Source organism: Streptomyces sp. enrichment culture (assembly GCF_964272895.1).
GTDB lineage: Bacteria > Actinomycetota > Actinomycetes > Streptomycetales > Streptomycetaceae > Streptomyces.
In genome coordinates, this window is record NZ_OZ186832.1 from 5,838,988 (window position 1) to 5,895,373 (window position 56,386).

Here is a 56,386-nt window from a genome sequence, read left to right on the forward strand (position 1 = left end):
CGGGTCGTCGAGGTCGGTGCCGGAGACCTGGAGCCGGGCGAGGTCCTTGGGCCAGCCGTCCAGCGGGACCGGCGGAAAGACCCGCACCTCGGCCGCCTTGCCGGTGACGGTGATCCCGTCCAGCGCCTGCGCGCGCCGCCACTCGGCGCCCCGCGCCCGCCGTACGACCTTCCGGATCCGGGCGTCCTGCCAGTCCCGCATCGCCCGCGCCCACGCGCCCTCGCCGAGGGACCGGGGGTCGCCGAGGATCGTCAGCACGGCGCGTGCCGCGGTCTCCAGGGCGTCGGTGCGGGCCGGAGGCGCGGCCCGCTCGATACGGACGACCAGCGGCAGCACGAACTGCGGCGCCTGGTCACGGACAGGGGCCTCGGACCGGAAGGGGCTGTCACTCACAACCGCGAGGCTACTGGACCCCTCCGAGGAAACGGCGGGTCGGGTGATCAACCGATCTCCTGCCGCCACCGTCTACAGGGGCGATGACCCTCACCCACACCGTTCTGCGCCTGGACCGCGTCGGCCGCCGCTACGGCCTGCGCGGCCCCTGGGTGCTGCGCGCGGTCGACCTCGACCTGCGGCCCGGCACCCTCACCCGCGTCGAAGGACGCAACGGCACCGGCAAGTCCACCCTGCTGCGCGTCCTCGCCCGGATCGACGCCCCCACCGAGGGCCGCCTGACCGGCCGCCCCCGCACCGCCTATGTGCCCGAACGCTTCCCGCCCGCCCTGCCGTTCACCGCGCACGGCTATCTCACCCACCTCGGCACCGTCCACGGCCTGCCCCGCCCCCGCGCCGAGCGTGCGGCGGGCGAGTGGCTGGAGCGGTTCGGCGCCGCCGGGTACGCCGGGACGCCCCTGGCCCGGCTGTCCAAGGGCGGCAGCCAGAAGGTCGCCGTCGCCCAGGCGCTGCTCGCCGAGCCGGAGCTGCTGGTGCTGGACGAGGCGTGGACCGGGCTGGACGTGGACGCCCGCGCCGAGCTGGACCGGGCCGTCGCCGAGCGGACGGCTGCCGGGGGCGCGGTCGTGTTCGTCGACCACGACCCCGCCCGGCTGGCGGGGCTGCCCGACGCCGAGTACCAGGTGCGCGACGGCGGTCTGCACCCTCGTACGAAGACCACGGCCGTACCCGACGGGCCGCGGGTCGTCGTCGAGGTGCGGGGCGCGCCCCTGCCCCCGGACGTGCTCGCGCTCACGGCGACGGCCACCGGGTCCGCGCCCGGCGTCCACCGCCTCACCGTCGCCGCCGCCCGCAGCGACGTGCTGCTGCGCACCCTGCTCACGGCCCGCCCGCCCTGGCATGTGATCGGCGTGCGCCCGGCCACCGACCACGACGCCCCTGAGCCCCCGGAGCCCCCGGAGAAGCCGGAGCACCTGGAGAACCCCCGATGACCGCCCTGCTCCGCTACCAGACCGCTCTCCTGCTCCGCTCCCAGCGCTGGCTGCCGCCGTTCCTGCTGTACGCCGTCTTCCTGGCCGTCGGCGTGCGGGGCGGGGAGCCGGTGCTGGACTCGCTCGGCTACACGGCGGCGGCGCTGCTGCCGGTCGCCGCCTGGCTGGTGCGGATCTGTGTCACCGGCGAGCCCCCGGCGGCCCGCGCCTGTGTGGCCGCGGCGGCCGGACCGGTACGGGCGCACCTGGCGGCCCTGCTGGTGGCGCTGGGCGCGGCGGCGCTGCTCGGCGCGGCGGCGGCCCTCGTGGTGACGCTGATCAGCGATCCGGTGGGCGCCGACCACCAGACGCGGGTGGCACGGCCCGCGGCCGGTCTGTCGGGCCTGCTGGCGGCTCAGACGTGCGCGCTGCTCGGCACCGCGGTCGGCGCGCTCACCGCGTGGCCGGTGCTGCGCTCCACCGGCCGTGCGGTGCCGGCCCTGCTGCTGGCCGCGCTGTCGGCCCTGGTGGCCGGCGGCTCCCCGGCGAACGCGGCGGTCAGCGGCCTGGTCACCGGCTCGCGTTCGGGCACGGTGACCCAGCCGGTGCTGCCGCTGCTCGCTGCCGCGCTGCTCACCGCGGCCGCGGCGGCGGGGGCCTGCGCGCTCACCGCCCGCAGATCCCCCTGAGCAGGCCGGGCCAGGTGCCGGCGCGCCCGCCGGTCACCCCGAGCAGGCGGTGCGCTGCGCCTCCTGCCACTCGCACACCGGGCAGAGCGTGATCCCCTTGTACGCCTCCGGGTACTCCGTCGGCTCCCGGCACAGCACGCACTCGGCGTACGGCGGCCCGTCCGCCTTCGGAGGCCGTGCCGAGTCGATCAGGCAGTAGTCGTCCTCGCTCATACCGTCCAGCGTAGGCCGGTCACCGCCGCCCGGCGGAGGCTCCGATCAGCTCGGAGACCTTCACGAAGCGGTAGCCCTGCCGCCGCAGCTCGGGGACGATCGTCCGGACCGCCCGTTCGGTCGCCGGGGCCGCGCTGCGGGTGCAGTGCAGCACGACGACCGACCCCGGCCGCACGCCGTCCAGCACCTGCCGGGCCACCGCCTCGGCGTCCGTGGCGAACGCGTCGCCGCCGACCACGTCCCACTGCACGGCGGTCACCCCGGTCGGGGTCAGGGCGCGCAGCGCGCGGCGGTCGTGGCAGCCGCCGGGGAAGCGGAAGTAGGGCTTCGCGTCCGGCACGCCCGCCGCGCGGAACGCGGCGTACGCCCGCTCGACGTCCGCCCGCATCCGGTCGGCGGGCAGGGTGGGCAGCCCGTAGCAGTCACCGGTGAAGGCGTAGTGGCTGTAGGAGTGGTTCGCGACCTCGAAGAGCGGGTCGTGGCCGATGGCGCGGGCCTGGTCCGGGTACTGCTCGGCCCACCGGCCCGTCATGAACACGGTCGCCGGCACCTTCAGGGTGCGCAGCGCGGCGATCAGCGAGGGGTTGTCGAAGCGCTCGCCCGCCGCGGCCCGGGCGCCCTGGCCGGCCGTCATGTCGGCGTCGAAGGTGAGGGCGACGGTCTTGTCGGGGGTGCGGGGGCCGTGGTGGAAGACGGGGGTCAGGCCCTCGGGTCCCGGCGCCAGGGTGGGCGGCCGGGACACGGTGGGGGACGCGGACGTGGCGCGGGCAGGACCCAGGGAGCTGGTCGTCGTCACGGGGGCGGCGCACCCGGCGAGGGCGGCGCCGAGCGCACAGACGGCGGCGGATCGTCGTACGGAAAGGATCACCGTACGAACGTAGGAGGGCCCGGCCGGTGAACCCGGCAGCCCTCGCCGTCCGTGCGCCCGTGCCGGGCGGGGAGTCACCCGCCCGGTCCCGCCGGGCCGGTCAGCGGCGCCAGGGGCCGGTCACGGCGAAGGTGGTGCCCGGGTTGTAGCAGTTGAGGTACATCGTCTCGCCGTCCGGCGAGAAGGTGACGCCGGCGAACTCGCCGTACTCCGGCGCGTCGGGGCTGCCGATGTTCTGGCGGTTGCGGGCCATGGCGTAGACCTCGCCGCGCCGGGTGACGCCGTAGACGTGCTGGGCGCCGTCGCCGTCCTCGCACACCATCAGACCGCCGCTGGGGGCGAGGCAGATGTTGTCGGGGGACTCGCCGGGCAGCCGCACATCCGTGTCGGGGCCGAAGACGATCACCAGTGTCAGGGAGCGCAGCAGGGGGTCGTAGCGCCAGACCTGTCCGTAGTGGTCGGCCCCCGAGCCGTCCGCGCTGCGCGCGAAGGACGACACGAAGTACACCGAGCGCCCGCCCCAGTAGCAGCCCTCCAGCTTCTGCGCGTGGGTGATGCCCAGCGGGCCGAAGTCCTGCAGCCGGATCGGCGTCTGCCTGGCCAGCGGGTCGGGTACGTCCACCCAGTGCACGCCGTCGAAGGTGGCGCCCGCCTCCTGGATCACCGACAGGTCGGGCACGTCGGGCACCCGCATCGCCTGGAGCCGGCCGCCGGCGCGCAGCGAGCCGGGGCCGCCGAGCGGCTTCTCGGGCAGGAAGCGGTAGAAGAGGCCGAACGGCTTCTGGAAGGCGTCCTCGGTCTCGTAGACGATCCCGCGGCGCGGGTCGATCGCGATGGCCTCGTGGGCGAAGCGGCCCATGGCGGTCAGCGGGACCGCGCCGCTGCGGTACGGGTCGGCCCCGTCCACCTCGAAGATGAAGCCGTGGTCCTTGGTGTACCCGACGGTGCCGGCCTTGTCCTCGGTCTCCTCGCAGGTCAGCCAGGTGTTCCAAGGGGTCGGGCCGCCCGCGCAGTTGACGGCCGTCCCGGCGATGGCGACCCGTTCGGACAGCACCCGCCCGCCGGCGTCCAGGGTCAGGGCCGTGCAGCCGCCCTTGGCGGCCGGGTCGTAGGTCAGCCCCCGGACCGTGGGGACGCCGATGCGGCCGGTGACGCGGTTCTCGTGGTTGCGCACGAGATGGACGCGGCCGTTTCTGCCGGGCAGCGCGGCCATGCCGTCGTGGTTGGACGGCACCCGGCCCTCGCCGGAGCGCAGCTGGGCGCCCTCGCGGGAGAGGACCCGATAGCGGAAACCTTTTGGCAGGTCGAGCAGGCCCTTGCGGTCGGGCACCAGGGGGCCGTAGCCGTGCCGGCCCATGGCGGCGGCCGAGCCGGCGAACAGTTCGGAGAGGGCTCCGGTGAAGGCGATGCCGGCTCCCACGGCACCGGTGCGCGCGATCGCTTGACGACGGGTCAGAGACATGGTCCAGCCTTCCTGTTGGCGGACAGGACTGACCAGCCGTGTCTATCATCGTCCGGGCCGTACGGGAACTACGCGCGTTGCAGGTGTCACCGGTCCGGCGGCTGCTGGCCCCGTTCCAGGAACCTCAGCAGCTCCACCGGGATCGGCAGGACGAGCGTGGAGTTCTTCTCCGCCGCCACCGCCATCACCGTCTGCAGCAGCCTCAGCTGGAGGGCGGAGGGCGCGTCGGCCATCTGGTGCGCGGCCTCGGCGAGCTTCTTGGACGCCTGGAGTTCGGCGTCGGCGTTGATCAGACGCGCGCGGCGCTCGCGGTCGGCCTCGGCCTGGCGGGCCATCGAGCGCTTCATGGTGTCCGGCAGCGACACGTCCTTGATCTCGACACGGTCGATCTGCACGCCCCAGCCGACGGCCGGGCTGTCGATCATCAGTTCCAGGCCCTCGTTGAGCTTCTCCCGGTTGGACAGCAGATCGTCCAGATCGCTCTTGCCGATGATGGACCTCAGCGAGGTCTGGGCCATCTGCGACACCGCGAACCGGTAGTCCTCGACGTTGACGACGGCCGCCGCCGGGTCCACGACCTTGAAGTACACGACCGCGTCCACCCGCACGGTGACGTTGTCCCGCGTGATGCCCTCCTGGGCGGGCACCGGCATCGTCACGATCTGCAGATTGACCTTCCGGATCCGGTCCACGCCGGGCACGATCAGCGTCAGTCCGGGGGTGCGTGGCTCGCCGCGCAGCCGGCCGAGCCGGAACACCACCCCGCGCTCGTACTGCTTGACCACCCGCGCCGCCGCCGCGACATAGGCCAGAGCGGCGGCCCCGGTCGCCGCGATCGCCGTCAGCAGCTCCTCGACCATGACGACCTCCTCGCCCGGAAGGCCCTGCTTTCCCGCTCCTGTCACGATATGCCCGGTGCCCGGTCCGGGGCCATGAGCGGCCGCGGACCGGGCACCGGGCGGAGAAGGTCAGGGCGCGGTGGCCCGTACGGGCTCGGCCGCCCCGGTGGACGACGCGGTGGCCACGGTCATCCGCACCGGCTCGGTGCCGGCCGCGCTGTGCCGCTCGGCCCAGTTCTCCAGCGCCGTACGGCAGGCGTGGTCCAGGTGGTGCAGGCCGGACAGATCGAGCTCCACCGGCCGGTCCTGGGGCAGCGCCTCCAGACTGTCGAGGATCTTCGGCAGCCTGAGGAAGGTCGCGTTGCCCGACAGGTACGCCTGGACGGGACCGGCGCCCTTGTCGACGACCTCCAGCTTGACGTGCGATGCCTCCCAGGCGGTCTTGACGACCGACAGGCCGAGACCGATCAGGACGCCCTCGAACATGTTCACGGCGACGATCGACACCGCGGTCACGACGAGGATCAGCGCCTCGCCCCTGTGCCCCCGCCACAGCGCGGCGACCTGGCGGAACGGGATCAGCTTCCAGCCCGCGTGGATGAGGATGCCGGCCAGCGCGGGTATCGGTATCAGCGCCAGGGCGGAGGGCAGCGCGGCGGCGAAGAGCAGCAGCCACACGCCGTGCAGCACCCGCGACGCCTTGGTCCGCGCCCCCGCGTTGACGTTGGCGGAACTGCGCACGATCACCGCGGTCATCGGCAGCGCGCCGAGCAGACCGCACACCGTGTTGCCGGTGCCCTGGGCGATCATCTCCTTGTCGTACTGGGTGCGCGGACCGTCGTGCAGCCGGTCCACCGCCGCCGCGCTGAACAGGCTCTCCGCCGAGGCGATCAGCGCGAACGCGACGATCGTGCCCCAGATGGCCGGGTCGGCCAGCTCCCCGAAGGCGTCGGAGCCGGGCGGCTGGACGACGCCGAGCAGGCCCTCCACCTCGACCGTGGCGACCGGCAGGTCGAAGGAGAGCGAGGCGACCGTCGCCAGGACCACCGCCGCGAGGGCGCCGGGCACGGACCGCACCGCCTTCGGCAGCCTCGTCCACAGCAGGATGACGGCGATGGTGCCCGCGCCGATCGCGAGCGAGGCGAGGGCATCGGAGCTGCGGAACGCGTCGGCGAACGCCTCGGGCAAGCCGACGATCTTGTCGATACCGGTCTCCGGCGCCTTCAGGCCCGCCGCCGCGTAGACCTGCCCGGCGATGATCACCAGGCCGATGCCGCAGAGCATGCCCTCGACGACGGAGACGGATATCGCCCGGAACCAGCGGCCGATCCCGGAGAAGCCCATGGCGAGCTGGAGCAGGCCGGCGATCAGCACGATCACCCCGAGTGTGCCCACCCCGAACTCGCTGACGGCCTCGAAGACGATCACGGTCAGACCGGCGGCCGGGCCGGAGACCTGGAGGCTGCTGCCGGGCATCATGCCGGTGACGAGGCCGCCCACGATGCCGGTGACGAGGCCGACTTCGGCCGGGACGCCGGAGGCGACCGCCACACCGACGCACAGCGGCACGGCGACCAGGAAGACGACGATGGAGGCCAGGAAGTCCTGCTTGAGATAAGGGTATTTGGGCATGGGGCGCCTCACAGGGCCTCGAAGGCGTCGGTGTCCGCGCGGTGTTCGCGCACCGAGCCGGTGTGCACCTCGTAGTACCAGCCGTGCAGGCGCAGTCTGTCCTCGGCCAACGCCCGTTCCACGCACGGGTAGGAGCGCAGGCGCAGCAGCTGGGCGAGGACGTGGTGCTGCACCGCGTCGGCGACGGCGGGATCCTCGTGGTCGGCGGCGGAGGGCTTGTCCGCGGCGTGCACCAGCCAGTCGCGTACGGCGGGCACCGCGTCGAGGTCGTCGCCGCGCACCAGCGCGCCGACGGCGCCGCAGTGGGAGTGGCCGCAGACGACGACGTCCTGGACGCCGAGCACATCGACGGCGTACTCGATGGTGGCCGCCTCCGCGGTGGGGCGGGCGGGGTCGTGGGGCGGAACGATGTTGCCCGCGGTGCGCAGCTCGAACAGCTCGCCCGGGCGGGCTCCGGTGATCAGGGCCGGTACGACACGGGAGTCGGAGCAGGTGATGAACAGGACGGTGGGGGATTGACCCTCGGCGAGTCTGGCGAACTCCTCAGGGCGCTGTCCGAAGCTACGGGCGTTGTCGATGAGGGGCTGCATGGGTTGGCCTCCTGGTGGCACGGCACGCAGGCATGCCGTGTCCCAATGGTTGGTCAACAGATGGTCAAGAAACACGTTAACCCTGCAAAGTCGCTTGCAGGGTTAACGTCGGGTTTCCGACCGGAAAGGGACCCAGGAGTGCCGGTCGATGGCTTGATCCAGCCCTTGAGCAGGCAGATTATCGGATGTTAGAAACCGCGTACCGGACGCGGGTTCGCACAACGAGCGTCGTCAGTTCTCCACGAGCCGCTTGGCGTCGCGGGCCAGCGCGGTCAGCCGGGAGATCGCCCGGAAGTACTTCTTGCGGTAGCCGCCGTTCAGCATCTCCTCGCTGAACAGACGGTCGAAGGGCAGCCCGGAGGCCAGCACCGGGATCTCGCGGTCGTAGAGCCGGTCGGCCAGCACCACCAGGCGCAGTGCCGTCGACTGGTCCGGCACGGACGTCACACCGGTCAGGCAGACCGCCTTCAGCCCGTCGGTCAGCGCGCCGTAGCGGCTGGGGTGGACGCGGGCCAGGTGCTCCAGCAGATGCGGGAAGTCGTCGAGCGAGGCGCCCGGCGTGGCGTAGGCCGCCTTGGTCACCTGCTGGTCGGAGTACGGCGCCGGGGCCTCGGGCAGGCCGCGGTGGCGGTAGTCCTCGCCGTCGATGCGCAGGGTGCGGAAGTGGGCCGACAGCCCCTGGATCTCGCGCAGGAAGTCGGCCGCCGCGAACCGGCCCTCGCCGAGCTTGCCCGGCAGGGTGTTGGAGGTGGCGGCGAGCGCGACGCCCGCGTCGACCAGCTTGCCGAGCAGGGTGGAGACCAGGACGGTGTCGCCCGGGTCGTCCAGCTCGAACTCGTCGATGCACAGCAGCCGGTGCCCGGAGAGCGTCGTGACGGTCTGCTGGAAGCCGAGGGCGCCGACCAGGTTGGTCAGCTCCACGAAGGTGCCGAACGCCTTCAGGGCGGGCTCCGCCGGGGTGGCGTGCCACAGGGAGGCCAGCAGGTGGGTCTTGCCGACGCCGTAGCCGCCGTCCAGGTAGACGCCGCGCGGGCCGGCCGGGGTCCTGGGGGCCTTGGCACGGCCGAACCCGAAGAAGCCGCGCCTGCCGGCGCCGGTGGCGTGCGCGCCGCCCAGTCCGGCGGCGAAGCCCTCCAGGACGGAGACCGCCTCGCTCTGGCTGGGCTGGTTCGGGTCCGGGATGTACGTGCTGAAGCGCACCGAGTCGAACCGCGGCGGCGGCACCATCTCGGCGACCAGCCGGTCCGCGGGGACGTGCGGCTCGCGGGAGCACAGGGACAGTGGGGCCGCGCCGGTTATCGGGTCGAGCCCGGAGGCGGAGGGGGAGGACGACACGGTTCCCCAGCTTAAGCCGCGTGGAACACTGCGGAACATGCGACGCCTGTTCCCTGTGACCGATGAAACAGCAGCCCCGGCCCCCGAGCCCCGGCCCGGAGCCGACCGCGAGTGGAGTCTCGCCGAGCTCGCCGACGCCTACGCCTACCCCCCGACCGGCCCCGAGGGGCCGCAGGTGTGGCTGCGGGCGAACATGGTGTCGACGCTCGACGGCGCCGCCCAGCACGAGGGCCGCTCGCAGCCCATCTCCCACGCCGCCGACATGCGGATCTTCGGCACCTTGCGGGCGCTCGCCGATGTGATCCTCGTCGGTGCTGAAACGGTACGCCAGGAGGGTTACCGCCCGGCCCGCGCGCGCGAGGACTTCGCCGCGCGGCGCGAGGCGGCCGGTCAGGGGCCCGCGCCCGCGATCGCCGTGGTCTCGGCGAGCCTGGACCTGGACTTCTCCCTGCCGCTGTTCACCTCCCCGCTCGTCCCCACCCTCGTCCTGACCGGCGCCGCCGCCGCGCCCGAGAAGGTGGCGGCCGCCGAGAAGGCCGGCGCGCGCGTGGTGATCGCCGGTGACGGCATGGGCGTGGACCCCGCCCGGGCCGTACGGGCGCTCGCCGACCTCGGACACACCCGGATCCTCACCGAGGGCGGGCCGCGGCTGCTGGGCCAGCTGGTGGCCGCCGGGGTGCTGGACGAGCTGTGTCTGACCGTCTCCCCGATGCTCACCGCGGGCGACGCGCAGCGCATCGCGGGCGGTCCCTCCGTCACCGTTCCGCGCCGCTTCGAACTCGTGTCCCTGCTGGAAGAGGCCGGGTTCCTGTTCGGTCGCTACCGTCGGTCGTGAAATCGGCGGAATCTACCGTTCCGTTTAGCTTCCGGTGGGCACACTTAGACCGGCAGTACCCGTGCGATCACGGGGCAGGATGGTTTCCGCAGGGCCTGGAACGGCCCACGCAGGACGGAGGGCCCACGGGTCCTCGTACAAGAAGGGGCGCTGGTGTTCACAAGCGTTTTGATGATCGAGAAGGCCCTGACGTCCGCCGACGTGGAGTTCGTCACGACCTTGCACGGGGACGAGCAGGTCTCCTTCCACGTACTCCTCCAGCCGCGCGGTGAGCAGGCCGACCGGCTGCTGCGTGCCATCGACGACATCGCGCTGGGGGAGCTGGACGAGGCGGTGCGGGAGGGTTCCACGCCGGAGGGGGACGTGGCGATGAGCGTCGGTGAGAAGGCGCTGGAGGTGTCCCTGGCGGCGTTGCGCGCCGCGGGGTCCGAGGCGGAGGGGCGGCTGGTGGACGACCATCCGCTGGAGGCGCTCAAGGGGCTGGTCGCGGAGGTGGGGGCGGACGAGGTCATCGTGCTGACCGACCCCCACTATGTGGAGGAGTTCTTCCACCGGGACTGGGCCTCCCGCGCCCGGCACAAGGTGGGGGTGCCGGTGCTGAAGCTGTTCTCGCACAGCAAGGCGTAGGGGGGCGGGGGGCGGTGCGTTGCCGGCTGCCGGTGCGGTGTGGCTGGTCGCGCGGTTCCCCGCGCCCCTTACGGCGGCGCGGTCGCCCTAGGCAATAGGGTGGGGTCGCCTCATTTTCGTACGCACCGCATCTTTGGAGATCACGTATGGCTCCCGGCCTCCCTACCGCCATGGACCGACCGCACTTCATCGGCATCGGTGGGGCCGGGATGTCCGGGATCGCGAAGATCCTGGCCCAGCGGGGGGCGCGGGTCGCGGGCAGTGACGCCAAGGAGTCCGCCACCGCCGAGGCGCTGCGGGCCCTCGGCGTGACCGTGCACATCGGGCACGCGGCCGGGCACCTGGCGGACGACGCCAGCTGTGTCGTGGTGTCCTCGGCGATCCGGGCGGACAACCCGGAGCTGGCCCGGGCGGCGGAGCTGGGGATTCCGGTGGTGCACCGGTCCGACGCGCTGGCGGCGCTGATGGAGGGCCTGCGGCCGATCGCCGTCGCGGGCACCCACGGCAAGACGACCACCACCTCGATGCTGGCGGTGTCGCTGAGCGAGCTGGGCCGCGAGCCGTCGTACGCCATCGGCGGCGACCTGGACGCGCCCGGCTCCAACGCGCTGCACGGCGCGGGCGAGATCTTCGTCGCCGAGGCGGACGAGAGCGACCGCAGCTTCCACAAGTACGCGCCCGAGGTCGCGATCGTCCTCAACGTCGAGCTCGACCACCACGCGAACTACGCGTCCATGGACGAGATCTACGAGTCCTTCCAGACCTTCACCGGTCGGATCGTGCCCGGCGGCACCCTGGTGATCTCCGCCGACCACGAGGGCGCGCGCGAGCTGACCCGGCGGGTCGCCGGCACCGTGCGGACGGTGACCTACGGCGAGGCCGCGGACGCCGACGTGCGGGTGCTGTCGGTCGTAGCGCAGGGGCTGAAGAGCGAGGTCACCGTCCTGCTGGACGGCGAGGAGCTGACCTTCACGGTGTCGGTGCCCGGCCGGCACTACGCGCACAACGCGGTCGCCGCCCTCGCGGCGGGCGTGGCCCTCGGGATCCCGGCCGCCGAGCTGGCGCCCGCGCTGGCCGCCTACACCGGGGTCAAGCGGCGCCTGCAGCTCAAGGGCGAGGCGGCCGGCGTCCAGGTGATCGACTCCTACGCCCACCACCCGACCGAGATGACCGCAGATCTGGAGGCCATGCGCTCGGCGGCCGGCGAGGCGCGCATCCTGGTCGTCTTCCAGCCCCATCTGTTCTCCCGCACCCAGGAGCTGGGCAAGGAGATGGGCCAGGCCCTGGCCCTCGCCGACGCCTCCGTCGTCCTCGACATCTACCCGGCCCGCGAGGATCCGATCCCCGGCGTCACCAGCGAGCTGATCATCGAGGCCGCGCGGGCGGCCGGCGCGGACGTCACCGCCGTGCACGACAAGGCCGAGGTGCCGGAGGTCGTGGCGGGAATGGCGAAGCCGGGTGATCTCGTTCTCACCATGGGCGCGGGCGACGTCACGGACCTCGGCCCGCGCATCCTGGACCGTCTGTCGCAGTGATCTCGGGGATCCGGGTGATCCCCGAGAGGGAATGAGGGCTCATGTCGTACGACGTCGAGAAGCCGGACGAGCAGTGGCGCGCGGAGCTGACCCCGGCCGAGTACGCCGTCCTGCGGCAGGCCGCCACCGAGCCCGCGTTCACCGGTGAGTACACCGACACCAAGACCGAGGGCGTCTACTCCTGCCGCGCCTGCGGCGCCGAGCTGTTCACCTCGGACACGAAGTTCGACTCGCACTGCGGCTGGCCGAGCTTCTACGACCCGCGTTCCACGGACGCGGTCGAGCTCGTCGAGGACCGCTCGCACGGGATGGTCCGCACGGAGGTGCGCTGCGCCCGCTGCGGGTCGCATCTCGGGCACGTGTTCGAAGGGGAGGGGTACCCCACTCCGACGGACCAGCGGTACTGCATCAACTCGATCTCGCTCCGCCTGCGGCCGAACGAGGGCTGAGGTCCGGCCGACGGCCGGGGGCCGGGGGCCGGTGCGGCCGAGGCCGAGGGCTGTGGTCCGGCGGCGGCCGGGTGAGGGCTGTGGTCCGTCGGCGGCCGGGCGGGGCGAGGCCCGACGGGCGGGACGGGCGGTACGGGCGGGGGCGGCTCCTGCGGGGCGCCCCCGTCGGCGAGGGTGCTCCGGAGCCGGATCCGCAGTGGGAAGGGTCGGCCCGGACGCGCGTGATGTCGCCGTGGTCCCGCGGACCGGGCCGTCTAGACTCACCCGGCAACGGCCCGCAGCCCAACCCCCTGGAGGGTGTCGCGTCTTGATACGGATGGACTCAGTCACCAAGCGATACCCGGACGGCACGGTCGCGGTCGACCGCCTCACCCTGGAGATACCCGACCGCTCGATCACGGTCCTGGTCGGCCCCTCCGGCTGCGGCAAGACGACCACCCTGCGCATGATCAACCGGATGATCGAGCCGACCGAGGGAACCATCGAGCTCGACGGGGTGGACATCCGGCAGCAGCAGGTCAACTCCCTTCGCCGGTCCATGGGTTACGTCATCCAGAACGCCGGCCTCTTCCAGCACCGCACCATCCTCGACAACATCGCCACCGTCCCCCGACTCCTCGGCTGGGGCAGGGCCAGATCCCGCGACCGCGCCCGCGAACTGATGGAGCGCGTCGGCCTGGACGCCTCCCTCGCCCGCCGCTACCCCTACCAGCTCTCCGGCGGACAGCAGCAACGCGTCGGTGTGGCACGGGCGTTGGCCGCCGACCCGCCCGTGCTGCTGATGGACGAGCCCTTCTCCGCGGTCGACCCCGTCGTCCGCAAGCAGCTCCAGGACGAACTCCTGCGGCTCCAGGACGAGCTGGGCAAGACCATCGTCTTCGTCACCCACGACATCGACGAGGCCGTCAAGCTCGGCACCATGGTCGCCGTCCTGCGCACCGGCGGACGGCTCGCCCAGTTCGCGCCGCCCGCCGAACTGCTCTCCCACCCCGCCGACGCCTTCGTGGAGGACTTCCTCGGCGCCGACCGCGGCATCCGCCGCCTGTCCTTCTTCGGCTCCGCGGGACTCGACCTGCTCACCACGCCGATCGTGGCCGTCGACGCCACCGCCGAGCAGCTCGCCGCCCGCGCCGACGCCCCCTACCTCCTCGTCACCGACCTCGACGGCCGCCCGCTCGGCTGGAGCGCACCGGGCGACCTGACCGCCGGCGCCGTCGACACCGCTCGACTGCTGCCGCAGGGGCGGCCGTTCGTCCGCGGCAAGGACTCCCTGCGCGCCGCCCTCGACTGCGCCGTGCTGTCGCCGACCGGCTGGGCCGTCGCCGTGGACGACGAGGGACGGGCCGTCGGCGTGGTCTCCCAGACGGCCATCGGCGAGGCCATCCGCGGCGCCCACGCGGCCGGCGCACCGGACCGGGCCCGCGCGGACGCCCGCAGCGACGCCGACGCCAAGGCCGCCCGATGAACCGCTTCTTCGACATCCCCAGCGACCTCCAGCACAGCTGGTTCGGCCTGATCGGCCTGCATCTGCGCGAGGCCCTGCTGCCGGTCCTCGCCGGGCTGCTGCTCGCGCTGCCGCTGGCCCAGCTGTGCGTGCGACTGCGCTGGCTCTACCCGCCGGTGCTGGCCGCGACCACCGTCCTGTACGCCATCCCCTCGCTGGCCTTCTTCGTCGTGCTCATCGACTACACCGGCCAGACCGAGCTGACGGTGATGATCCCGCTCACCGTCTACACCCTCGTCGTCCTCGTCCCGGCGATCGTCGACGGCGTCCGCTCGGTGCCGCCGGAGACGCTGGCCGCGGCCGAGGCGATGGGCTTCGGGCCGCTGCGCCGCTACGCGCAGGTGCAGCTGCCGATCGCGGTGCCCGCGATCATCGCCGGGCTGCGGGTGGCGACCGTCTCCAGCATCTCCCTGGTCAGCGTCGGCACCCTGATCGGCAACCAGGGCGCCCTCGGCAACCTGCTGCACGACGCGAACATCTACAACCGGCCCGAGCTCGCCTGGAACGCCGTCCTCACCATGGCCACGCTCGCCGTCCTCGCCGACGCCGCGCTGGTCGGCGTACGCGCCCTGCTGACCCCGTGGATGCCCCGAGGTGCCCGCGGGCCCGTCGTGAAGGACAACGCCCGGTGAACGTACTCGACTTCGCCCGCGCCTTCTTCGCGGACGGCGCCCACTGGCAGGGCTACGACGGCATCCCCACGCGCCTGGCCGAGCACACCCGGTACACGCTCCAGGCGCTCGGCATCGCCACCCTGATCGGCCTGCCGGTCGGCCTGGTCACCGGCCACTACCGGCGCGGCGGCACCACGCTCGCGCTGATCGCCACCGCCGGGCGGGCCCTGCCCACCTTCGGCCTGCTGGTGCTGCTGACCATGATGCTCGGCTTCGGCATGCTGCCGGTGATGATCCCGCTGGTCGTCCTCGCCGTCCCGCCGATCCTGGTCACCACCTACGAGGCCGTGCGCTCGGTCGACCCCTCCCCGGTCGACGCCGCCCGCGGCATGGGCATGCGCGAGCGCGACATCATGCTGCGCGTCGAACTGCCCGAGGCGCTCCCGCTGATCCTCGGCGGCCTGCGCACGGCCGCCGTCCAGATCGTCTCCACCGCGACCATCGCCGCGTACGTCAGCTTCGGCGGCCTCGGCCGCTACATCATCGACGGCCTCTACCAGCGCGACTACGAGAAGGTCGTCGGCGGCGCCACCCTGGTGGCGGGCCTGGCCCTGGTCACCCTCGGCGTGTTCTGGGCGGTGGGCCGGTTCGTCGTCTCACCCGGAGTGCGCCGCAGCGCCTGAGGGGAGCCCGGCCCGATCGGCTGGGCGCCCCCTAGCGGGCCTCCTGCCGGGCGAGGGCCACTTCCAGTACCGCCAGCAGGGCGTCGCGCACCGAGCCGCGGTCGCGGGCGTCGAAGACGAGGACCGGGACGCCGTCGGAGACGTCGAGGGCCCAGCGGACCTCGTCCAGGCCGTGCTCGACGCGGCCGTGGAAGGCGTTGACCGCGACGGCGAAGGGGATGCCGCGGTGCTCGAAGTAGTCGACGGCGGCGTAGCAGTCGTCCAGGCGGCGGGTGTCGACGACGACCAGCGCGCCGACCGCGCCCGCCACGATGTCGTCCCACATGAAGCCGAACCGCTCCTGACCGGGGGTGCCGAACAGATACAGCTTCAGGGTGGGGTCGATGGTGATGCAGCCGAAGTCCATCGCCACCGTGGTGGTGGTCTTGGCCGGGGTGTGGGTGAGGTCGTCCACGCCCGCCGCGACCTCGGTGATCGGCGCCTCGGTGGTCAGCGGCTCGATCTCGGAGACCGCGCCGACCGCGGTGGTCTTGCCCACGCCGAAGCCGCCCGCGACGACCAGCTTCACCGGCAGCGGCGGCGTGGCGGTCCGGCCCGCCGTGGGCCCGGCGACCTGTTCAGTCGGAGTCACGCAGTGCCCCTCGGGAGTCGGGGATGGCGCGCAGGCCCTCGATGACCCTGCGCAGGACGGACGCGTCGTGGGTGGCGGCCAGGTCGGGGACGTGCACCGTCAACTGCCCGGCCGCACGCAGGTCTTCCGCCAGCACCCGGACGACGTTCAGATGCAGCCGCAGCCGGGCCGCGATCTCCGCGATCGACTGCGGCCGCCGGCAGGCGGCGACGATGTCGTGCCGCTCGAAGGCGAGCCGGTCGAGTGCGGCGAGGCCCTCGACGGTGGCGACGAGCTGGGTCTCGACGGGGACCGGCCGTCCGGTCGCGGTCGGCGCCACGCGGCCCGCGGTGAGCAGGAACGGGCGGACGGCCGGGGCGGCGGACACGGGCGCGCCGTCCGCCTCCGCCGGGGGCTGCCGCCCGGCGACGCCGGGTTCCGTCCGGGGCTGACCCGGGGAGACCTCGTGGCCGGTGCCGCCGTTCGCGGCCATGGGCGGGTACGTCCTCTTCCCGTCCGTCAGCCCGACTGCGCGACGCCGACGCTGTTCTTCAGCTCCAGCACCAGCTCGGGGCTGAGCGCGGCGCCCGCGCGGTTGGCGAACAGGGTCATCTCGTAGGCGATGTTCCCCAGTTTGGCCTCCTTGTCGGCGACCACGCCGAGCACCGCGCCCGAGCCGATCGCGGAGACCAGCACATGGCCGCCCTCCAGATCGATGATGACCTTGTTCAGGGCGCCGAGTCCGTAGTTCCCCGACGCCCCCGCCGCGAGGCTGGTCAGGCCGGACACGATCGCCGCGAGCCGCTCGGAGTGGGCGCGCTCGCGGAGCTGGGCCACCGCGATCAGCAGCCCGTCGGAGGACACGGCGATCGCGTCCACCACACCGGCGGTCTCCGTCGCGAAACGGTTGAGCAGCCAGGTGAAGTCCGCCGCGGCCGCCCGCAGATCCTCCGACGCGGCACCTCCCGTCGGGGTGCCCTGTGTCGACGTGCTCACTGCCGCTCTCCTTCCGGTTCCGGGGAGTTGTCGTCTCGCTGCGCGCCACGTCGGCGCGGGGTGCTGGGGGGTACGGCGTCATCGGGGTGCGGGGCGCCGGGCCGGCCGGCGTCGCCGCGGGGGTCGGCGCTGTCGCGGTGGGCGCGTTCCACCGCCGCCTCGAACTCCTCCAGTGCGTCGCGTACGGCGTCCGCGTCCCGTGCGGGGGTGGCCTCGCGACCGTTTGGGCGGTCGGCGTCCGGCGCGGTCGCCCGCAGGGTCGCTCCCCGGACGCGGCGGCGCAGGGGGCGGGCGGGCGCGGGGTCCGGTTCGGGGCGCGCCCTCGGGATGCGGACCGCCTCGGCCGCGATACGGGGCTCACGGCCGGGGACGCGGCGGGGGAGCGGGGCGTTGCGTGCGCCCGCGCCGGTCGTGGCGGGCGCCGTGCCGTCGAGGGCGGCCCGCTCCTCGGGGGCGTCGGTGGCCTCGCCGGTGCGCTCGGCCGGGGCCCGTTCCGGCGCCGTGCGCGCCTGGTCCGGCTCCTGTCGAGCGGGGGCGGGCCCCGGCGCCGTCGTCTCGGCCGCGCCCTGCCCACCGTGCCCGCGCTGTCCCGGCGGCATGTCCCGGACAGCGCCCGGCACCTCCGCAGCCGACGCCCCGCGGGCCTCCGCAGCCGACGCCCCGCGAGCCTCCCCGGCCACGGCCCTGGTCCCGGCCCCGGCCCTGGTTCCGGCCCCGCCCTCAGCCCGAGCCGCGACGGCACCCCCGGACCCCGCACCCGCCGCCCCCGCACGCCCCACCCCCGGCAGCAGAGCCGCCGGGACGCGGACCGTGGCCGTGACGCCGCCGCCCCGCGTGCGGGAGAGCCGTACGTCGATGCCCCAGCGGCGGGCCAGCGTGCCCACCACGAACAGGCCGAGCACCTTCGTGGGCACGAGGTCCAGCCGCTCACGCCGTACGAGACGGGCGTTCTCCTCGGCCAGCCGCTCGGCGCCCAGCCCCAACCCGTGATCGGCGACGGTGATCACCGCCCCGTCCTCGCCGGCCGCGACCGTGACCTCGACCGGCGTGCCCACGGGCGAGAACCGCACCGCGTTGTCGAGGAGTTCGGCCAGCATGAGGGTCAGGTCGCCCGCCGCGTCCGGCGCGACCGGCGCCCGGGTGCCGGCGTGCAGCTCGACGCGCTGAAAGCCCTCGATCTGGCCGAGCGCGGCCCGTACGACGTCGGTGAGGGCGGTCGGACCGGCGTCCAGGACCGTCTCGCGGAGCCCGGCCAGCAGCATCAGGCTGTCGGCGTTGCGGCGCAGCCGGACCGCGATGTGGTCGATGCGGTAGAGGTGCTCCAGCAGCGCCGGGTCGGTCTCGCCGCGCTCGACGGCGTCGATGAGGGCGAGCTGCCGGGTGGTGAGGTTGCTGACCCGGCGGCCGACGTTGCCGAACATCTCGGCGACGTTGCGGCGGCTGAGCACCTGGCGTTCCAGGAGCGCGGCCGCGGTGGTCTGGACGTGGTCGAAGGCGTCGGCGAGCTCGCCGATCTCGTCGCGCGCGGTGACCGGCAGCGCGCGCAGCTTCGGCGGCCCCTCGTCCTCGGCGTCGTCGTCCGCCACCCGCGCCAGCTCCCGCCCGGCGACCTCGGCGACCTCGCGCGCGGCCCCGGTGAGCGCCCGCAGCGGCCGTACGACCGAGCGGCGCACCACGACGGACAGGGCGAGCCACCCGAGGCAGCCGAGCACCGCCAGACTCAGCAGCAGAGCCGCGTGCCCCTGGGCGTCGTCGGCCGCGGAGTCGGCCCGGTCGGCGAGGTCGTCGAGCAGCGCGGTGGTGACCCCGAGCCGGATGCCGGCCTGGTCGCGGTAGTCGGGGTAGGAGGCCAGCGCCCGCCGGAAGGCGTCGCGCACCTCGGCCAGGGAGCCGGCCTGCAGTCCGCTCGGGTCGATGCGCAGCTCGGCGTAGGTGAGGGCGATCGCGGCCTGGGCGGGGTTGTGCTCGATGCCCCGCAGCCGCTCGGCCTGCTCCTCCGTGGCGAGCCGGGTGAAGCGGCCGGCCTGGTCGGTGTAGAGCTCGTAGGAGCCGACCGCGCCGAGGAGCTGGGTCAGCGCGTTGGAGTCGCGGGTGGCCGCGGCGAAGACGCCGGTCTCGAAGGAGGCGTGGGCGGCGCCGGCGCGCAGCAGTGCGTCGAGCAGGGCGCCGGTGCGGGTGGCGGCGAGCACGGAGTCGTCGCTGAGGCCGAGTCCGTCGATGAGTCCGCGGGCGGCACCGGCGTAGGCCGGGTCGATGTTGTCGGCGGGCAGATGGCCCCGCTCGACGGTGTCGCGCAGCCCCGCCAGGCCCTCGGCCTCGCGCAGCGCCCGCGCCGTGCCGGCCGGCAGACGGTCGCCGAACGCCCGGCGCACCGCGCCGATCTGCCGGTCCACGACCTCCTGGGCGGCGCGGTAGGCCCCGGCGGAGGGGCGGGCGACGCCCTCGGCGGCCTCATGGCGTACCGACAGCAGGATCGCCTGCTGGTGTTCGGCCTCCAGCCGGTCGACCAGCCGCGCCACCTGGGCGCTGTCCCGCACCAGCCCGGCCGCCGACCGGGCCCGCTGCGACTCCTGGAGCAGGTCGGTGACGAGGTACGTCAGCAGCAGCGCGATCACCCCGAGGGGGACGCCGAGCAGGACGTCGAGCTTGCGCCGCAGCGGCCACCGGTCGGCGAAGCGCAGGCCGCTCCGCACGTTCGGGGGCACGGCGACTCCTTGGGATACGGGTCTCAACTGCCGGGAGACTACCGCCTCTTGGGCGGCTGAACGGCCCAACTCAAGCACAAGTTGTCACTGCGCGATGCCAATTGGTGACCAGGCTGCTCTTGACTGATCGAGAACCGGCTGGATTGGATCGACGGGTGTGTGTGGCCCGCACCCGCACACGCGCAGCGAACGCCCGGCCCCGCCCACCGACTTCCGAACCCGGAACGGACATCGTGACTTCTACCGAGAAGAGCAGCTGGTCCCGCACGAGGCGCCCCGGCGTCGCCGCCGTCGCGCTCGTCGCCCTGGCGGCACTCGTCGCGGGCTGCGGCACGGACGACGGCACCTCCGACAACCCGCTCGTGGAGGGCGAGGCGGCCGGCGACTCCGTCGTCGTCGGCTCGAACAACTTCGCCGAGAGCATCCTGCTCGCCGACATCTACGGCGAGGCCCTGAAAGCCAGGGGCATCGAGGTCACCTACAAGCCGAACATCGGCAGCCGGGAGACCACGTACGGCCTGCTGAAGAACGGCACGATCACCGTGCTGCCCGAGTACAACGGCTCCCTGCTGGCCTACCTCGACCCCAAGGCCGAGCAGAAGTCCGCCGAGGCGGTGAACGCGGCGGTCAAGGCCGCGCTGGACCCGAAGCTGACGATCCTGAAGTCCTCCCCGGCGGAGGACAAGGACTCGGTGTCCGTCAACGCCGAGACGGCGAAGAAGTACGGCCTGACCGAGAACTCGACGCTCGCCGACCTCAAGGGCATCGCGCCCGACCTGGTCATCGGCGGCTCGCCGGAGTTCCAGACCCGGCACCAGGGGCTGGTCGGACTGGAGTCCGAGTACGGCCTGAAGTTCAAGTCCTTCAAGGCGCTGGACGCGGGCGGCCCGCTCACCCAGGCCGCGCTGAAGAAGAACACCGTGCAGGCCGCCGACATCTTCACCACCGACCCGACGATCAAGAAGGAGAAGTTCGTCGTCCTCAAGGACCCGAAGAACCTCTTCGGGTTCGCCAACGTCACCCCGCTGGTGTACAAGAGCGGGCTGTCGCAGGAGGGCGTCGCCGCGCTCGACGCGGTCTCCGCCAAGCTCGACACCGAGACGCTGCTCGAACTGGACGCCCAGGTGCAGCTGGAGAACAAGGACCCGATGGACGTGGCGAGGGCCTGGCTGAAGTCGGCCGGTCTGGACTGAGCGGGACGGGCACGGAAGGGGCCGCGGGGCGGTTCGTACGGCCGCAGGGCCCGCGGCGCCCGCCCACGGCCGTAAGCCCGGGCGGTCCGACCTTCGGCCCTACCCGCTCCGGTGGTCCGACCTGCGGCCTTACCCGCTCCGGCGGTCCGCCCTTCGGCCCTACTCGCCCCGGCAGCCCCGCCTCAGTGCGCCCCGGCCGCCCGTGCCTCGCGTCGGCGGCGTCTGCGGCTGCGCCGCGGCTCCTGGTCGGGCAGCCAGCCGAAGGCCAGGCAGCTGCCCAGGCAGCCGAGGAACAGGCCCAGCAGGAAGCCGCCGAGGTTCGACGTGGCCCAGGTGCCCAGCGAGAGCAGCAGTCCGGTGATGGAGTAGAACAGCCGCTGCCCCGGACTGAACAGGAGCAGCAGCCCGCACAGCACCATCAGCGTCGGCAGCAGATAGCCGGCGAGCCCCTGCATGCCGATGTGCAGGACGACTTTCAGCGACGCCTTCATGGTGAGCAGGATCTCCGCCCCGGCGAGGACGAGCAGCAGCCCGCCCCAGAAGGGACGGGTGCCGCGCCAGCGGCGGAAGGCGGCACGGGGCGCCGGGCGCACGCGCTCCCCGGCCATCAGCAACCCGAGTCGCTGAAGCGGAGCTTGAGGCCGGGCAGCCGGAACACCGCCGCCGTGGTGGCGTAGTTGGTCTGCCGCAGATCCTTGATGTGCACGGTGTCGGACTGCTGGCTGAACACGCCGATGGGCCCGCGGCCCTTGGGTCCGGCCTTGTTGAGCGTGCTGGCGTCGTTGCCGATCTCGATGTTGCGGAAGCCCGCGTCGCCCGACAGCTGGGTGGAGTCGGTGGTCAGATCGGTCGCGGTGACCCGTTCGCCGCCGTTGCCCGCGGTGATGAGCAGATTGGTGCCGCCGAGGTCGACACTCTGGCAGAGGTCGGTCAGCTTGGCGTTCTTGATCACGGAGGTGACGACCAGCACCTGGCCGCCGGTGTCGCCCTCGTTGGGGCTGCCCTCCGCCATGTGGTCCAGGCCGCCGAACTGCGCGAAGCCGGTGCCGTCGAGCTCGCTGGCGGTGACGGTGAAGGGCATGCCGGAGATGGCGAACTGCACGCCCAGCGCGCCCTGGGCGGTGAGGACCGCCAGCCCGGCGAAGGCCGCGACGGCCGGCACGGCGAGCACCGCGGCCCGCCGCAGCCGTACCCGGCCATGTCTCACGGGGGCCTGGGCGGGCGTTTCGGTGGAATCGCTTTCCGGTGGTTCGGGGGTGGTGCCGGGGTGCGGGGTGTGGTCCGAGGACGAGGCCATGGCTGCTCCCGGTTGCAGGGTGAGTGCTAGGGGGCACCCGCTCCGGCGAGGGACTGTGCGGAGACCCCCTAGGGGTTGGTGCGGCGCGGTGTCCTGGCGCGGACGGCGGCCACGGCGGTACGCCCACTCGCGACTCCCGGTGGTCGCAAGGGCTTTCAAGCGTGCCGCAGTGGCCGTATGCGGGAAGTTACCCGCGGTTACAGGGCGGGTCAAGGGAGCATCCACAGTTTTGTTGACGAGCAGTCAATTTCCGTTCGAGCCATTGACGGTGACGGACAGTCAGCTCTACAACTCCCTTGCTTCTCCCGGATCCGTGGCGCCGGATCCGGCCCCTTCCCGCGGCACGGCCGCGTACCCGGACCGGCACGGCCGCCACCCTCGACTCGGAAGCAGAGGCACCCTCATGCGTACTCGCACCCTGCTCACGCTGGCGGCCGCGGTCGCCGCGCTCACCCTCCCGACGGCGGCCCCCGCGGGCGCGGCCGCCACCCCCGTCCTCACGACCGGAGGGGTCGGCGGCACGCCCGTGGCCGCCGGTTCCGGTGTGACGGCCTCTCTGGCCGCCGGCACCGCCGCCACCTTCTACTCCAGCACCACCGGCACCAGCGGCGTGCGCTGCACCACCTCGCAGTTCTCGGCGACCGTCACCGACAACCCCGCCGCACCGGGCACGGCCACCGAGTCCCTCAGCGCACACAGCTTCGCGAACTGCACCAGCAACGTCAGCGGAGTCACCGGCGTCAACTCCATCACCGTCCAGAACCTGCCGTACACCACGACCGTGACCTCCGCCGGAGTCGTCACGGTCAGCCCGCCGAGCGGCTCCACCATCCGCACCACGGTCTCGCTGCGCACCCTGCTGGGCAACGTCACCTGCGTCTACCAGGGCTCCGGCCTGACCGGCACCGCCAGCAACGCGAACAACGGCATCGCCTTCTCCAACCAGCCCTTCAGCAAGGTCTCCGGCTCGTCCCTGTGCTTCGCCAACGCCTACTTCAGCGCCACGTACGCGCCGGTGACCAGCGGGGGTGCGGCGGTCTTCGTGAACTGACCCGGCACACGCCCTGAGCGGTCCCAGGGCCGGACGGCGCCGCCGCACGGCGGAGAGGCGGCGCCATCCGGCCCCCTCGGCGTGTTCTCGCGCCTGGATGATCCGGAGGAAAGGGGGCATCCCCGGTCGAGGGGTCGACGGCAAGGGTGGGTTTCCGGCCCGATCGAGGGTTTCCCCTGTACCCCTACGCGCGTCCCGTTCCCTATCGTTCCTGCACAGCCGACCCACAGGTAACCCCCACGTCGGGTCGGCGTAACGCGCCTGGCCGGCCATACGCGAACGCTTTTCGAACAGCCCCCCTCCGCTTCGACGACGAAGCGCTCGAACCGCCGCTCCGCGCTGCCTGGAGCCGGCTACGAAAGGCAAGCCCTTGCGTACCTCTCTCCCCACCCGGCGAAGACTGATATCCGCCGCCGCCGTCACCGCGGCCCTGTTCACCGCCGCCACCGCGACGGTCGCCGTCGCCCAGGACACCTCCTCCCCGGCCCCCTCCGCCGACCTCGCCGCCGCCACCGAGTCCGCCCCCGGCACCGTCGCCGAGCGCCTGATCGTCGGCTACAAGTCCGGTGCCGCCGAGGCCACCTCCAACAAGGCCGCCGAGGCCGACGCCGCCGCCAAGGGCAAGGAGGCGAACGAGGACCTCGACTTCCAGCGCCGCCTCGGCACCGGCGCCGCCCTCGTCGACCTCGGCGAGGACCTCACCCAGGCCGACGTCGCCGACGTGATGGCCGAGTACCAGGCCGACCCGCAGGTCGCCTACGTCGTGCCGGACCGCCTGAACAAGCCGCAGGCCACCCCCAACGACACCGAGTACACCAAGCAGTGGGACCTCTTCGAGACCACCGCCGGCATGCGCGTCCCCGGCGCCTGGGACCTCGCCACCGGCACCGGTGTCACCGTCGCCGTCATCGACACCGGTTACGTCGCCCACAGCGACCTGGCCGCGAACATGGTCGCCGGCTACGACTTCATCTCCGACGCCACCGTCGGCAACGACGGCAACGGCCGCGACAGCGACCCGTCCGACCCCGGTGACTGGACGGCCGCGAACGAGTGCCAGCAGGGCGACCCGGCCTACGACTCCTCGTGGCACGGCACCCACGTCGCGGGCACCATCGCCGCCGCCACCAACAACGGCAAGGGCGTCGCCGGTATCGCCTACGGCGCGAAGATCTCCCCGCTGCGCGTGCTCGGCAAGTGCGGCGGCTACGACTCCGACATCATCGACGCCATCACCTGGGCGTCCGGCGGCACCGTCTCCGGCGTGCCCGCCAACACCAATGTCGCCAAGGTCATCAACATGAGCCTCGGCGGGGGCGGCTCCTGCACGACCGCCACGCAGAACGCCATCAACGCCGCCGTGAACCGCGGCACCACGGTGGTCGTCGCGGCCGGCAACAGCAACGCCAACGCGGCCAACTACTCGCCGGCCAGCTGCAACAACGTCATCAGCGTCGCCTCCACCGACCGCGCCGGCAACCGCGCCTACTACTCCAACTACGGCACGGTCGTCGACATCGCGGCCCCCGGCGGCGAGACCAACTCGGTGACCAGCGACGGCATCCTGTCCACGCTGAACTCCGGCGCCAAGGCCCCGTCCACCGAGTCCTACGAGTACTACCAGGGCACCAGCATGGCCGCCCCGCACATCGCGGGCCTGGCCGCGCTGATGAAGTCGGCGAACTCCTCGCTGACCCCGGCGCAGATCGAGTCGGCGATCAAGAGCAACGCCCGCCCGCTGCCCGGCACCTGCTCCGGCGGCTGCGGCGCCGGCCTCGCGGACGCCACCAAGACCGTGACGGCGGTCAAGGGCGGCACCACCACGCCCGGCACCACCTTCTCCAGCACCTCCGCGGTGGCCATCCCGGACGGCGGCGCGGCGATCGAGTCCCCGATCACCGTCTCCGGCATCTCCGGCAACGCGCCCTCCACCCTCAAGGTCGGGGTGAACATCACCCACACCTACCGCGGTGACCTGGTCATCGACCTGATCGCCCCGGACGGGTCGGCGTACCGCCTGAAGTCCGCCAGCTCCTCGGACTCCGCGGACAACGTGAACACCACCTACACGGTGAACGCCTCCACCGAGGTCGCGAGCGGCACCTGGAAGCTGCGCGTCCAGGACGTCTACTCGGCGGACAGCGGCACGCTCAACAGCTGGAACCTCACCTTCTGAGGTCCCCCGGAGCGGACGGGCCGGCCGGTGCGGATGGGCGCCGGCCGGCCCGTCACCGATCTCCCGCCTTCCCCGCCCGGGCCCGGGGCGAGGAAGGCGGGCGACGGCGTCAAGTCACACGCAGGGGGAGTGACTTGACGCCGTTGATGAAGTTGGAGACCAGCCGCCTGGGCTCCCCGGCCGCCCAGGTGCCGGGCAGCGCCCGCAGCGCCTCCCGGTACAGCACCCGCAACTGAAGGCGTGCGAAGTGCGCCCCCAGGCAGACGTGCGGGCCGTCCCCGAAGGACACCTGCGGATTCGGCGACCGCGACAGATCCAGCCGGTCCGGGTCGGTGAACACCCGCTCGTCCCGGTTGGCGGAGGCGTGGCAGACCACCACCTTCTCGCCGGCCCGGATCGTGCGCCCGGCCAGTTCCGTGTCCCGTACGGCGGTACGCCGGAAGGTGAGCACGGGTGGATGCCAGCGCAGCAACTCCTCGACGGCCGCGGAGAGTTCGTGCCTGCCCTCGCGCAGCTCCCGCAGCGCGTCCGGATGTCCGGCCAGCGCCAGCAGTCCGCCCGGTGCGGCACTGCGCACGGTGTCGTTCCCGGCGACCGTCAGCAGGAAGAAGAACATCTCCAGCTCGGCGTCGGCGAGTTCGGTGTCGTGGGCGAGCACGGTCAGCACGTCGTCACCCGGATGCCGCCGTTTGTGGGCGGCCAGCTGATGGGCGTAGGCGAACATGTCCCGCAGCATCGCCGGTGACCGCGGATTCACCGGCCGCCCCGCGCCGTCCAGCACCGGCGGGCCCGCCTCGTCCGGGTCCTGGTAGCCGATCACCCGCTGCGTCCAGTGCAGCAGCAGCCCCCGATCGCTGTCCGGCACCCCCAGCAGATCGGCGAGGTTGAGCAGGGCGTAGTCGTCGGTGACGGCGGCGACCACATCGACGGTGCCGCCGTTCTCCTCCGCCAGCCGCCCCGCCCGCGCCCACAGCGTCCGGGCCCGCTCCGCCACGACCGCCGTGAACCGCTCGATCCGCCCCGGCGTGAAGGCCCGGCTCACCAGCCGCCGCAACCGGCCGTGGTTCGGCGGATCCTGATTGAGCATCATGCGCCGGATGAACGGCAGATCCGCCGGATCGGGGTCGCGGATCTGGGTCGCACCGGCGTACGACGAGAAGGACGCCGCGTCCTTCAGCACGCGCACCACGTCCGCGTGCCGGGTCACCGCCCAGAAGCCCGGCCCGGCCGGCCAGCCCAGCACCTCCGGCTCCTCCTGCCAGGCCACCGGGTGATGGTCGCGCAGGACGCGGTAGTCGTCGTAGGGCACCCCGGCGGCGTACCGGCGCGGATCGAAGACGTCGGGGACCGGGGGCGCGCCCTCCTGGACGCTCACGCCTCGCCGTCCGCGCGCAGGAAGTCCTCCACCACCCGGATCAGTTCCAGCGGAGTCTCGTCCATGGCGTAGTGCCCGGCGGCCGGCAGCTCGTGCAGCTCCGCGCGCGGGTACCAGGTCATCCACGTCTGCCGCATCACCTCCGCCGACAGAGCGGGGTCCAGGCCCCCGGCCACCGCGAGCGCCGGCACCTGCGCACCCTCCACCTGGGCGTGGAAGTCGTCCAGCGCCCAGGAGTCCAGCCACGCCCGGAACGCCTTGGCGTCGCTGACCTCCAGGGAACGGGCGACCATCCGCTCCAGCCAGGCGGCCGGGCGGCGGCCACCGGTCGTGATGTCGATGATCGCGCGCCGGTTCTCCGCCCGGTGCGCCGCGTCCGCGAACAGCTCCCACTGCTCCGGCGGCAGCGCGAGCCCCGACGCCGGGACGGGGGAGACGCCGACGATCCGGCGCAGCCGGTGCGGCGCCACCGTGAGCAGCCGCTGGGCGATCGCCCCGCCCATCGAGTGCCCGACCACCGAGAAGCGGTCCCAGCCCAGCCGGTCGGCGAGCTCCACCAGGTCCAGCGCGGCCTCGCCGGTGGTGTACGGGCCGGCGGCGTCGGCGGCCCGCCCGTAGCCGCGCAGATCGACCAGCGCGTAGGTGAAGGCCGTACGGTCCAGGTCCGGGACCACGGCCGCGTAGGCCGACCGGTCGGCGAACCAGCCGTGCACCGCGAACACCCGGTGGGCGCCGTCGCCGTGCAGCTCGTGCGGGAGCGTGAAGGGTCTCATGCGACCAAGGTGACCGGCCCGCCCCCGCTCGGCAAGGGTGCGGGACGGGGTGGTGCGCGGACCGGAAGTGCCGTGACCTTCCTGGTTTCGCGCATGATTCACGCGATGGAGTGATCATGCGGGGCCGGACGGATGCTTCGCGGGCGCGCGGGTAGGGCCCCGGCCATGACGCAGCCGTTCGTACTCCCGCACTTCTACATGCCGCATCCCGCGCGCCTGAACCCCCATCTCGACGAGGCCCGTGCCCACTCGACCGAGTGGGCCAGGGAGATGGGCATGCTGGAAGGGTCCGGGATCTGGGAGCAGGCCGACCTCGAAGCGCACGACTACGGCCTGCTGTGCGCCTACACCCACCCCGACTGCGACGGCCCGGCCCTGTCCCTGATCACGGACTGGTATGTGTGGGTGTTCTTCTTCGACGACCACTTCCTGGAGACCTTCAAGCGGTCCCAGGACCGCGCCGGCGGCAAGGCGTACCTGGACCGGCTGCCGCTGTTCATGCCGCTGGACCCCGCGACGCCCATGCCGGAACCGACCAACCCGGTGGAGGCGGGCCTCGCCGATCTGTGGACCCGTACCGTCCCGGCGATGTCCGAGGGCTGGCGCCGGCGCTTCGCCGTGGCGACGGAGCACCTGCTGAACGAGTCCCTGTGGGAGCTGTCCAACATCAACGAGGGCCGGATCGCCAACCCCGTCGAGTACATCGAGATGCGCCGCAAGGTCGGCGGCGCCCCCTGGTCCGCGGGGCTCGTGGAGTACGCGACCGCCGAGGTGCCCGCCGCCGTCGCCGGTTCCCGTCCGCTGCGGGTGCTCATGGAGACGTTCTCCGACGCCGTGCACCTGCGCAACGACCTGTTCTCCTACCAGCGCGAGGTCGAGGAGGAGGGCGAGAACAGCAACGGCGTGCTCGTCCTGGAGACCTTCTTCGGCTGCACCACCCAGGAGGCCGCCGACACCGTCAACGACGTCCTCACCTCCCGGCTCCACCAGTTCGAGCACACCGCGTTCACCGAGGTGCCCGCGCTGGCCCTGGACAAGGGGCTGACCCCCGTCGAGGTCGCGGCGATCGCCGCGTACACCAAGGGGCTGCAGGACTGGCAGTCCGGCGGCCACGAGTGGCACATGCGCTCCAGCCGGTACATGAACAAGGACGCCACCTCGGACTCCCCCTGGAACCGCTCCTTCGGGGGCGGCGCCGGCATCCGCGCGCTGCTCGCCGCGGCCGGCGCCGAACGGCTGCGCTCCCACACCCATGTGCCCTTCCAGAAGGTCGGCCCGTCCGTCATCCCCGATCTGCGCATGCCGTTCGAACTGCGCCTCAACCCCGGCCTCGACGCGGCCCGCGGCAGCCTGACCGACTGGGCGCACCGCATGGGCATCCTCTCCGAGGGCGTCTGGGACGAGGACAAGCTCGCCTCCTGCGACCTGGCGCTGTGCTCGGCCGGCCTCGACCCGGACGGCACCCAGGAGGCCCTGAACCTCAGCGCCCACTGGCTCGCCTTCGGCACCTACGGCGACGACTACTACCCCCTCGTCTTCGGCCACCGCCGGGACCTGGCCGCCGCCCGGCTCACGACGCAGCGCCTGTCCGCGTGCATGCCGCTGGACGGCGAGACGCCGATCGTGCCGGTGAACGGCATGGAGCGCATGCTGACCGACCTGTGGGCGCGGACCACCGCGGGCATGGACCTGGAGGCCAGGCGCACCCTCAGGGCCGCGATCGACGTGATGACCCACGCCTGGGAGTGGGAGCTGGTCAACCAGATCCAGCACCGCATCCCCGACCCCGTCGACTACCTGGAGATGCGCCGCGCCACCTTCGGCTCCGACCTCACGCTCAGCCTCTGCCGGATGGGCCACGCCCCCGACGTCCCCGCCGAGGTCTACCGCAGCGGCCCCGTGCGCTCCCTGGAGAACGCCGCCATCGACTACGCCTGTCTGCTCAACGACGTCTTCTCCTACCAGAAGGAGATCGAGTACGAGGGCGAGATCCACAACGCGATCCTGGTCGTGCAGAACTTCTTCGGCTGCGACTACCCGACCGGGCTGCGGATCGTCGCCGACCTGCTCAACCAGCGCATGGAGCAGTTCGAGCACGTGACCGCGGTCGAACTCCCCGTCGTCTACGACGACTTCGCCCTGTCGGCGGAGGACCGCAAGGCGATGGAGGGCTATGTGACGGCCCTGCGGAACTGGATGGCCGGCATCCTCAACTGGCATCGCTCGGTGGACCGTTACAAGGAGAGCTACCTCTCCCGCCGCACCCACACCTTCCTCCCGGACCACCCCCCGGCGGCCGCCCTGGCACTGCTCGACTGACACGCTCCGGCCGCCTCTCGGCGACGGACCGGCCGGCGGCCTCCCGCCGGCCGGGGGTCACACCGGCTGGGCCGCCCCGCGCCGCGCGTGCTGCGTCGCCGCCCTGGCCAGGGCGCGGACGACGGCGTGGGGGCGGGTGGCCTCGCCGGACAGTTCCGGCTGGAAGAGGGTGGCCAGGAAGAAGGGGTGGCCGGGGAGTTCGGCGACGCGGACGTTGCCGTCCTCGTCGTGGCCGGACAGCCGCAGGCCGTGCGCGCGCAGGGTGTCGAGGTGCCGGGAGGGGCCGTAGGCGCAGTGGTAGCGCTCCACGGTCCGCTCGGCGCCGATCACCCTGTGCGCGAGCGAGCCCGGCTCGATCCCGACCGTGGCCTGGTGGCCCACGAGCGAGCAGGCCAGCGGCTCGATGAGCAGGTCCTCGGCGTCGGGGTCGGTCTCGGCGTGGGCCACCCGAAGCCCGCACACGTTCCGGGCGAACTCCAGCAGGGCGTGCTGGAAACCGCCGCACGTGCCGAGGAAGGGGATGCCCGCCTCGCGCGCGACCCGGATCGCGGTGAGGACCCCGGCCTCGCTGCGGTAGGGGCTGCCCGGCAGCACCCACACCGCGTCGAAGCCGCGTACCGCGTCCTCGTCCGCCGCGTCCTCGGACGCGATCCAGTAGGGGTCGAGGACCAGCCGGTCCCGCTCCGCCAGGGCTCGCAGCAGACCGGGCACGCGGGTGTGCGAGACGACGTTGGCGGAGCGGTCGCCGACCAGGGCGATCCGGGCGACGGGCGGGCGGGGCGCGGAATGTCCGGTGGAAGTCATGGCAGCCATGGTCGGCGCACGGGCTCGTTCACGTCCAACGATGATCCATGGATCCTCGATAAGGAACGCTGATGGGGCCTGCTGATACTGGTCGCCATGGACCCGCATCTCCTGCGCACCTACGTCACCGTGGCCCGGCTCGCCTCCTTCTCCGAGGCCGCCCGCGAGCTGGGCTACACCCAGTCCGCCGTCTCCCAGCACATCGCGGCTCTCGAACAGGATCTGGGCGCCCCGCTGCTGACCCGCCGCCCGGTCGCGCCCACCCCCGCGGGGGAGCGGCTGCTGGAGCACGCGGGCCCGCTGCTGCTGCGCCTGGACGCGGCACGCGCGGACGTCACCCGCATGGCGACCGCGCCCGAGCACGGGCTGAGCCTCGCCGTCACCCCGACGGCCTTCGGACCGCACGTCCTCGCCGCGCTGCCCCCGGCCGGGGTGACGCTCAGCGTCCTGCCCCGCGACGCCGTCCCCGCCGCCGTCGCCACCGGCACCGCCGACCTCGGCCTCGTCGACGGCCTCGCCGCCCCCAGCGACCCCCTGCCGCTGCCCGACGTGGCCCCGCTGACGGCCCGCGGCGTCACCGAGGAACCGGTCCGCGTCCTGCTGCCGGCCGCGCATCCCCTGGCCCACCGGCCCGGCCTGCGCCTCGGCGACCTGGCCGACGCCCGCTGGCTGGACGCCCCGGACGCCGGCCTGCCCCTCGTCCAGCTGCGCGCGGCATGCGGCGGCCACGGCTTCGTTCCGTCCCTGCGCTACGACGGCACCGACCTGCGCGTCCTGACCGCCCTGGCCGCCGCGGGCCACGGCCTCACCCTGCTCCCGCAGACCCTGGCGGCCGGCGTGCCGGGCACGGCCGCGGTCCCGCTGGTCGAGCCCCGTGTGGTGCACCGCACCGACCTGGTCCTCGCGGGCACTCCGCGCGGCGCGGCGGCGAGGGCGGCGGAGGCGCTGGTGGGTCGGGCGGAGGGGGCGGAGCGGTCGGAGCGGCCCGACCGGTCTTGAACGGCGTACGGCGGGCATGCGGTCGGGGTGCGTGCGGGGGCGGCGGGCATGCGGCCGGCGGGCGTGCGTACGGCGGGCGTGCGGCCGGTGTGCGGCGGCCCTACGACGGGCGTACGGCCCGTAAGGCTTCCCGCCCCTGACCCTGCGTCAGTCTCACTCGTTCGTGGCTCGTCGCGCCCCCGTGCGCCGGGTAGTCACCAGCCGGAGGCGAACCATGGAACAGACTGCGCTGCGTCCCAAACCGATGCCAGGCCGGGAGCCGGGCGGGGGCACGGCCCCGGTGCCGGCCCGGCGCCCGCATGCCGCGCGGCGCCGCGGCCGACGGCTCAGGGCCCTGCTGTTCGGCCTGTTCGCCGCCACCGTGCTGGTGCTGTCCGGCGTGGGCCTCGGCACGGTCGGTGCCACGGTGATCGGCATGAGCAAGCTCGCCGAACTCCAGCGGCAGGCCGCCGCGCGGCCGCAGGAGCACGCGCGATCGCCGCAGCAGTCGCGTCCCGAGGCCCCGGCCGCCCGGCCGTCGGCGTCCCACGCCGCCCCGGCCGCACCGCCGCAGGCCCCGGCGCCGGTGCACGCGACCCTGGCGGTGGAGGCGGTCGACGCGGAGAAGGCGGGCGCGCTGGTCGTCGGCGTGCATGTGCCCGGCCCCGGCTACTCGGCGGGCCTGGTCCGCGGCGACGTGCTGCTCACCTTCGGCGAGGCCCGTGTCGACACCGCGGCGGACCTCGCCCGCGCGGTCGGCGAGGCCCGTCCGGGTCAGGCGGTCACCGTGACGGTCCGTCACGAGAACGGCGCCTACCAGCAGCTGACGGTGATCCCCGGCGTCGTCACCTGACCACCCGGAAGTGGCTGGTGAGCCGCCCGGTGTCGTCCAGGACGTGGAAGGCGAGCCCCACCGGGGCGTCCCGGTCGGCGATCTGCTCGGCCTCCCAGGGCAGGTTCAGCGTCCAGGTCACCCCCGGCCCGACCAGCACGGGCCGGCCGGCGAAGGCGGTGGCCGCGGGGGTGTGCGCGTGCCCCGTGATCAGCCCGGCGATCCGGGGCCTGCGCGCCAGCAGCGCGGCCAGCCTGCCGGGATCGGCCAACGGGTAGGAGTCCGGGAGCGGGTGGTGCAGCGCGACCGGCGGATGGTGGAAGGCGAGCAGCGCCGGCAGGCCGGCGTCGAGGGAGTCGAGGGTCGTCTCGATCCAGTCGTACGTCTCCTCGTCCAGGGCCCCTTCGTCACGGCCCGGAATGCTGGAGTCGCACATCAGCACGGCGGCGCCGTCGAAGACGCGCACGCTGTTGACCGGCCCCTCGGCGGCCGGCTCGCCCAGCAGGGCCGTGCGGTACGGCGCCCGGCTGTCGTGGTTGCCCGGGCAGGTCAGCACCGGGAACGGGGCGTCACCGCCGCGCAGTCCGAGGATGCGGGCCGCCTCCTCGTACTCCGACTCCTCGCCGTGGTCCGCGATGTCCCCGGTGACCAGCAGAGCGTCCACATGACCCGGCAGCAGCCCCCACAACCGGTCGCGCACCCGCTCGGCGCGCTCCGTGGCGCGCGGGCTGCCGTCCAGATGCAGATCGCTGATGTGTGCGAGTACCAGCACGGCGTCGTGTCCCCCCGTCATGAGGCTAATGGAATGGGCTGATCAAAACATTAGGTCTAATGCCTGTGCAACCGTTGTCCATTAGTGGTCCGCGGTGGGGGAGGAGAACCGGCGGGCGCCGGCCCCTGCGGCGGCGACAACCGGCTCGCGTCGCCCCTCCCGGCCGGGCAGGATGCTGCCCGTAGCCCCTCACCCGCTCACGGAGGCCCGGATGACCGGCAGTACGCCCGCGCCCTTCACCGCAGACGACTACCGGGCGCGGATGCGACGTGCCGCGCTGGCGGCGGCCGACGCGGGACTGGCCGGGCTGCTCGTCGCGCCGGGACCGGACCTCGTATGGCTCAGCGGCTACGCCCCGACCGCGGTCACCGAACGGCTCACCGTCCTGGTCCTCGCCCCGGACCGCGACCCCGTCCTCGTCGTGCCCACCCTGGAGGCCCCCGACGCCGCCGAGGCGCCCGGCGCGCCCGCGCTGACCCTGCGCGACTGGACCGACGGCAAGGACCCCTACGCCCTCACCGCCGAACTGCTTCCCGCGCACGGCCGGCTCGGCGTCAGCGACAACGCCTGGGCCATGCACCTGCTCGGCCTGCAGAAGGCGCTGCCCGGCACCTCCTACGCCTCCCTCACCGACGCCCTGCCGATGCTGCGGGCCGTCAAGGACGCCGCCGAACTGGAGCTGCTGGCCGCGGCGGGAGCGGCCGCCGACGCGGCCTTCGACGACATCCGGCAGCTGCCCTTCACCGGCCGCCGGGAGTCCGACGTGGCCGCCGACCTGGCCCGGCTGCTGCGCGAACACGGCCATGAACAGGTCGACTTCACCATCGTCGGCTCCGGACCCAACGGCGCCCACCCGCACCACGAGGTGAGTGACCGGGTCATCGGGCGCGGCGACATGGTCGTCCTCGACTTCGGCGGACTGAAGAACGGATACGGCTCCGACACCACCCGGACCGTGCACGTCGGCGAACCCACCGAGGAGGAGCGCCGCGTCCACGACGTCGTACGCGCCGCCCAGCAGGCCGGGTTCGCCGCCGTACGGCCGGGCGCGGCCTGCCAGGACGTCGACCGGGCCGCCCGCGCGGTCATCGAGGAGGCGGAATACGGGCCGTACTTCATCCACCGCACCGGCCACGGCATCGGCGTCACCACGCACGAACCGCCGTACATGATCGAGGGCGAGGAGCGCGAACTGGTCCCCGGCATGTGCTTCTCCGTCGAGCCCGGCGTCTATCTGCCCGGCCGCTTCGGCGTCCGGATCGAGGACATCGTCACCGTCACCGAGGACGGCGGCCGCCGGCTGAACGACACCACGCGCGAGATGGTCATAGTGGACTGACCGGGCACCCGCCGGGAGCCCGCCCCCTCGGCCCACCACACCTTCGAGCGACTACGGCGCGACCATGACCCAGGCATCGACCCCCACCGCGGACACCGTCCGCGAACTGGTCCGTACCCTCACCAAGGACGGCACCAAGGACGCCGATGTGCGTCCCGTCCCCGAGAGCACCCGGCAGACGACCTGGTGGGTGGGCACCCGCCAGGTCCTGCGCCTCGCCCCCGACCCGGAGGCCACCGCCCGGCTGCGCCGCGAGCTGCGGCTGCGCGAGGTGGTCCGGCCGCACATCCCGGTCGCCGTGCCGACGAGCGTGGCCCACGGCGAGTGGGCGCCCGGCCTCGCCTGCACCCTCGACACCAAGGTGCCCGGCGGATCGGGGGACCGCCAGGACGTCTCCGCCCTCGGCGAGGCCGACCTCGCCGGGGTGCTGACCGGCCTGCGCGAGGTGCCGGTACGGCAGGCCGAGGCGCTCGGGGTGCCGCGTACCGCCCCGCGCTCCCTGGAGAACCTGCGCCGGGCCGCCGGACAGGCCGCGCAGCGGCTCGCGTCGGCCGACGAGTTCGACCCCGCGCGGCTGCACCAGCTCACGCCGCCCGCCGCCGTCCAGCTCGCCGCGCAGCCCGGCGCCGCGGTCCTCGTCCACCACGGCCTCACCGGGGACCACCTCGTCGTCAGCGCCGACGGCCGGGTGCGCGGGGTGCTCGGCTGGGGCGACGCCGTCCTGGGCGACCCCGCGGAGGACATCGCCGGCCTCGCCCTCGCCGTCGGCTCCCCGGCCGCCGTCCGCGCCGCGACCCTCGCCGGCTACGGCGCCCGCCCCTGCCTGCGCGGCCTGTGGCTGGCCCGCTGCGACGCGGTGATCCACCTCGCCGCGGGCCTGGACGGCCGCGACCCCACCCCCCTGCTCCTGCTGCGCACCCACCTGCGCCACGCCTGGGAGGCGATCCTGCTGGAACGCGTCACGGACCTGCGGGCGGAGGACGCGTACTAGAGGGGCGACACGCGGCTGAGCGGGGACGGTCCGGGCGGTGACGCGCTCACAGGCGAGGGGAACCGCGCGAGCCACCACGAAGCACCCGCAACGGCCGACGAACCTCGCGACCGCACCGGCCGCGTGCCCCCCGGCCACCGCCCGGACCGCGTGTCCTCGGCCGCCCCGCTCGGACCGCGTGCTCCCAGCCGCCCTGCCCGGACCGCGTGCCCCCGGCCGCCCTGTCCGGACCGGTGCCCCTGGCCACCCCCGGACCCCGTGCCCCCAGCTGCCCTGCCGGGACCGCGTGCCCCCAGCTGCCCTGCCCGGACCCGTGCCCTCGGCCACCCCGCCCGGACCCCGTGCTCCGAGCCACCCCGCCCGGACCGCGTGCCCGGTGGCGCCGCCCCTGCCCGGACCTCGGCCCGGCGGCGCCGCGCCGTTCAGTCCTGGGCCAGCACCACGCACGACTCCCCGGGCAGCCGCAGCACCCCGTCCTCGCCGGGCGCCTCGACCGGCTCCCAGGCGGCGACGACGCGCACCGGGCGGCGGCCCAGGGGGATCGGGGCGGGATCCTTGCCGTGGTTGACGGCGACGCAGACGTCGCCGCGCCGGAAGGCGAGCCAGCGGGCGTCCTCGTCGTAGGCGACCTTGGTGTCGGCGAGGTCGGGGTCGGTCAGGTCGGGCAGCTCCCGGCGCAGGGCGATCAGGCGGCGGTACCAGGCCAGCACGCGCGCGTGGGGTTCGCGCTCGGGCTCGGACCAGTCGAGGCAGGAGCGCTCGCGGGTCGCCGGGTCCTGCGGGTCGGGCACCTCCTCCTCGGACCAGCCGTGCGCGGCGAACTCCCGCCGCCTGCCCCGCCGTACCGCCTCCGCGAGCTCCGGATTCGTGTGGTCGGTGAAGAACTGCCACGGTGTGCCCGCGGCCCACTCCTCGCCCATGAACAGCATCGGCGTGAACGGCGCCGTCAGCGTGAGGGTGGCCGCGCACGCCAGCAGCCCCGGGGAGGCCAGCGCGGCGAGACGGTCGCCCTGGGCGCGGTTGCCGACCTGGTCGTGGGTCTGGCTGTAGCCCAGCAGCCGGTGCCCGGCCACCCGCGTGCGGTCCAGCGGACGGCCGTGCCGGCGGCCCCGGTAGCTGGAGTACGTGCCGTCGTGGAAGAAGCCGCCGGTGAGGGTCTTGGCCAGCGCGGCGAACGGGGCGCGCGCGAAGTCCGCGTAGTAGCCCTGGGACTCACCCGTCACCGCGGTGTGCAGCGCGTGGTGGAAGTCGTCGCTCCACTGCGCGTGCATCCCCAGCCCGTGCTCCGCGCGCGGAGTGATCATCCGCGGGTCGTTCAGGTCCGACTCGGCGATCAGGAACAGCGGCCGGCCCAGCTCCGCCCCGAGGCCGTCGACGTGCGCCGACAGCTCCTCAAGGAAGTGGTACGCGCGCGTGTCCACCAGCGCGTGCACCGCGTCCAGCCGCAGCCCGTCCAGCCGGTAGTCCCGCAGCCAGGCCAGCGCGCTGTCCACCAGGAACGCCCGCACCTCGTCCGAGCCGGGCGCGTCCAGATTGACGGCCACGCCCCACGGCGTGTGATGCGTGTCCGTGAAGTACGGCCCGAACACGGGCAGGTAGTTGCCGTCCGGGCCCAGATGGTTGTGCACGACGTCCAGGACCACCCCGAGCCCCAGCTCGTGCGCCCGGTCCACGAACCGTTTCAGCGCCTCCGGGCCCCCGTACGGCTCGTGCACCGCCCACAGCGACACCCCCTCATATCCCCAGCCGTGCCGGCCGGGGAACGGGCAGACCGGCATCAACTCCACGTGCGTGACGCCCAGTTCCGCCAGGTGCTCCAGCCGCCCCGCGGCCGCGTCCAGGGTGCCCTCGGGGGTGTAGGTGCCCACATGCAGCTCGTACAGGACCGCCCCTTGCAGCGGCCGGCCCTCCCAGGGCGTCCGCCAGCTGTAGCGCCCGTGGTCGACGACCGCGCTCAGCCCGTGCGGCCCGTCCGGCTGCCGCCGGGAGCGCGGGTCCGGCCGTACCGGGCCGTCGTCCACGGCGAAGCCGTACCGCGAGCCGTCGCCCGCCTCCGCCTCCGCCGTCCACCACCCCTCGCGCTGCGGATCGCGCTCCATCGCGTGCGTGACGCCGTCGCACTGGAGCGTCACTCGGCCGGCCTGCGGTGCCCACACCTCGAACTGCACGGACGGTTCCCCTTCGTCTGCTCACCGGGATGCAGCCCCACCATGGTGCTTCAACGGAGATCAATTCGGCTGCGCATCCGACCCTTTCCCGCAGGTGTCCCGGCGTACGCGTGCGCGGCGGGCGTCTCCCCCTCTCCTGGACACTCCGGGGTGCGCTGACCGACAATCACGTGCGTGACGTCGTCCTTCGAGTTTCCCGTCCGCCCCGCGCGGCTGTCCGACGCGGAGCGCGACAAGGCGCTGCAGGTGCTGCGTGACGGCGTCGCCATGGGCCGGCTGTCGCACGACACCTTCGTCCGGCGCATGGAGCTGGCGCTGGCCGCCCGCAGGTCCGAGGAGCTCGCCGCGCTCACCGCCGATCTGCCGCAGGAGGGCAAGGTCTCCCGTGTGGTGTTCGGCACCGTCGAGGCGGTGTCCGGGTTCACCGAGCGGCTGCGGCGCGCCTGGCGGGCCGAACGCCTGCCCAAGCTGCTGCTGCCGCACCCGGCCGCCGGACACGCCCTGCGCATCGGCCGTGACCCCCGCTGCGGGCTGCGGCTCAACCACGAGACGGTGTCGCGGGTGCACGCCGAGCTGACCCGGCAGGGCGGCATGTGGGTGCTGCGCGACCTCGGCTCCACCAACGGCACGACCGTCAACGGCCGCAGGGTGATCGGCGCCGCCGTCGTCCGCGAGGGCGACCAGGTCGGCTTCGGACGCATGGCGTTCCGGCTCGCGGTGAACTGACCGCCGCGGACCGGTCATTGACCGCCGGAGCGGGACGTACACCGTCGGCCTCGCCGTACGGCGTCGGCGGCCGGGCGCGCCGGCTCCCGGCCGGCGTGCGGACCGGGCTCGGGACGTATGCCGTCCTCGACGCGTTCGAACCCGCCTCCGTACACGGCACGCGCGCGTGCTCCCGTTCGGGTGAGGAGGGCTGGGGTCCGCGGCCCGTCGTGCCGATGCCTCGGGCATGACGTACACCACTCCTGCGAAAGCGGTCCGCGGCGGTCTGCTGGCGGCCGCCCTGCTCGTCGCCGGTGCCGCCCCGGCCCAGGCGACGCATCAGGACGCCTTCCCCGGCGACTGGCTCTACCTCACCGTCACCCACGGCGACGCGCAGTCCAGCGACACCCGCGGCACCCTGCTGCTGTGCGACCCGCCGCAAGGGCACGCGCACGCCGCCGAGGCATGCGACCAGCTGGAGGCCGTGGGCGGCCGGATCGACCGGATGCGGCCCAAGGGCGGTGTCTGCCCGTTGATCTACGCGCCGGTGACCGCCCACGCGCGCGGGGTGTGGCACGGTATGCCCGTCACCTACTCCCGGAGCTTCGGCAACGCCTGCGAGATGGCCGACCGGACCGGGTCGGTGTTCGCGCTGGGCGGCTGAGGCGACCCGTCTCTCTCCTCGACAGGCGCGGCACGCGCGTGCGCCGGCGCAGGGCCGCCCGCGGCCACCCGCGCGCGTGCCGCGCGACCTCGCGGGCCCGCCCCGCTCACGCCGCCCGCTCCCGTGCGTGCAGGGCCGCCGCGACCACCGTGCGGGACTGGTGCTCCACCTGGTGCTCCAGGGGCACCCAGCGGGCGTGGAAGCGCTCGGCGAAGGTCTCGCTCCAGTCGACCACCAGCCGCTCCAGGACCGGCGCCGCACGGTCGTCGGTCTCCCGCAGCACCCGCAGCAGCATCGCCGCCGCCCGCAGCGGCAGCCGCCGGGCGAAGGCGTCCACGCTGCCGACGTAGGCCATCGAACCGTCCGCGGGCGGGGTGTGGATCCAGTCGGCGGCCAGCCCCGGCACCAGCTCCAGCGCCCACCGCGCGGCCCGCAGCAGCGGACCGTCCGCGCCCTCGAGGCGCGGCAGCGCGTCGGCCAGCACCCGCTCCACCGCGCGCGCGTCCCGCAGCAGCCGCTCGGCCAGCCGCCGCAGCGCCGCGGCCGGGTCGGGATGCGGCGCCACGTCGTCCACCAGGTCGCTCGCCCACATCGGCACCTCCACGACCGCGGTGAGGCCGCCGTAGCGATGGGCGTGGAACCAGGTGCTGTGACGCGCGTCGTCCGGCATGCTCGGGTAGGCGATCCCCGACTCGGGCGCGGGCATCACATGCACCCCCGGCCCCGACGCCGGCCAGCCCGCCGCGTCCGAGGCACCGGCCTCCACCGGGATGTGCAGCTCCGCCGCCGACTTCGCGAACGGCTCGGCGAGGCCCGGTATGTCCTCGGTCAGCTGCACCCAGCTGCCGCCGAGATCGGTGCCGTGCAAGCTCACCTGGAGGTAGGGGCGCAGCTCGTCGATCACACCGGTCAGGGCGCGGGTCTCGGGCGGCAGCCGGTCCGGCGGCAGCACCGACGGCGACCACTCCGGCTGCTCGGGACCGGCCGGGCGGAAGAAGCCGCGGTGGTAGTCGAGCAGACTGCGCGGCGCGGGCGTGACGTGCAGACTCGCCCCGTCCGGGTCCGCGCACAGCAGGAAGTGCCAGGACGTCCCGTCCCGCAGCGCCCGCTCCTCCAGCACGCGTTCCGCGAGCGCCAGCAGCGTACGGCCGCCCGTCGGCTCGTTGGCGTGCGCCCCGGCGACGACCAGCACGGCGCGCGCGGCGCGTCCCACCGACAGCAGATACAGCGGGCGGCCCTCCCGTGAGGCGCCCACCTGGCGCAGCGCGCACAGGCCGGGACGGCCTGCGGCCAGAGCCCGGGCGGACGAGACCAGTTCGGGCACCGTGGGGTAGCGCAACTCAGGCAGGAGACTCACCCCCGACGTGTCCGGCCTGCCTTCGGACCCGCAGTACCCCACGGAGTTGAGCCTCTGTCAAGAACGTGCGCGGGAGCCCGGCGGGGGCGCCCGGAGGCACCGCCCGCTCCTACTCCTCCCCGACGCGCTCCAGCAGCGCCACCGGCAGCGGCCCGAACAGCTCCGCCACGCGCGCGTGCCCGCGGAACTCCCGCCCCGGCGTGAGCACATCGCCCCAGCGGCCCGGCGGCAGCGGCAGCACGGTGTCGCGCCAGCCGCCCGCCTCCGCCAGCCGCAGCGACAGCCGGGTCACCGCGGTGACGACCTGCCCGGACCGCGCGAAGGCGGCACAGTGCGCGGCCCCCGGACCCTCGGCGGCCAGCGGGGCGTACGCCGCCGCGAGCCCGAACGCCTCCGGCCGCCGCGCCCGCAGCCGCAGCGCGGCCGCCGTCACCGCCGCCTTCTCGCCGGGCTCCTCGGGCGGCAGCGTCACCGGCCGCCGGTTGTCGGGATCCACCAGCGCCCGGTACTCCGCCTCCGTGCCCTGGTACACATCCGGCACGCCCGGCATCGTCAGCTGCACCAGCGCCGTGCCCAGCACGTTCGCCCGGATGTGCGGGGCGAGCAGGGCCCGCAGGGCCGCCACCCGCTCGCCCGGCACGCCGCACGGCCCCGCCGTCACGAACGCCGCCACCGCCTCCTCGTACGGCGGCTCCTGCTCCGTCCAGCTGGTGTACAGCCCCGCCTCGCGCACATGCTTCAGCAGCGCCGCCCGCACCCGCTCCGGGTCCGCCGGACCGAGCCCGAACACCGTCTGCCAGGCCGCCCACGCCAGCTGCGCGTCCGGCACCGGCTCCTGCGCGCGCGAGACGTCCGCCAGCACGTCCGCCCAGCGCCCCGGGCACTCGGTGAGCACCGCGAGCGCGGCCCGTACATCGGCGCTGCGCTTGGTGTCGTGCGTGGACACCACCGTGCCGGTGGCCGGCCAGTCGCGCTGCACGCGCGCGCAGTACGCGTGGAAGTCCTCCGGCGACACACCGGGCGCCCCCGGATCGCCGCCCACCTCCGTCGCCGACAGCAGCGGCACGTACCGGTAGAACGCCGTGTCCTCCACGGACTTGGCCCGCAGCGCCGAGGACAGCTGCGCGAACCGGGTGCGGAACTCCACCTGCTCCGGGCCGTCCCCGTGCCGCCCCAGCACCAGATCCCGTACGACGTCCACCGCGCCCGCCTCCTCGGGCACCACGAAGGCGAGCCGGGCCTCGGCGGCGGCCTGCTCGGTGACGACGCCGGCCGCGTCCTGGGAGGCGTACGGCCGGTACACCTCCATCCGGACCAGCAGCTCGCGCAGCGCCGTGGCCAGCGCCCAGGGCGCCCGGTCGCGCAGCGCCGCGTCCGGGGAGGTGGCGCACACCCGTACGGCCACCCGCGTCAGCCGGTCCAGCTCGGCCGCCAGCTCGTGCTCGAGCACCCCGTACGCCGCCCGCCGTACCGTCGCGTCCCAGGCGCCGCCCCGGTCCGTCTGCGGCGCGGCGAACCGCCGGTAGTGGCGGACGAGCTCCGCGGCGCCCTCCGGGTCGGTGAACAGCCCATCGATCCGGCGCAGCGCGTCGTAGCCGGTGGTGCCCGCCACCGGCCAGGAGGACGGCAGCCGCTCGTGGTCGGCGAGGATCTTCTCCACGACCGTCCAGCGACCGCCGGTGGCCTCGTGCAGCCGCGCCAGATACGTGTCGGGGTCGGCGAGCCCGTCGGGGTGGTCCACCCGCAGCCCGTCGATCACGCCCTCGTGCAGCAGGGCGAGGATCTTGCCGTGGGTGGACTCGAACACCTCCGGGTCCTCCACCCGCACCCCGATCAGCTCCGAGATGCTGAAGAACCGCCGGTAGTTGAGCTCGGTCCGGGCCAGCCGCCACCACACCGGCCGATACCACTGGGCGTCGAGCAGCTGGGGCAGCGGCAGGTCCTCGGTGCCCTCGCGCAGCGGGAAGGCGTGGTCGTGGTAGCGCAGCACATCGCCGTCGACCCGCAGCGCGCCGAGCTCCTCGCCCACCGGACCGCCGAGCACGGGCAGCAGCACCTGTCCGTTCTGCGCCTCCCAGTCGATGTCGAACCACCGCGCGTACGGTGACTTCGGCCCCTCGCGCAGCACCTCCCACAGGGCGCGGTTGTGGGCCGGGGCCATGGCCATGTGGTTGGGCACGATGTCCACCACCAGGCCGAGGCCGTGCTCGCGCGCGGTGCCGGCGAGGGCGCGCAGGCCCTCCTCGCCGCCGAGTTCCTCGCGCACGCGCGCGTGGTCGACGACGTCGTAGCCGTGCGTGGAGCCGGGCACGGCCTCCAGCACGGGCGACAGATGCAGATGCGAGACGCCGAGGGAGGCCAGATAGGGCACGGTCGCCGCGGCGGCCGCGAACGGGAACGAGGGCTGGAGCTGCAGCCGGTAGGTGGACGTGGGCACCGGCGGGACGGGGCGCTCAGGTGTCATGCAGAGCTACGTACCCGTCCCGCCGCCCTTCGTCTCACCCCCACCCGAACGGACCTCAGGCGGGCCGCTGCAGCACCGTCAGACTGCGGTCCACCAGCCGCAGCCGCTCACCGGCCGCCACCTTGGCCCCGGTACCCGGTGGGATCCCCTCCTCGCTCGCGGTGTCGACGACGACCTGCCACTGCCGTCCGTGGTCGACGGGCACGACGAAGTCCAGCGCCTTGGGCGAGGCGTTGAACATCAGCAGGAAGGAGTCGTCGGTGATGCGCTCCCCGCGCGGACCCGGCTCGGAGATGGCGTTGCCGTTGAGGAACACGGTCAGCGCGGAGGCCGGAGCGGAGTTCCAGTCCCGCTGGGTCATCTCCCGGCCCTCCGGGGTGAACCAGGCGATGTCCGACAGATCGTCGTGGGTGCCCTCCACCGGCCGCCCGTGGAAGAAGCGGCGGCGCCGGAAGACCGGGTGGTCCTTGCGCAGCCACACCATCGCGCGCGTGAACGCGAACAGCTCCCGGTCGCTCCCCTCCTCGCCGGGCTCCGGCCAGCGCACCCAGGCCAGCTCGCTGTCCTGGCAGTAGGCGTTGTTGTTGCCGCGCTGGGTGCGGGCGAACTCGTCGCCGTGGCTGATCATCGGCACGCCCTGGGACAGCATCAGGGTGGCGATGAAGTTGCGCATCTGGCGGGCGCGCAGCCGCAGCACGTCCTCGTCGTCCGTGTCGCCCTCCGCGCCGCAGTTCCAGGACCGGTTGTGGCTCTCGCCGTCCCGGTTGCCCTCGCCGTTGGCGTCGTTGTGCTTGTGGTTGTACGACACCAGGTCGTGCAGGGTGAAGCCGTCGTGGCAGGTGACGAAGTTGATGGAGGCCAGCGGCCGGCGCCCGTCGTCCTGGTACAGGTCGGAGGAGCCGGTGAGCCGGGAGGCGAACTCCGCCAGCGTCCGCGGCTCGCCCCGCCACAGATCGCGCACGGTGTCGCGGTACTTGCCGTTCCACTCCGTCCACAGCGGCGGGAAGTTCCCCACCTGGTAGCCGCCCTCGCCGACGTCCCAGGGCTCGGCGATCAGCTTCACCTGGGAGACCACCGGGTCCTGCTGCACCAGGTCGAAGAACGACGACAGCCGGTCCACCTCGTGGAACTGCCGGGCCAGGGTGGCCGCCAGATCGAAGCGGAAGCCGTCGACGTGCATCTCGGTCACCCAGTAGCGCAGCGAGTCCATGATCAGCTGGAGCACGTGCGGGGACCGCATGAGCAGCGAGTTCCCGGTGCCGGTGGTGTCCATGTAGTAGCGCTTGTCCGGGGTCAGCCGGTAGTACGACGGGTTGTCCAGACCCCGGAAGGACAGCGTCGGGCCGAGATGGTTGCCCTCGGCGGTGTGGTTGTAGACCACGTCGAGGATGACCTCGATCCCGGCCTCGTGCAGCGCGCGGACCGCCGACTTGAACTCCAGCACCTGCTGTCCGCGGTCGCCCCAGGACGCGTAGGCGTTGTGCGGGGCGAAGAAGCCGATCGTGTTGTAGCCCCAGTAGTTGTTCAGGCCCATGTCGACCAGCCGGTGGTCGTTGACGAACTGGTGTACGGGCATCAGCTCCAGGGCGGTCACCCCGAGCTCGGTGAGGTGTTCGAGGACCGCCGGGTGTGCGAGCGCCGCGTAGGTGCCGCGCAGCTCCTCCGGCAGCCCCGGATGGCGCATGGTCAGGCCCTTCACATGGGCCTCGTAGATCACCGTGTGGTGGTACTCGGTGCGCGGTCGCCGGTCGTCGCCCCAGTCGAAGTAGGGGTTGACGACGACGGACGACATGGTGTGCGGGGCCGAGTCCAGGTCGTTGCGCCGATCGGGTGCGTCGAAGTGATAGCCGTACACCTCCTCGCCCCACTGGATCGACCCGCTGATCGCCTTCGCGTACGGGTCGAGCAGCAGTTTCGCCGAATTGCAGCGCAGCCCGCGCTCCGGGGCGTACGGGCCGTGCACTCTGAACCCGTACCGCTGTCCCGGCATCACGCCCGGCACATACGCGTGCCGGACGAACGCGTCGGACTCGCGCAGCTCCACCGCCGTCTCCGAGCCGTCGTCGTGCAGCAGACACAGCTCCACTCGGTCCGCGGCCTCCGTGAACACCGCGAAATTCGTACCGGCGCCGTCGTACGTGGCGCCGAGGGGATACGCCTCTCCAGGCCAGACCTGCATGTGTACGACTCTTCCAGGTGTGCCGCCCCGCTGGGGGCCCCTTGGCGACGAGTCTCCCCGAAAGTGATGGAACCGGTTGGGCCCCAGGCCCCTCTTACCCCTCGACCAGTGCATACGACGTATGCCGAAAGAGTGGGGCAACACGTACTCCCGGGGACCAGACGGGGAGTAGGGGGATGATGTGCGCACGATAGTGCACCGCCATCTGGGCAAGGTGGTGGCCGGCGCCGCCATAGCCGTGGCCGGGACCGCCGCGATGGTCGCGGTGACCCTGCCGGGCACGGCCGGCGCCGGCGAGAACGGGGGCGCCGCGGGCACCGGGAGCGGCACCGCCGCGGCCGGACAGGCGGCGCCGGGGCAGGAGAACGGCCAGGAGGCCGGACAGGGCGCGGGACAGGCGCCGGCCGTCGCGCCCGGCGTCGTCGAGGAGGCGCCCGAGCAGGGCGAGAAGGGCACGGGCCGCGACCCGCTGACCGACGACGAGATCGAGCGCGTCGCCAAGCTCGCGGTGAACCGGCAACTGCTCGACGCGAGCGAGGACGTGGAGGGCGACCGCGGACCGCAGCGCCTCGCCGTCGACCTCGCCGAGACGGAGTCCGACACGCCGGGCGCGCCGCGCCGCGCCGAGGTGTCGTTCTACGACTACCGCGACGACACCCTGGTGACCAAGACCGTCAACCTCGACACGGGGAAGGTCGAGAAGACGGTCAGCCAGCGCGGTGTCCAGCCGCCGCTGAGCCGCGACGAGTACGCGCAGGCGGCCCGGCTGCTGATGGCCGATCCGCTCGGCGCCGACCTCAAGGCCGACTACAAGGACGCCACCGGCAAGGAGCTCACCTCACCGGAGCAGCTCCAGCTCAACGGGGCGGTGTACCGGGCGGCCCCCGGCGCGCAGCCCGCGCTGCTCGACAAGTGCGGCGAGCACCGGTGCGTGCGGCTGTTCCCGAAGGTCGTCAACGGCCCGTGGATCGACGCCCGGGCGTTCGTGATCGACCTCAGCGCCCGCAAGGTCGGCAAGCTCGACCTCGGCTGACCGGCCGTCAGTTCACTTTTCCGACTCACTGGACCTTCCGGTAGAGGGAGCCATCCTTTTCATGCGTGCCAACCGAATACGCCCTGCCCGCACGCGGGTCGCCGTCGGCCTGACCGTGGCCGCGCTGGCCGCCGGTGCGACCACCGCCGCCGGCCCCGCCTCGGCCCAGCCCGCCGCCCGGCCCCAGGCCGCCCCGGCCCCGGCCGCCGACTGCAGCGCCGCCTACCGCATCCAGCACAAGCTCCCCGGCGGCACCACCTGGGGCATGTGCTGGCGCTACGACTCCAAGGCCGGCCTCGTCCTGGAGAAGATCTCCTACCAGCCCAAGGGCGAGACCAAGCCGATCCGCGTCCTCAACAGCGCCCGCGTCGGCCAGATCCACGTCCCCTACGACGACGGCAGCGTCGAGTACGACGACCTCACCGGCTTCGGCTTCGCCCAGGGCCTGGTGAACCTCAAGCCGGCCGAGTGCCCCGGCGGCACCATCAAGACCGTCAAGGTCCCCGACGCCTGGGGAGACCCCAACGTCAAGGGCCTGTGCACCACGACCCGCGCGCGTGGCCACGCCTACCGCATGCAGGGCGACACCGCGAACAAGGTCTACCAGGCCCAGGGCCGCGACCTGCTCGTCTACACCGTCAACCAGGTCGGCTGGTACGAGTACATGACGGAGTGGCGCTTCCAGGACGACGGCACCGTAACCATGAACGTCGGCGCCACCGGCAGCCTGTCCTACGAGGACTACGACGCCGGCGACGGCCGCGGCTGGCCCATCGGCAAGGGCGACCGCGCCAAGGCCACCAGCCACAGCCACAACGTCTTCTGGCGGCTGGACTTCGCCCTCGACGGCTCCACGAAGAACACCGTCGAGCAGTACGACTCCAAGGTCTCCGCACCCGTCGCCGGCAACCGCGCCCCGACCACCAGGACCACCCGCGTGAAGGTCGCCAAGGAACTCGCGGCCGACGCCAAGAACTACCGCTGGTGGCGGGTCGTCAGCGCGCGCGGCAAGAACAAGGACCTGCACCCGCGCAGTTACGAGATCGTCCCCGGCACCAGCACCAAGTACCCGGGCCGCAGCTACACCCGGCACGACATGTACGTCACCCAGTACAACGCGTGCGAGAAGTTCGCCAGCCACAACCCCGGCTGCCCCACCGGCCAGGGCAACTCCGTCGACAAGTGGGTGAACGGCCAGGCCCTCACCCACCCCATCGTGTGGATGAACGTCGGCTTCCACCACATCGCGCGCGACGAGGACCAGCAGCCCATGCCGGTCCACTGGCAGGGCTTCTCCATCGTCCCGCGTGACGTCACCGCTATGAATCCGCTCACTCCGGGTGAGCTCGCGTGGCAGAACGGCCACTGGCGGCCGCGGAGTTGAGAAACGACCCTGTCCATCCGGCTGCACCGCCGACCGCTCCCGGAGTACCCTTCCTTGATCGTTGGCACGGGGAGAGCTCGGGGGAGCGGAAGGCGGTGCGCGGGTGGGCTCGGGAGGGCTGGAGCTGCCCCCTGGTGACGAGGGTCGCGAGGGGGACTCCGCGGACGTCCCGCCCGGCACGGTGTCCTTGGCCCGTCCCATGGAGACGGGTTCCATCGGGCCGGAGCTGGAGTGGGACGCCGGGGCCTGGCGCGAGGTGCGCACCCGCGCCCAGCGGGCCGGCCGCGCCTACATCTGGCTGAACCTGGTCGAGCAGCGGCTGCGCGCGGTGGTCGCCGCCGTCCTGCGGCCCATCTACGAACCGGTCCACGGCGACGACTGGGTGGTCGCCGCCGCCGGACCGGCCGGCCAGGAATGGGTGCAGCGCGCCGTCGCCGTACGCGAAGTCAGCCGCCGCAAGGGCTACTTGCTCGACCCGGCCGACGACAACGTGCTCAGCTTCCTCACCCTGCCCCAGCTGCGCGAGCTGATGGTGCAGCACTGGCCGTGCTTCGAGCCCTACGTCGACGACCGCCGCGACGTCGAACTCGCCCTGGACGAGCTGGAGGTGACCCGCAACGTCGTCTCCCGCAACCGCGCCCTGTCCGAGGCCGTGCTCAACCAGGCCGAGCGGGCCTCGGCGCGGCTCCTGGACGCCCTCGGCGCGGGCGGCGACGTGCCCTCCGCGCGCCGGCTGCCGGTCGACGCCGTGGAGGACCTGGTCGGCGACCGGTACGCGGACGTCGTCGCCGTGCACTCCGACCGGGTGCGGCTGCTGCGCCAGTTCCCGGCCGAGGACATCTTCGGCGGCGCCCGCCGCCTGGACGCCTTCGGCATCGGCCTCAACCTGCTCGTGCAGAACTTCTCCGGCCGCCGGCTCGTCCGCCTGGCCGAGGCCGGCTGCCGGGTGCGGCTGCTGTTCCTCAACCCCGCCTCCAGCGCGGTCAAGCGGCGCGAGCGCGAGCTCGGCATCAAACGGGGCGAGCTGTCCCGGGCCGTCGAGATGAACATCCTGCACATGCGCCGGGTGCGGGCCCGGCTGCGCGACCCCGGCGCCTTCCAGATCCAGGTGTACGACGAGACGCCCCGCTTCACCGCGTACCTGGTGGACGGCGACGGCTCCGACGGCATCGCGGTCGTGCAGTCCTATCTGCGGCGCGCCCGGGGGATGGAGTCGCCGGTGCTGGTGCTGCGCAGCGGCGACCGGGTCGTGAAGTCGGACGAGGTCGACGAGGGCGGGCTGTTCGCCACGTACCGCGAGGAGTTCGAGACGGCTTGGGCGGATTCGCGGCCTGTGTCGTGAAGTGTCCGGGGCTTCCGGGGGCGGGGGTGCCGGGGGCGGGGGCTGCCGGGCGGGGGCAGGCGGAACGCGGTCCTCGGATTGTCAGTGGCTCGTGCGAAGGTGGAGGCCACTGGGGGAAGCACCACCAAGAAGGGGGGCCGCCATGGCCTGGCACCGGGAGCTGCTGATCGGCTTCGACCTCGAGACGACGGGCACCGACCCGCGCGAGGCGCGCATCGTCACCGGCGCGGTGATAGAGGTCCGGGCCGGAGAGGTCCTGGGGCGCAGGGAGTGGCTGGCCGATCCCGGTGTGGAGATCCCCGCCGACGCGGTCGCCGTGCACGGCATCAGCAACGAGCGCGCGGCGGCGCAGGGGCGGCCCGCCGACGAGGTGGCGGACGCGATCGCCGATGTACTGGTGACGTACTGGAGGACGGGGGTTCCGGTCGTCGCCTACAACGCCGCGTTCGACCTGACCCTGCTCTCCGCGGAACTGCACCGGCACGGGCTGCCGTCCCTGCGGGAGCGGCTGGGGGGACAGGAGCCGGCCCCCGTCATCGACCCGTACACCATCGACCGCTGGGCCGACCGCTACCGGCGGGGCAAGCGGAACCTGGAGGCCGTCTGCGCGGAGTACGGGGTCCCGCTCGACTCCGCGCACGACGCCTGCGCCGACGCGCTGGCCGCGGCGGGGCTCGCCCGTGCGATAGCCGAGCGGCACGCGAAGGTCGCCTCGCTGGGGGCGGCGGAGCTGCATCGGCGGCAGATCGAGTGGTACGCGGCCTGGGCGGCGGACTTCCAGAGCTTTCTGCGCCGCAAGGGGGACGCGGAGGCCGTGGTGGACGGGGCATGGCCGCTGCGGGAGCTGGGGGTCGAGGGGGTTCGGGCCAAGTAGGGCCCGGCGTCCGTCCGCGGGGCCCCGCCGCCGGCGCGGGCGGGCGACACCCACCTCAGAAGGCGGGCGACACGCACCTGGAGAAGGCGGGCGACACCCACCTCAGAACGGGTACCACCGCACCTTGTCGTCCCCGTCCCGCAGGGACGCCACCCTGCGCTCGAACTCCGCCAACGCCTTGGGGTCGGCCGGGGCGTGCTGGGCCACCCACGCGCAGCTCGCCGTCTCGCGGGCACCGCGCAGGACGCCGCAGCCCTCCCATGCGCGCACGTCCCAGCCGTACGCCTCGGTGAACGACGCGTACGCCTCGGCCGGCAGGCCGTAGCGGTCGTGGGAGAGGGCCATGACGACCAGGTCGTGCTCGCGCAGGTCGGCGGAGAAGGTCTCCAGGTCGACGAGGACGGGGCCGTCGGGGCCGACATGGACGTTGCGGGGGAGGGCGTCGCCGTGGATGGGGCCCGGCGGGAGGTGAGGGACGAGCGCGGCCGCGGCCGAGGCGAAGCCGTCCCGGCGCTCGCGCAGATACGCCGCGTCGGCGGGGTCGATCGCGTCCCCGGCCAGCCGCAGCCAGCGCTCCACGCCGCCCAGCAGATCGCGTGGCGGCAGGGCGAAGGGAGGGGAGGGGAGTGCGTGGACGACCCGTAGCAGTTCGGCCAGATCGCGGGGCTCGGCGGGGCGCACCGGATCCGGCATCCGGTGCCACACCGTCACCGGGTGCCCCTCGACGAGCAGCGCCTCCTGGGAGGCCGCCCGTACCGCCGGCACATCCGCGTCGGCGAGCCAGGCGGCGACGGCCAGCTCGCGGCGCGCCCGTTCCAGGAGTTCGGCGTCGCGGCCCACCTTGACCACCAGGTCACCGGCGGCGAACACGGCGTTCTCGCCGAGCGCGAGCAACCGCGCCTCGGCTGCCCGGCCGGGCAGTACGTCCGCCGCGGCCAGTACGTCCCGTGCCCGTGCCTCGTCCATCCCGTCCGCCTCCGTGTCGTCCTGTCGCCGTGTCGCCGTGCCGTTGTGCCGTTGTGCCGTTGTGCCGTTGTGCCGTTGTGTCACTGCGCCGTCGTGTCACCGACGGAGCCGTGTCACCCGTGCCGTGCGGGGGTGCGGTCCGGGGTGTCCGGATCTCGCCCCCCGCCGGTCAGTCTCGCATTCGCCGAGGCCGGACCCGTGTGCGCGGTGCCTTGACGGCGTAGACCTCCTTCACGACCATGACCGAGCCCTGTGCGGGCGCGAACCGTCACGAGCCGTGCGAAGGAGCCGATTACGTGACATGGGGGACCGAGGCGAGCCGCCCGGCGACGAGACGGCCGCGGACCGAGGGGCGCAGGCGGCCGCGGACCGAGGGGCGCGGGCGGCGGGTCGTCGACCACGGCGCCTGGTTCCTGGTGCTGCCCGCGCTGCTGCCGATCCTGATCCTGAGCGTCGGACCGCTGCTGTACGGGATCCTGCTGGCCTTCACCGACGCGCAGTCGGGGCGGACGGAGCCGACCGAGTGGATCGGGACGCTGAACTTCCGGGATCTGCTGCACGACACGCTGTTCTGGGAGTCGTTCCGGATCGGCCTGGTGTGGGCGGTCGGGGTGACCGTGCCGCAGTTCCTGCTGGCGCTGGGCCTGGCGCTGCTGCTGAACCAGGATCTGCGGCTGCGCTGGCTGGCGCGGGCCCTGGCGATCGTGCCGTGGGCGATGCCCGAGGTCGTGGTCGGCGTCATGTGGCGGCTGGTCTACAACCCGGACGCGGGTGTCCTCAACGACACGCTGCGGGACCTGGGGCTGGGCGAGGGCCGGGACTGGCTGAGCGGGCTGGCCACCGCGCTGCCGGCGGTGATCGTCGTCGGGGTGTGGGCGGGGATGCCGCAGACGACGGTCGCCCTGCTCGCCGGGTTGCAGAACACCCCGCGCGAGCTGCACGAGGCGGCAGCCCTGGACGGGGCCGGCGCCTGGCGGCGCTTTCGGACGGTCACCTGGCCGGCCCTGCGGCCGGTGGCGCTCGCCATCACCGCGCTCAATCTGATCTGGAACTTCAACTCCTTCGCCCTGGTCTACGTCCTGACCAGCGGGGGACCGGGCGGCCGCACCCGGCTGCCGATGCTGTTCGCGTACGAAGAGGCGTTCCGCTACGGCCAGTTCGGCTACGCGGCGGCGATGGGCTGTGTGATGGTCGCGGTGATCTCGGTGCTGCTCGCCCTGTTCCTCGTGGGGCGGCTCAGAGGAGGTGACGAGGCATGAGGACCACAAGGGCCGCCCGCGCCGGGCAGTACGTCGCGCTGCTCGCCTATCTGGCCTTCCTCGCCCTGCCGTTCCTCTGGCTGGTCTCCACGGCGTTCAAACCGGCCCGGGAGCTGGCCAAGCTGGATCCCACGTGGGTCCCGAACGACCCGACGCTCGCCAACTTCCGGCAGGCGTTCGACGAACAGCCGCTGCTGCGGGCCGCGTCCAACTCGCTGATCGCGGCCGGGTCGGCCGCGGTGATCGCCGTCCTGGTGGCCACGCCGATGGCGTATGTGCTGGCCCGGCACCGCACCCGGCTGGCGCGGGCGGCGAGCGGGTGGGTGGTGGTCAGCCAGGCGTTCCCGTTCGTGCTGGTGATCATCCCGCTGTTCCTGGTGCTGAAGAACCTGCGGCTGATCGACTCGATGGCGGGGCTGGTCGCGGTGTACGTGGTGTGGGCGCTGCCGTTCGCGCTGTGGATGCTCGTCGGCTACGTCCGGGCGGTGCCGACGGAGCTGGAGGAGGCGGCGGCCGTGGACGGGGCCGGGCGGCTGCGGACGCTGGTGTCGGTGACCGGTCCGCTGCTGGCGCCGGGGATCGCGGCGACCGCGCTGTTCGCGTTCGTCACCGCGTGGAACGAGTTCTTCTTCGCGCTGGTGCTGCTGAAGACCCCGGAGCAGCAGACGCTGCCGGTGATCCTCACCCACTTCATCGGCGCGGAGGGCGTCGCGGATCTGGGCCCGCTGGCCGCCGCCGCCTTCCTGGCCACGCTGCCCTCGCTGGTCGTCTTCGCGATCGTCCAGCGCCGGATCACGGGCGGTCTGATCGCCGGGGCGGTGAAGAGCTGATGCGTACGAGAGTCATCCTGAGCGCGGTCCTGGCCCTGCTGCTGACCGCCGCGTGCACCGGCTCCGGCGACGGTGGCCCGGACGACGGCCGCATCACCCTGCGCTTCCAGTCGCTGGCCTGGCAGGAGGAGTCCGTCGAGGCCAACAAGGAGCTGGTGGCGGAGTGGAACGCGGCCCATCCCCACGTCCGCCTCGAGTACGTCCAGGGCAGCTGGGACAGCGTGCACGACCAGCTGCTCACCTCCTTCGAGGGCGGTGAGGCGCCCGACGTCATCCATGACGCCTCCGACGACCTGGCCGACTTCGCCTACGGCGGCTACCTCGCCGATCTGACGGACCTGCTGCCCGAGCGGCTGAAGTCGGACATCCCGGCCCGTAGTTGGCAGACCACCACCTTCGGCGACGGGATCTACGGCGTCCCCTTCCTCCAGGAGCCGCGGGTGCTGATCGCCAACGCGCGGTGGCTGAAGGAGTCCGGGGTGCGTATCCCGACGCCGGAACACCCCTGGAGCTGGGCGGAGTTCCGTACCGTCACCCGGCGCTTGAGCGGGGACGGCAAGTACGGGGTGGCCTGGCCGCTGAAGGAGCCGGTCTCCGCGACGCTCAACCTGTCCCTGTCGGCGGGCGGCAAGCTCTTCCACCGGGGTGCCGACGGCAAGGTCACGATCCGCTTCCAGGCGGGGGACGAGGTCGTGCCGAGCACCATCCACCACCAGGTCGGCACCGACCGCAGCGCCTCCGGCACCACGCTCGGCAGCGGCGGCTCGGACACGCTGCCGGGGTTCTTCGGCGGGCGGTACGCGATGGTGCCGCTGGGCTTCTCCTACCGTCAGCAGATCGTGCAGCAGGCCCCGAAGGGCTTCGAGTGGCAGGTGCTGCCCGCGCCGGCGGGCGCCGCCGGACTCGCCCAGGGCGTCAGCCCGCAGACGCTGTCCGTCGCCGAGGACAGCCCGCACAAGAAGGAGGCGGCCGCGTTCATCGACTTCCTGCTGCGGCCGCAGAACATGGTGCGCCTCGCCCTCGGCGACTGGATGCTGCCCACCGGCGAACAGGCCCTCGCCGACCCCGCCCTGCGCACCCCGAGGTACGGCTGGGCGACCGGCACCGCGCTCGCCGCGCATCTGCGCCCGGCGCCCGCGCAGTCCGTACGGGGTTATCCGGAGTGGAAGGACAAGGTGGCGACCCCGGCGTTCCAGGAGTACTACAGCGGCGCGATCGGCCTGGACGAACTGCGTGAGCGGCTGGAGGAGGACGGGAATCTGGTGCTGGCCCGCTATCAGCGCTGAGAGGGACCCGTCCGGAAATACGTTGGACGAGACGTCTCGTCTCGTTTAAGCTCGTCCGCATGACGACGAAGCCCGCACACATCGCCATGTTCTCCATCGCCGCCCACGGCCATGTGAACCCCAGCCTTGAGGTGATCCGCGAGCTCGTCGCCCGCGGTCACCGGGTCACGTACGCGATCCCGCCGATCTTCGCCGAGAAGGTCGCGCAGACCGGTGCCGAGGTCAAGCCGTGGCACTCCGTCCTGCCCACCCCCGACGACGACCCGGAGGCATGGGGCAGCACGCTCCTGGACAACGTCGAGCCGTTCCTGGACGACGCCGTCCAGGCGCTGCCCCAGCTGATCGAGGCGTACGAGGGCGACGAACCCGACCTCGTGATCCACGACATCACCTCCTACCCGGCCCGTGTCCTCGGCCACCGCTGGGGCGTGCCGGTGATCTCCCTGTCCCCGAACCTCGTCGCCTGGGAGGGCTACGAGCAGGAGGTCGCCGAGCCGATGTGGGAGGAGCCGAAGAAGACCGAGCGCGGACGGGCGTACTACGCCAGGTTCGAGGCGTGGCTGAAGGAGAACGGCATCGATCTGCACCCCGACCCGTTCGTCGGGCGCCCCGACCGCTCCCTCGTGCTGATCCCCAAGGCCCTCCAGCCGCACGCGGACCGGGTCGACGAGAAGGTGTACACGTTCGTCGGCGCCTGCCAGGGCGACCGTTCCCACGAGGGCGAGTGGCAGCGGCCCGAGGGCGCCGAGAAGGTGGTTCTGGTGTCGCTGGGCTCGTCCTTCACCAAGCAGCCCGCCTTCTACCGGGAGTGTGTCAAGGCGTTCTCCGGGATGCCCGGCTGGCATCTGGTGCTCCAGATCGGCCGGAGCGTCGACCCGTCCGAGCTGGGGGAGATCCCCGACGGCGTCGAAGTGCACTCCTGGGTCCCGCAGTTGGCGATCCTGAAGCAGGCCGACCTCTTCGTCACCCACGCCGGGGCGGGCGGCAGCCAGGAGGGCCTTGCGACCGCCACGCCGATGATCGCCGTGCCGCAGGCCGTCGACCAGTTCGGCAACGCCGACATGCTCCAGGGCCTCGGCGTCGCCCGCCATGTGCCGGCGGAGGAGGCCACCGCCGACACCCTGCGCACCGCCGCGCTCGCCCTGCTCGACGACCCGGAGGTGGCCCGCCGCCTGAAGGAGATCCAGACGGACATGGCCGGTGAGGGCGGCACCCGGCGCGCGGTCGACCTCATCGAGGCCGAACTGCCCGCCTAGAACCCGCCTTTGGGATCAGGGCGGCTGAAAGGACGCTGACTTTCAGCCGACCCGAGCGGGCGCCGCGGCGCCGACCCGATCCGGCGATCCCGTTCCGCGGCAGCCTGTCCGCCCGCGCCGCCGCGGTGGGCCGAACGACAGGGCGGATGCCCGCCGTTCGGCTCGCCCCGGCGCCGCGCCGGGCCCTGCCCCACGCCGTGTGGTGTAGAGTCCGACCGATTTCCCGCAGGAGCCGGCCATCCGCCCACCAGGGCCCGGCGCCCCGCTGTCGCGGGCGGCCGCATGGCTTGCCGCGGATCGAAAGCACTCGCCGCCCGCTCGGGACCTCCCGGCCCGCGAGCCCTACCGGCCGGCCCGCTCAAGCCTCCCTCGAAGTCCGCTCGAACTCCCCCCGGCGCCGGGGGCAAATCCCGCCCCCGGCGCGGCTCCTCCCTGCATGATGCAATCACAACACAGGGGGAGGGCAGGCGAGTTGAGTCTGGACGGACGGATATCCGGCCCCGGCGGCGGCCATGGCCACGCCGTGGTCATCGGGGGCAGCTTCGCCGGGCTCACCGCGGCGCGGGCCCTGGCCAACTTCATGGACCGGGTCACCGTGATCGAGCGCGACTGGGTGCCGAGCGGACCCGGCCGGCGCCGGGGCGTGCCCCAGGCCCGGCACACCCACACCCTCACCACAGCCGCCCAGCACGGCCTGGAGCAACTGTTCCCGGGCATCACCGAGAACCTCACCGACGCCGGGGCGGAACGGATCCGGATGCCCCTGGACATGCTGCTGCTCGGCCCCGCCGGCTGGCTGTCCCGCTTCGACTCGGGCCTGTCGGTGCTCAGCGCCGGCCGCGACCTGATCGACGCGGTCCTGCGCGACCGGCTGCGCACCGACCCCAAGGTGGCCTTCTTATCCCAGCACGAGGCCGTCGCCCTGGAGCCCGGCCCCCAGGACACCGTCACCGGCGTCTGGGTGCGCGAACGGGACCGCAAGGCACCCGACGGCCTCGGTGCCCGGCGGCTGGTTCCGGCCGACTTCGTGGTGGACGCGAGCGGACAGGGCTCCCGCGCCCCCGAGTGGCTGGCCCAACTGGGCTACCGGCCTCCGCGGGAGACCGTGGTCGCCTCCCCGACCACCTGCGCCACGGCCCTGCTCGCCCCGCCCGTCGGCCACTTCTCCG

At 73.3% G+C, this 56,386-nt stretch carries 51 protein-coding genes (2 of these 51 running past the window's edge); 28 read left to right on the forward strand and 23 right to left on the reverse strand.

Annotated elements, in window-relative coordinates:
* Window positions 1-393 carry the 5' portion of a peptidyl-tRNA hydrolase gene (locus ACSU6M_RS26270; RefSeq protein WP_437072803.1) on the reverse strand. 306 nt of this gene lie to the left of the window's left edge, so only the first 393 of its 699 coding nucleotides appear in the window; it begins with the start codon at window positions 391-393; its stop codon lies off the left edge, out of view.
* An 83-nt stretch (window positions 394-476) separates the two neighbouring features.
* On the opposite strand from ACSU6M_RS26270, the gene ACSU6M_RS26275 reads away from it, so the two are divergent.
* Both ACSU6M_RS26275 and ACSU6M_RS26280 read left to right on the forward strand, forming a co-directional pair.
* Window positions 477-1,385, forward strand: a complete 909-nt coding sequence (locus tag ACSU6M_RS26275; protein ID WP_437072805.1) for an ABC transporter ATP-binding protein — start codon at window positions 477-479, stop codon at window positions 1,383-1,385.
* Window positions 1,382-2,053 carry an ABC transporter gene (locus ACSU6M_RS26280; protein WP_437072807.1) on the forward strand — a complete coding sequence of 224 codons (672 nt, stop codon included), beginning with the start codon at window positions 1,382-1,384 and terminating at the stop codon, window positions 2,051-2,053. The genes ACSU6M_RS26275 and ACSU6M_RS26280 overlap by 4 nt, the downstream gene beginning before the upstream one ends.
* 33 nt (window positions 2,054-2,086) lie before the next feature.
* Here ACSU6M_RS26280 and ACSU6M_RS26285 read toward each other — a convergent pair whose 3' ends face one another.
* The 7 genes from ACSU6M_RS26285 to zapE all read right to left on the reverse strand — a co-directional run bounded on the left by ACSU6M_RS26285 (window position 2,087) and on the right by zapE (window position 8,992).
* Window positions 2,087-2,266 carry a hypothetical protein gene (locus ACSU6M_RS26285; RefSeq protein ID WP_437072808.1) on the reverse strand — a complete coding sequence of 60 codons (180 nt, stop codon included), beginning with the start codon at window positions 2,264-2,266 and terminating at the stop codon, window positions 2,087-2,089.
* 19 nt (window positions 2,267-2,285) lie between these two features.
* Window positions 2,286-3,134, reverse strand: a complete 849-nt coding sequence (locus ACSU6M_RS26290; RefSeq protein WP_437072810.1) for a polysaccharide deacetylase family protein — start codon at window positions 3,132-3,134, stop codon at window positions 2,286-2,288.
* A gap of 100 nt (window positions 3,135-3,234) precedes the next feature.
* Window positions 3,235-4,596 (reverse strand): alkaline phosphatase PhoX, encoded by a 1,362-nt coding sequence (locus tag ACSU6M_RS26295; protein WP_437072811.1) that lies wholly within the window; start codon window positions 4,594-4,596, stop codon window positions 3,235-3,237.
* 86 nt (window positions 4,597-4,682) lie between these two features.
* Window positions 4,683-5,456 carry a slipin family protein gene (locus ACSU6M_RS26300; RefSeq protein ID WP_437075355.1) on the reverse strand — a complete coding sequence of 258 codons (774 nt, stop codon included), beginning with the start codon at window positions 5,454-5,456 and terminating at the stop codon, window positions 4,683-4,685.
* A 108-nt stretch (window positions 5,457-5,564) separates the two neighbouring features.
* Window positions 5,565-7,067 (reverse strand): SulP family inorganic anion transporter, encoded by a 1,503-nt coding sequence (locus ACSU6M_RS26305; RefSeq protein ID WP_437072812.1) that lies wholly within the window; start codon window positions 7,065-7,067, stop codon window positions 5,565-5,567.
* A gap of 8 nt (window positions 7,068-7,075) precedes the next feature.
* Window positions 7,076-7,657 (reverse strand): carbonic anhydrase, encoded by a 582-nt coding sequence (locus ACSU6M_RS26310; protein ID WP_437072813.1) that lies wholly within the window; start codon window positions 7,655-7,657, stop codon window positions 7,076-7,078.
* A 231-nt stretch (window positions 7,658-7,888) separates the two neighbouring features.
* A complete protein-coding gene (gene zapE, locus ACSU6M_RS26315) occupies window positions 7,889-8,992 on the reverse strand; it encodes a cell division protein ZapE (RefSeq protein ID WP_437072814.1) in 1,104 nt (367 codons plus the stop codon).
* A gap of 37 nt (window positions 8,993-9,029) precedes the next feature.
* Between zapE and ACSU6M_RS26320 the strand changes: the two genes are divergently transcribed.
* From ACSU6M_RS26320 to ACSU6M_RS26350, 7 genes are all read left to right on the forward strand, one after another.
* Entirely contained in the window at window positions 9,030-9,827 is a 798-nt protein-coding gene (locus tag ACSU6M_RS26320) for a pyrimidine reductase family protein (RefSeq protein ID WP_437072815.1), read from the forward strand.
* Between the two features lie 153 nt (window positions 9,828-9,980).
* Window positions 9,981-10,454 (forward strand): indole-3-glycerol phosphate synthase, encoded by a 474-nt coding sequence (locus ACSU6M_RS26325; protein WP_437072816.1) that lies wholly within the window; start codon window positions 9,981-9,983, stop codon window positions 10,452-10,454.
* 146 nt (window positions 10,455-10,600) lie between these two features.
* A complete protein-coding gene (gene murC, locus ACSU6M_RS26330) occupies window positions 10,601-11,989 on the forward strand; it encodes a UDP-N-acetylmuramate--L-alanine ligase (protein ID WP_437072818.1) in 1,389 nt (462 codons plus the stop codon).
* Between the two features lie 41 nt (window positions 11,990-12,030).
* On the forward strand, window positions 12,031-12,438 hold the full coding sequence (gene msrB, locus ACSU6M_RS26335) for a peptide-methionine (R)-S-oxide reductase MsrB (RefSeq protein ID WP_437072820.1): 408 nt from the start codon (window positions 12,031-12,033) through the stop codon (window positions 12,436-12,438).
* A gap of 307 nt (window positions 12,439-12,745) precedes the next feature.
* Window positions 12,746-13,903 (forward strand): ABC transporter ATP-binding protein, encoded by a 1,158-nt coding sequence (locus ACSU6M_RS26340; RefSeq protein WP_437072821.1) that lies wholly within the window; start codon window positions 12,746-12,748, stop codon window positions 13,901-13,903.
* A complete protein-coding gene (locus ACSU6M_RS26345) occupies window positions 13,900-14,574 on the forward strand; it encodes an ABC transporter permease (RefSeq protein ID WP_437072823.1) in 675 nt (224 codons plus the stop codon). The genes ACSU6M_RS26340 and ACSU6M_RS26345 overlap by 4 nt, the downstream gene beginning before the upstream one ends.
* Window positions 14,571-15,239, forward strand: a complete 669-nt coding sequence (locus ACSU6M_RS26350; protein WP_437072824.1) for an ABC transporter permease — start codon at window positions 14,571-14,573, stop codon at window positions 15,237-15,239. Before ACSU6M_RS26345 ends, ACSU6M_RS26350 begins: the two co-directional genes overlap by 4 nt.
* Before the next feature lie 31 nt (window positions 15,240-15,270).
* On the opposite strand, the gene ACSU6M_RS26355 is transcribed toward ACSU6M_RS26350, so the two are convergent.
* From ACSU6M_RS26355 to ACSU6M_RS26370, 4 genes are read right to left on the reverse strand one after another with little or no spacing between them, the layout of a single operon-like run.
* A complete protein-coding gene (locus ACSU6M_RS26355; protein ID WP_437072825.1) occupies window positions 15,271-15,870 on the reverse strand; it encodes a GTP-binding protein in 600 nt (199 codons plus the stop codon).
* The gene (locus tag ACSU6M_RS26360) at window positions 15,857-16,342 is read right to left on the reverse strand and encodes a DUF742 domain-containing protein (RefSeq protein ID WP_437072826.1); all 486 of its coding nucleotides are present in this window, start codon (window positions 16,340-16,342) and stop codon (window positions 15,857-15,859) included. Before ACSU6M_RS26360 ends, ACSU6M_RS26355 begins: the two co-directional genes overlap by 14 nt.
* A 26-nt stretch (window positions 16,343-16,368) precedes the next feature.
* On the reverse strand, window positions 16,369-16,845 hold the full coding sequence (locus ACSU6M_RS26365; protein ID WP_437072828.1) for a roadblock/LC7 domain-containing protein: 477 nt from the start codon (window positions 16,843-16,845) through the stop codon (window positions 16,369-16,371).
* Window positions 16,842-19,550 (reverse strand): ATP-binding protein, encoded by a 2,709-nt coding sequence (locus ACSU6M_RS26370; protein WP_437072830.1) that lies wholly within the window; start codon window positions 19,548-19,550, stop codon window positions 16,842-16,844. The genes ACSU6M_RS26365 and ACSU6M_RS26370 overlap by 4 nt, the downstream gene beginning before the upstream one ends.
* A 233-nt stretch (window positions 19,551-19,783) precedes the next feature.
* Here ACSU6M_RS26370 and ACSU6M_RS26375 point away from each other — a divergent pair, with 233 nt between their 5' ends.
* Window positions 19,784-20,743 carry an ABC transporter substrate-binding protein gene (locus ACSU6M_RS26375; protein ID WP_437072832.1) on the forward strand — a complete coding sequence of 320 codons (960 nt, stop codon included), beginning with the start codon at window positions 19,784-19,786 and terminating at the stop codon, window positions 20,741-20,743.
* Window positions 20,744-20,925: 182 nt separating this feature from the next.
* Here ACSU6M_RS26375 and ACSU6M_RS26380 read toward each other — a convergent pair whose 3' ends face one another.
* The gene (locus ACSU6M_RS26380) at window positions 20,926-21,351 is read right to left on the reverse strand and encodes a DUF6114 domain-containing protein (RefSeq protein ID WP_437072834.1); all 426 of its coding nucleotides are present in this window, start codon (window positions 21,349-21,351) and stop codon (window positions 20,926-20,928) included.
* Entirely contained in the window at window positions 21,351-22,040 is a 690-nt protein-coding gene (locus ACSU6M_RS26385) for a DUF6230 family protein (RefSeq protein ID WP_437072836.1), read from the reverse strand. The genes ACSU6M_RS26380 and ACSU6M_RS26385 overlap by 1 nt, the downstream gene beginning before the upstream one ends.
* Before the next feature lie 403 nt (window positions 22,041-22,443).
* Here ACSU6M_RS26385 and ACSU6M_RS26390 point away from each other — a divergent pair, with 403 nt between their 5' ends.
* Together ACSU6M_RS26390 and ACSU6M_RS26395 are read left to right on the forward strand one after the other, a co-directional pair.
* Window positions 22,444-23,091 carry a Tat pathway signal sequence domain protein gene (locus ACSU6M_RS26390; protein WP_437072838.1) on the forward strand — a complete coding sequence of 216 codons (648 nt, stop codon included), beginning with the start codon at window positions 22,444-22,446 and terminating at the stop codon, window positions 23,089-23,091.
* A gap of 370 nt (window positions 23,092-23,461) precedes the next feature.
* Window positions 23,462-25,267: a S8 family serine peptidase gene (locus tag ACSU6M_RS26395; RefSeq protein WP_437072839.1), complete on the forward strand. Its 1,806-nt coding sequence runs from the start codon at window positions 23,462-23,464 to the stop codon at window positions 25,265-25,267.
* 109 nt (window positions 25,268-25,376) lie between these two features.
* Here ACSU6M_RS26395 and ACSU6M_RS26400 read toward each other — a convergent pair whose 3' ends face one another.
* Complete coding sequence (locus ACSU6M_RS26400) at window positions 25,377-26,642, reverse strand: cytochrome P450 (protein WP_437072840.1); 1,266 nt, start codon at window positions 26,640-26,642, stop codon at window positions 25,377-25,379.
* Window positions 26,639-27,415 carry an alpha/beta fold hydrolase gene (locus tag ACSU6M_RS26405; protein ID WP_437072842.1) on the reverse strand — a complete coding sequence of 259 codons (777 nt, stop codon included), beginning with the start codon at window positions 27,413-27,415 and terminating at the stop codon, window positions 26,639-26,641. The genes ACSU6M_RS26400 and ACSU6M_RS26405 overlap by 4 nt, the downstream gene beginning before the upstream one ends.
* Window positions 27,416-27,580: 165 nt before the next feature.
* On the opposite strand from ACSU6M_RS26405, the gene cyc2 reads away from it, so the two are divergent.
* Window positions 27,581-29,734 (forward strand): germacradienol/geosmin synthase Cyc2, encoded by a 2,154-nt coding sequence (cyc2, locus tag ACSU6M_RS26410; RefSeq protein WP_437072843.1) that lies wholly within the window; start codon window positions 27,581-27,583, stop codon window positions 29,732-29,734.
* A 57-nt stretch (window positions 29,735-29,791) separates the two neighbouring features.
* Here the strand turns inward: cyc2 and ACSU6M_RS26415 are convergent, their stop codons facing one another.
* A complete protein-coding gene (locus tag ACSU6M_RS26415) occupies window positions 29,792-30,538 on the reverse strand; it encodes a CTP synthase C-terminal region-related (seleno)protein (protein WP_437072845.1) in 747 nt (248 codons plus the stop codon).
* A 96-nt stretch (window positions 30,539-30,634) separates the two neighbouring features.
* Between ACSU6M_RS26415 and ACSU6M_RS26420 the strand changes: the two genes are divergently transcribed.
* Together ACSU6M_RS26420 and ACSU6M_RS26425 are read left to right on the forward strand one after the other, a co-directional pair.
* The gene (locus ACSU6M_RS26420) at window positions 30,635-31,537 is read left to right on the forward strand and encodes a LysR family transcriptional regulator (RefSeq protein ID WP_437072846.1); all 903 of its coding nucleotides are present in this window, start codon (window positions 30,635-30,637) and stop codon (window positions 31,535-31,537) included.
* 214 nt (window positions 31,538-31,751) lie between these two features.
* Window positions 31,752-32,369, forward strand: coding sequence for a PDZ domain-containing protein (locus ACSU6M_RS26425; protein ID WP_437072848.1), 618 nt, complete (start codon window positions 31,752-31,754; stop codon window positions 32,367-32,369).
* Here the strand turns inward: ACSU6M_RS26425 and ACSU6M_RS26430 are convergent.
* Entirely contained in the window at window positions 32,362-33,120 is a 759-nt protein-coding gene (locus ACSU6M_RS26430; protein WP_437075357.1) for a metallophosphoesterase, read from the reverse strand. The two genes, ACSU6M_RS26425 and ACSU6M_RS26430, sit on opposite strands and share 8 nt — an antisense overlap.
* A gap of 211 nt (window positions 33,121-33,331) precedes the next feature.
* On the opposite strand from ACSU6M_RS26430, the gene ACSU6M_RS26435 reads away from it, so the two are divergent.
* A complete protein-coding gene (locus ACSU6M_RS26435) occupies window positions 33,332-34,459 on the forward strand; it encodes an aminopeptidase P family protein (RefSeq protein ID WP_437072850.1) in 1,128 nt (375 codons plus the stop codon).
* 64 nt (window positions 34,460-34,523) lie between these two features.
* A complete protein-coding gene (locus ACSU6M_RS26440) occupies window positions 34,524-35,450 on the forward strand; it encodes an aminoglycoside phosphotransferase family protein (protein WP_437072851.1) in 927 nt (308 codons plus the stop codon).
* A 422-nt stretch (window positions 35,451-35,872) separates the two neighbouring features.
* Here the strand turns inward: ACSU6M_RS26440 and treZ are convergent, their stop codons facing one another.
* Window positions 35,873-37,618: a malto-oligosyltrehalose trehalohydrolase gene (gene treZ / locus ACSU6M_RS26445; RefSeq protein WP_437072852.1), complete on the reverse strand. Its 1,746-nt coding sequence runs from the start codon at window positions 37,616-37,618 to the stop codon at window positions 35,873-35,875.
* A gap of 174 nt (window positions 37,619-37,792) precedes the next feature.
* On the opposite strand from treZ, the gene ACSU6M_RS26450 reads away from it, so the two are divergent.
* On the forward strand, window positions 37,793-38,344 hold the full coding sequence (locus tag ACSU6M_RS26450) for an FHA domain-containing protein (RefSeq protein ID WP_437072853.1): 552 nt from the start codon (window positions 37,793-37,795) through the stop codon (window positions 38,342-38,344).
* 226 nt (window positions 38,345-38,570) lie between these two features.
* The gene (locus ACSU6M_RS26455; protein WP_437072854.1) at window positions 38,571-38,987 is read left to right on the forward strand and encodes an SSI family serine proteinase inhibitor; all 417 of its coding nucleotides are present in this window, start codon (window positions 38,571-38,573) and stop codon (window positions 38,985-38,987) included.
* A gap of 106 nt (window positions 38,988-39,093) precedes the next feature.
* Here the strand turns inward: ACSU6M_RS26455 and ACSU6M_RS26460 are convergent, their stop codons facing one another.
* From ACSU6M_RS26460 to glgX, 3 genes are all read right to left on the reverse strand, one after another.
* Window positions 39,094-40,344, reverse strand: coding sequence for a M14 family zinc carboxypeptidase (locus ACSU6M_RS26460; protein ID WP_437072856.1), 1,251 nt, complete (start codon window positions 40,342-40,344; stop codon window positions 39,094-39,096).
* Between the two features lie 109 nt (window positions 40,345-40,453).
* Window positions 40,454-42,808: a malto-oligosyltrehalose synthase gene (gene treY / locus ACSU6M_RS26465; protein WP_437072858.1), complete on the reverse strand. Its 2,355-nt coding sequence runs from the start codon at window positions 42,806-42,808 to the stop codon at window positions 40,454-40,456.
* Between the two features lie 55 nt (window positions 42,809-42,863).
* Window positions 42,864-44,987, reverse strand: a complete 2,124-nt coding sequence (glgX, locus tag ACSU6M_RS26470; protein ID WP_437072859.1) for a glycogen debranching protein GlgX — start codon at window positions 44,985-44,987, stop codon at window positions 42,864-42,866.
* A 181-nt stretch (window positions 44,988-45,168) separates the two neighbouring features.
* Between glgX and ACSU6M_RS26475 the strand changes: the two genes are divergently transcribed.
* The 4 genes from ACSU6M_RS26475 to ACSU6M_RS26490 all read left to right on the forward strand — a co-directional run bounded on the left by ACSU6M_RS26475 (window position 45,169) and on the right by ACSU6M_RS26490 (window position 49,620).
* Window positions 45,169-46,020 carry a Tat pathway signal sequence domain protein gene (locus ACSU6M_RS26475; RefSeq protein ID WP_437072861.1) on the forward strand — a complete coding sequence of 284 codons (852 nt, stop codon included), beginning with the start codon at window positions 45,169-45,171 and terminating at the stop codon, window positions 46,018-46,020.
* 61 nt (window positions 46,021-46,081) lie between these two features.
* Window positions 46,082-47,404, forward strand: a complete 1,323-nt coding sequence (locus ACSU6M_RS26480) for a copper amine oxidase (RefSeq protein ID WP_437072863.1) — start codon at window positions 46,082-46,084, stop codon at window positions 47,402-47,404.
* A 103-nt stretch (window positions 47,405-47,507) separates the two neighbouring features.
* Window positions 47,508-48,746, forward strand: a complete 1,239-nt coding sequence (locus ACSU6M_RS26485) for an SAV2148 family HEPN domain-containing protein (RefSeq protein ID WP_437075359.1) — start codon at window positions 47,508-47,510, stop codon at window positions 48,744-48,746.
* 142 nt (window positions 48,747-48,888) lie between these two features.
* Window positions 48,889-49,620 (forward strand): 3'-5' exonuclease, encoded by a 732-nt coding sequence (locus ACSU6M_RS26490; RefSeq protein WP_437072865.1) that lies wholly within the window; start codon window positions 48,889-48,891, stop codon window positions 49,618-49,620.
* A gap of 102 nt (window positions 49,621-49,722) precedes the next feature.
* Here the strand turns inward: ACSU6M_RS26490 and ACSU6M_RS26495 are convergent, their stop codons facing one another.
* Window positions 49,723-50,586, reverse strand: coding sequence for a phosphotransferase enzyme family protein (locus ACSU6M_RS26495; protein ID WP_437072867.1), 864 nt, complete (start codon window positions 50,584-50,586; stop codon window positions 49,723-49,725).
* 296 nt (window positions 50,587-50,882) lie between these two features.
* Here ACSU6M_RS26495 and ACSU6M_RS26500 point away from each other — a divergent pair, with 296 nt between their 5' ends.
* From ACSU6M_RS26500 to ACSU6M_RS26520, 5 genes are all read left to right on the forward strand, one after another.
* On the forward strand, window positions 50,883-51,845 hold the full coding sequence (locus ACSU6M_RS26500; protein WP_437072869.1) for a carbohydrate ABC transporter permease: 963 nt from the start codon (window positions 50,883-50,885) through the stop codon (window positions 51,843-51,845).
* On the forward strand, window positions 51,842-52,675 hold the full coding sequence (locus tag ACSU6M_RS26505; RefSeq protein WP_437072871.1) for a carbohydrate ABC transporter permease: 834 nt from the start codon (window positions 51,842-51,844) through the stop codon (window positions 52,673-52,675). The genes ACSU6M_RS26500 and ACSU6M_RS26505 overlap by 4 nt, the downstream gene beginning before the upstream one ends.
* Window positions 52,675-53,961, forward strand: a complete 1,287-nt coding sequence (locus ACSU6M_RS26510; protein ID WP_437072873.1) for an extracellular solute-binding protein — start codon at window positions 52,675-52,677, stop codon at window positions 53,959-53,961. Before ACSU6M_RS26505 ends, ACSU6M_RS26510 begins: the two co-directional genes overlap by 1 nt.
* 59 nt (window positions 53,962-54,020) lie before the next feature.
* Entirely contained in the window at window positions 54,021-55,217 is a 1,197-nt protein-coding gene (locus tag ACSU6M_RS26515; protein ID WP_437072875.1) for a glycosyltransferase, read from the forward strand.
* Window positions 55,218-55,689: 472 nt separating this feature from the next.
* Window positions 55,690-56,386, forward strand: partial view of an FAD-dependent oxidoreductase gene (locus ACSU6M_RS26520; protein WP_437072876.1) — the start only. It continues 845 nt past the right edge of the window; the window shows 697 of its 1,542 coding nt (coding positions 1-697); its start codon is at window positions 55,690-55,692; the stop codon falls past the right edge of the window.

Coding starts and splice junctions, on each gene's coding strand:
- ACSU6M_RS26275 (WP_437072805.1), top strand. CDS start 477: ATGACCCTCACCCACACCGTTCTGCGCCTGGACCGCGTCGGCCGCCGC.
- ACSU6M_RS26280 (WP_437072807.1), top strand. CDS start 1,382: ATGACCGCCCTGCTCCGCTACCAGACCGCTCTCCTGCTCCGCTCCCAG.
- ACSU6M_RS26285 (WP_437072808.1), bottom strand. CDS start 2,266: ATGAGCGAGGACGACTACTGCCTGATCGACTCGGCACGGCCTCCGAAG.
- ACSU6M_RS26295 (WP_437072811.1), bottom strand. CDS start 4,596: ATGTCTCTGACCCGTCGTCAAGCGATCGCGCGCACCGGTGCCGTGGGA.
- ACSU6M_RS26300 (WP_437075355.1), bottom strand. CDS start 5,456: ATGGTCGAGGAGCTGCTGACGGCGATCGCGGCGACCGGGGCCGCCGCT.
- ACSU6M_RS26305 (WP_437072812.1), bottom strand. CDS start 7,067: ATGCCCAAATACCCTTATCTCAAGCAGGACTTCCTGGCCTCCATCGTC.
- ACSU6M_RS26310 (WP_437072813.1), bottom strand. CDS start 7,657: ATGCAGCCCCTCATCGACAACGCCCGTAGCTTCGGACAGCGCCCTGAG.
- ACSU6M_RS26320 (WP_437072815.1), top strand. CDS start 9,030: ATGCGACGCCTGTTCCCTGTGACCGATGAAACAGCAGCCCCGGCCCCC.
- murC (WP_437072818.1), top strand. CDS start 10,601: ATGGCTCCCGGCCTCCCTACCGCCATGGACCGACCGCACTTCATCGGC.
- msrB (WP_437072820.1), top strand. CDS start 12,031: ATGTCGTACGACGTCGAGAAGCCGGACGAGCAGTGGCGCGCGGAGCTG.
- ACSU6M_RS26345 (WP_437072823.1), top strand. CDS start 13,900: ATGAACCGCTTCTTCGACATCCCCAGCGACCTCCAGCACAGCTGGTTC.
- ACSU6M_RS26360 (WP_437072826.1), bottom strand. CDS start 16,342: ATGGCCGCGAACGGCGGCACCGGCCACGAGGTCTCCCCGGGTCAGCCC.
- ACSU6M_RS26380 (WP_437072834.1), bottom strand. CDS start 21,351: ATGGCCGGGGAGCGCGTGCGCCCGGCGCCCCGTGCCGCCTTCCGCCGC.
- ACSU6M_RS26385 (WP_437072836.1), bottom strand. CDS start 22,040: ATGGCCTCGTCCTCGGACCACACCCCGCACCCCGGCACCACCCCCGAA.
- ACSU6M_RS26390 (WP_437072838.1), top strand. CDS start 22,444: ATGCGTACTCGCACCCTGCTCACGCTGGCGGCCGCGGTCGCCGCGCTC.
- ACSU6M_RS26405 (WP_437072842.1), bottom strand. CDS start 27,415: ATGAGACCCTTCACGCTCCCGCACGAGCTGCACGGCGACGGCGCCCAC.
- cyc2 (WP_437072843.1), top strand. CDS start 27,581: ATGACGCAGCCGTTCGTACTCCCGCACTTCTACATGCCGCATCCCGCG.
- ACSU6M_RS26415 (WP_437072845.1), bottom strand. CDS start 30,538: ATGACTTCCACCGGACATTCCGCGCCCCGCCCGCCCGTCGCCCGGATC.
- ACSU6M_RS26420 (WP_437072846.1), top strand. CDS start 30,635: ATGGACCCGCATCTCCTGCGCACCTACGTCACCGTGGCCCGGCTCGCC.
- ACSU6M_RS26425 (WP_437072848.1), top strand. CDS start 31,752: ATGGAACAGACTGCGCTGCGTCCCAAACCGATGCCAGGCCGGGAGCCG.
- ACSU6M_RS26435 (WP_437072850.1), top strand. CDS start 33,332: ATGACCGGCAGTACGCCCGCGCCCTTCACCGCAGACGACTACCGGGCG.
- ACSU6M_RS26440 (WP_437072851.1), top strand. CDS start 34,524: ATGACCCAGGCATCGACCCCCACCGCGGACACCGTCCGCGAACTGGTC.
- ACSU6M_RS26455 (WP_437072854.1), top strand. CDS start 38,571: ATGACGTACACCACTCCTGCGAAAGCGGTCCGCGGCGGTCTGCTGGCG.
- treY (WP_437072858.1), bottom strand. CDS start 42,808: ATGACACCTGAGCGCCCCGTCCCGCCGGTGCCCACGTCCACCTACCGG.
- glgX (WP_437072859.1), bottom strand. CDS start 44,987: ATGCAGGTCTGGCCTGGAGAGGCGTATCCCCTCGGCGCCACGTACGAC.
- ACSU6M_RS26480 (WP_437072863.1), top strand. CDS start 46,082: ATGCGTGCCAACCGAATACGCCCTGCCCGCACGCGGGTCGCCGTCGGC.
- ACSU6M_RS26490 (WP_437072865.1), top strand. CDS start 48,889: ATGGCCTGGCACCGGGAGCTGCTGATCGGCTTCGACCTCGAGACGACG.
- ACSU6M_RS26495 (WP_437072867.1), bottom strand. CDS start 50,586: ATGGACGAGGCACGGGCACGGGACGTACTGGCCGCGGCGGACGTACTG.
- ACSU6M_RS26505 (WP_437072871.1), top strand. CDS start 51,842: ATGAGGACCACAAGGGCCGCCCGCGCCGGGCAGTACGTCGCGCTGCTC.
- ACSU6M_RS26510 (WP_437072873.1), top strand. CDS start 52,675: ATGCGTACGAGAGTCATCCTGAGCGCGGTCCTGGCCCTGCTGCTGACC.
- ACSU6M_RS26515 (WP_437072875.1), top strand. CDS start 54,021: ATGACGACGAAGCCCGCACACATCGCCATGTTCTCCATCGCCGCCCAC.